Here is a 55,062-nt window from a genome sequence, read left to right as displayed (position 1 = left end):
AAACCCAGCTGGCCCGTGCGACCGCCGACGGCGTGCGCGAGCCGCTGAACCGTCGCGCCACCATCGACATCAACTTCTGATCCAGCCCGGCCGGGACAACCCCCGGCCGGACCTCAGAAGCGTCGATGACGCCACGATAACGATCGCCGCCGCTCCGAAAGGGGCGGCGGCTTTTGTTTGGGCTGATGCCGACGGCTCAGGCGGTCGCGGCGTCGGGTGCGGCGGACGGTCGCAGGCGGGGGTGATCGGTGATCATCTGCGGTGTCGCAGCGTCTCCCGTCCCGCCCTCAATGGCCGCCTAGCGTAAAGTGCGCACAACCCAGACTTTTTCGGGCGCGGCGCGAGTTCGCTTTTTAGGACTAGGTGGTTGATCCGCGCGTATTGCAGCGCGACAAGATAGCTCATGTCGTTTTCGCGTCGCACATCTCTCCGGGGCTTCAGGTTGCACCGACGGGACGACGACCACGGGGCGCGGGGGGCGCACCGTTGATATGACCGATGTTCGTCCTCCAGTTCCGACGGGCCGCCCGTCCGGTCGCTCCACCACACCGTCGCGTGCGCCCCGCAAGCGCCTGGTCTTCTACCGCCGTCTGTTGCGGCGGGCCGCCGCGACGGGCGCCGCGAGCGTCGCCAAGACCGATCTGGCCGGTCGCAAATTCCTGCTGGTCAGCGTTCCCTTCGGCCCGTTCGGCAAGGTGCTGGCCGCCGAGCTCGAGGCGCGGGGCGCCACGGTCTCGCGCATGATCTTCAACGTCGGCGACGCCTGCTATTGGCGCCGTCCCGGCGGCATCATCTTCAAGGAGCCGAACGAGGCCTGGCCGGCGCGGTTGATGGCGCTCGCCCCGAACTACACCGACCTGGTCGTGTTCGGCGAAGGCGGCCCTTACAACCAGACCGTCCTGCAGGCGGCCGATCGCCTGCCCGCCCGCCTCTGGGTGCTGGAGAACGGCTACTTCCGCCCGGACTGGATCACGGTCGAGGAGGACGGGGTCAACGCCTCCAGCCGCCTGCCGCGCCACCGCGGAGGCTACGACCAGTCCATCGACACGCCGACGCCCCGGCTGGTCGGCCGCATCCTGCCGCACCACGTCATCAACATCAGCCTGCACCATGCCGCGCAGATGTTCTTCGGCTGGCTCTACCCAAAGTACCGGGCCCCCTACACACAGTCGACGTGGGACCAGTTCTTCGGCCACATCAATCGCTACATGCGGCTGCGTCTGCGCTCGCCGGGCGACTGCGACGCCGGCGCCCTGGCGTCCAAGGGGCCCTTTTTCATCGCCTGCCTGCAGCGGGAGGGCGACGCCCAGCTGTTGCGGTACTCCAGCTTCGCGGACAACACCGCCTTCCTGTCGGCGGTGATGACCAGCTTCGCCCGTCACGCCCCGATGGACGCGCGGCTGGTGGTCAAGAACCACCCGCTGGATCCCGGCGTGGTGAATCTGGAGCAGATCACCCGCTGTCTGGCCGTCGAGCATGGCCTGGCCCAGCGCGTGGACTTCATCGACGGCGGCAATCTGGCCCAGCTGTGCCGCCTGGCGCAGGGGATGGTGGTCAACAACTCCTCGGCGGCCCTGTCGGCCATCGGCTTCCACACGCCGGTCAAGGTGCTGGGCGAGGCCTTCTTCGACTTCGACGGCCTGACCGACCAGAAGCCGATGGACGCCTTCTGGCGCGAGCCGGCGGCGCCGGAGCCGGAGCTGTTCGCCCGCTTCCGCAGCCAGGTGATCGCCCGAACCCAGGTCAACGGCAACTATCACCAGCCCGACGCCATGGGCTGGACCGCCCGCGGCATCGCCGACATGTTCGCGCGCCGCCAGCCCTGATCGGACCCGGGCTGGCGACGGCGATGTATCCAGATCGGCCGGCCGACCGTATCTCCGAAACATCGTCCCGGAGAGACTTCATGTCGTTGCCCCGTCTGACCCGGTCGCTTCGCCCCCGCCTGATCGCCGCCCTGGCTTTGACGCTGGCCGCGGCGTGCAGCGCGCAGGGATCGGGCGAGGCCCAGGCTCAACCGCCCCAGGGCAATGGTGGGCCTGACAGCGGCCGGCGCGAGACGGCGGTTTTCGCCGGCGGATGCTTCTGGTCCACCGAGTCCAACTTCGAGCACATGCCCGGCGTGGTCGCGGCCGTGTCAGGCTATGCGGGCGGGCGCACTGCCAGTCCGACCTATGAACAGGTCGTGGCGGGGGGCACGGGGCATCTGGAAGCGGTTCGCGTCACCTACGACCCGGCGCGTATCACCTATCGGCAACTGGTCGACCGCTTCTGGCGCACGATCGATCCGACGGATGCGCGCGGTCAGTTCTGCGATCGTGGGGCCAACTATGGCACGGCCGTCTTCGCCACGACGACCCAGGGGCCCATCGCCGAGGCGTCGCGGGCGGCGGCGGCGGCGGTGATCGGCCCGGCGCGCTTCGTGACGCCCGTGCGCGCCGAAGCGCGGTTCTGGCCGGCCGAGGCCTATCACCAGGACTTCGCGCGCCGCAATCCGGCGCGGTACGGCGGCTACAGCGCCTTCTGCCGGCGCGGGGACAGGTTGCGACAAGTCTGGGGCTGATTGCCGCAGATCGGCGCATTCAGGTCAAATCGTGCGCACATGACGGCCTTCAGTGTGTCGCCCGTGTCACCCCCGGACTTTGTCATATCGCTGTCACATGACTGTCGCGGAGCATTCTGGTAGCGGCCATACGACGCCGTCGCAGCAGGTCTGACGCCTTTCGACGGCTCGCGCCTCCAATCCGCGCCTGAAACCAATCTGGGGATACAGATAAGATGAACCGCAAGAGCCTCTTCTGGGCCACGACGGCCCTCTGCGGCGGGCTGATGCTCGCCGGCGCCGCCAACGCCCAATCCACCGCCACCCAAGAAGCCGAGCTGGGCGACGTCGTCGTCACCGGCGCGCGCGGCCCGCGCACCACGGACGGCACCATCGTCGCCGAGACTGTCGCCAAGACGCGTTCGTCGGTCACGCAGGAGTTCATCTCCACGCAGGCCGCCGGCCAGACCATCCTGCAGACCCTGAACCTGACCCCGGGCCTGAACTTCACCAACAACGACCCGTACGGTTCGTCGGGCGGCAACATCCGTCTGCGCGGCTTTGACGGCAACCGCGTCTCGCTGACCTTCGACGGCATTCCGCTGAACGACACCGGCAACTACGCCGTCTACACCAACCAGCAACTGGACCCGGAACTGATCGAGCGCGCCTCGGTCAACACCGGCACCACGGACGTCGACAGCCCGACCGCGTCGGCCACCGGCGGCACCATCAACTACGTCACGCGCCGTCCGGCCGCCGACTTCGGCGGCTGGGGCCAGGTGTCGGGCGGTTCGAACGACTACCTGCGCTTCATGGGCCTGGTCGACACGGGCGAAGTCGGCCCCTGGGGCACCTCGGCCTGGTTCGCCGCCTCGCACCAGAAGTATGACAAGTACAAGGGCCAGGGCGACCTGGAGAAGACCCAGTACAACTTCCGTATCTATCAGCCGCTGGCCGACAACGGCGACTTCGTCGCCCTGTCGGGCCACTACAACGAGAACCGCAACTTCTCGTACTACGGCCCCAGCCTGATCTCCTTCAACGCCGACGGCAGCGTCGCGGCCCCTGAAGAAGTCACGACCAGCCCGTTCGGCTGGAACGTCGACTACAACCCGATCTACGTCGCGCCGACCGTCCGCGCCGGCGTGGCCGATGTCGACACCAACAGCACCGCCTACTACGGCCTGCGCATCAACCCGTCGGACACCGGCAATATCCGCCTGAACTCGCGCTTCACCCTGGCTCCCGGCCTGGTGCTGACGGTCGATCCGTCGGTGCAGTACACGCAAGCCAACGGCGGCACCCAGCAAGCGGTTCTGTCGGAAACCGACGGCCTGCTGCGCGGCAACAACGCTGTGGGCGGCGTCGACCTGAACGGCGATGGCGACACCCTGGACCGCGTCCGCGTCATGACGCCGTCTAACACCAACACGATCCGTTACGGCGTCAACTCGTCGCTGATCTGGGATCTGAACGACACCAACCAGTTCCGTGTCGCCTACACCGGCGATTACGGCCGCCACCGCCAGACCGGCGCCTACGGCAACATCGACTTCTCGGACCCCTCGAACCCGCGCTTCGCCGATGATTTCGGCGGCCTGGACGACAAGGACAACCGGATCGTCAACCTGGACGGCTTCTATCTGCGATCGCGCGACCGTCTGTCGTACGCCACCCTCAACCAGGTGGCCGTCGAATACCGCGGCTCGTTCCTGAACGACGCGCTGAAGGTCAACCTCGGCGTCCGCGCCCCGTTCTTCAAGCGTGAGCTGAACCAGTACTGCTACTCGCAGAACGCCTCGTCGAACGTCCGCTGCACCACCGAAGTGCCGAACGCGACCCTGGCCAACGGCAACGTCACCTTCGCGGCGACGGGCGCCACCCAGTACATCGCGCCGTATGAGCGTACCCTGAAGTACGACGACATCCTGCCGAACGTGGGCGCCAGCTACACCTTCGGCGACAGCACGGTGTACGCCTCGTACGCCGAAAGCCTGTCGGCCCCGCGTACGGACAGCCTGTACTCGGTGGTTCGTCTGGCCGACGGTTCGATCGGCAACCCGGGCGTCGAGCCGGAAACTACCCAGACCTTCGACCTGGGTTACCGCTTCCAACTGCCGACCCTGATCGCTTCGGCCGCCGTCTGGCACACCGACTACGACAACCGGATCGTCAGCTCGTACGATCAGGACCTGGGCTTCAACGTCGACCGCAACGTGGGCGCCGTGGAATCCTACGGCTTCGACGGTTCGATCGGCTGGGAGCCCACCGACCAACTGAGCATCTTCGCCTCGGCGTCGTTCCTGGAAAGCGAAATCCAGGACAACATCAACATCAACGCTGTCCTGGTCGCCATGACCAAGGGCAAGGAAGTTGTTGAGACGCCGAACGAAACCTTCGGCCTGCGCATCGCCTACGACTTCAACGAAGTCTTCTCGGCCGCGCTGCAAGGCAAGTATGTCGGCGAGCGCTGGGTGACGGACGTCAACGACCAGAAGGTCGACGCCTACACCACCGTCGACTTCGACGCCCGCTTCGACTTCGCGCCGTTCGGCTTCGAAGGCGCCTACATGCAGTTCAACGTCATCAACGTCTTCGACGAGAACTACTACGGCTCGCTGGGCACCACGACGTCCTCGACCATCGGCCAACCGGGCTTCAGCCGCCCGTTCGCCAACATCGGCGCCCCGCGCACCGTGATGGCGAGCCTGCGTTACAGCTTCTAAGCCGTAACTCGGTCTGACTAAGCGAAGGGGCGGTCCGGAAACGGGCCGCCCCTTTTGCTGTGGGGCCCAGCGGCGGCTTCACGCATTGAAGTGGGGGGCGCCCGTCGCTATCTGGCGCGGCCCGCCTCTGTTCACAGGACGCATCCGACCATGACCTCGCCGATCCCCGCCGAATGGGCGCCGCACCGCGCCATGTGGGTCGGCTGGCCGAGCCATGCCGAGCTTTGGGAAGACGACCTGGAGGCCGCGCAGGCCGAGGTCGAGGCCTTGGTCCGCGCCCTGGCCGGGCCGGGACGCGAGCAGGTGCGCCTGCTGGTCGGCAAGGCCGAAGCGCTGGATGACGCCGACGCCCGCTTCGCCGATGTCGAGGGCGTCACCGTGGTCGAGGGCCAGTTCGGCGACATCTGGCTGCGGGACACCGGCCCCATCTTCGGCAAGGGCTCCGAGGCCGCCGCCGCCTTCCGCTTCAACGGCTGGGGCGGCAAGTACGAACTGCCCTTCGACGACACGGTCGCCGAGCAGATCGGCCGCGCCGCCGGGATCGAGCCGGACCGCAACGACTTCATCCTGGAGGGCGGCGCCCTGGACCACGACGGGTCGGGGACCATCCTGACCACGCGCCAATGCCTGCTGAACCCCAACCGCAACGCCGGCTGGACCGAAGCCAAGGCGGAGGAGGCGCTGGCCGAGGCGCTGGATGCCCGCAAGGTACTGTGGCTGGGCGACGGCCTTCTGAACGACCACACCGACGGCCACGTCGACAACCTGGCCCGCTTCGTCGCGCCGGGCATCGTCGCTGCGCCCATCGCCTGGGGGACCAAGGATCCCAACGCCGATGTCTACGACGCCACGGCGCGCGCCCTGTCGGCCATGACCGATGTGGACGGCGGCCCGATTCACGTCCTGCGCATCCCGTCGCCCGGCCTGGTGGTCAACGACGACGAGAAGCCGGTCCCCGCCAGCCACATGAACTTCCTCATCGCCAACGGGGCGGTGATCGTGCCGAGCTACGGCGACGAGACGGCCGCGCGCCTGGCGTGCGAGGCGCTGGCCACCGTCTTCCCCGACCGCGAGATCATCGCCCTGCCGTCCACCGCCATCCTGACCGGCGGCGGGTCGTTCCACTGCATCACCCAGCAGGAGCCCGCCTGATGGCCCGCACGATCTCCGTCGCCGCGATCCAGACGTCCTATGGCGACGACCTGCAGGACAACATCGACCGCACGATCGGCTTCATCCGCGAGGCCGCCGGCAAGGGCGCGCAGGTGATCCTGCCGTCGGAGCTGTTCCAGGGGCCGTACTTCTGCGTCAGCCAGGAGGAGCACTGGTTCGGTCACGCCTATGAATGGCGCGAGCATCCGTGCGTGACCCAGCTCGCGCCCATCGCCAGGGAACTGGGCGTCGCCATTCCCGTCTCGATCTTCGAGCGCGAGGGGCCGCAGTACTATAATTCGCTGGTCATGCTGGACGCGGACGGCGAGGCGCTGGGCGTCTATCGCAAGAGCCACATTCCGGACGGCCCCGGCTATCAGGAGAAGTACTATTTCCGGCCCGGCGACACCGGCTTCAAGGTCTGGAAGACCCGCTTCGGCAAGGTCGGCGTCGGCATCTGCTGGGACCAATGGTACCCCGAGACGGCGCGGGCGATGATGCTGCAGGGGGCCGAGGTGCTGATGTACCCGACCGCCATCGGCACCGAGCCGCACGACGACAGCCTGGACACCGCCGAGCCGTGGCGCCGCGCCATGCAGGGGCACGCCGTCTCGAACGTCGTGCCGGTGGTCGGCGCCAATCGCATCGGCCATGAACAGGTGACCGAGGCGGGCCAGACCTTCTACGGCCACAGCTTCATCGCCAACCATCGCGGCGATCTGGTCGAGAGCCTGGGCAAGGACGAGGAGGGCGTGCTGGTGCACAGCTTCGACCTCGACTTCCTGGACCGCCACCGCGCCGCCTGGGGCTTCTTCCGCGACCGGCGGACGGACTTGTATGGGGCGCTGGCGAAGCGGCCGTAGAAGCGCTCTCCGCCCGCTGGGCGGAGACAGGCGACGAAGTCGCCAGAGGCGGGCTCGAAGACAGGGGCGCGCCCTGAACTTCCCCGCCTCTGCTCGCTGCGCTCGCTGTCTCCGCCCAGGAGGCGGAGATCGAAGGTCAGGGCAGCGGCACGCGATACGCCGACCGCTCCGCCGCGCAGGCGGGGCTGGTCTGGTTGCGCGCGCGGGCGGCGTCGATCTCGGCTTTGGCGGCCAGGAGGTCGGCCTGGTAAGCCGGATCGGCGACCAGACGGCTCATGACGACGCGCCCGACCGCCTCGCCCCCGGTGACATCCGACGGATAGTGCATGGCGCAGACGACGCGGCTCAGCGCGATCTGATTGGCCGAGGCGCGCACGGCGTCGGCGTGGTCCGGGGCCAGGGCGGATAGGGTCTCGCCATAGGCGGCGGCGACGGCGGCGGTGCCGGAGGGATAGCTGTCGCTGGAGCGGGCGGCGGCGTCGATGGTCTGACAGGCGCGGCGCTCGCGGTCCTCGCCGATGGGGCGCAGGCGCGGATTGGCCGCCTTGACCCGCTCGGCCACATCGTTGGCGTCCAGCAGCACGCGGGTCATCAGCGCATCCAGCTTCGGCGTCGGCTCGGCGCCGAAGCGAACGCCCAGAGCGCAGTCGAAGCTCTGCTGGCCCAGCGGCGGGCGAACCTCGGCGTGCAGGGTGGCCAGAAGCCAGCGTTCGCCGCCGTCCAGCGCCCGCATCCGCTCGGACGCCGCATGGTCAGCCATATCCTCGAGCGACCCTGCGACAGGGCGCGGCGCGACCCCGGCGGCCAGGTCCGCCTTGGCCTCATCGCTCAGATAGCCGTGCCTGGGCGCATCAGCGTCCAGCGGCGGGCGCGGCGCACCGGCGCAAGCAGCCAGGAGGCCCGCCACAGCCAGCCCCGCGAGGCCGGCGGTCTTCACCCGCCTTCGCTCCAGCTCAATTGGACGGAGGTTTCACCCTCGGACGCGGGCGAGGCGACGACGCGCAGGCTGGCGCCCGCGTCTCCGATCCCGGCGGCGCCGTAGGCGCGCGCGTCGCCCTGGTTCATGCCCAGGGTCGAGGTCAGGCCCGCCGCCTCGGCGCGCGATTTGTAGAAGGCGACCACGGCGTCCGGTGACGCCTCTGTCGTGAACGTCACCAGGCCGCCGTCGCCCGCAGCGCCCGAAGCGGTCGTGGGCGCCCCCTCTATTTCGCCGCCCGGATAGATGGCGGCATAGGCCGGCGCACCCGGCAGCGGCGGGCGCGGCTCCACGTTCGCCACGACCACGGCCGGGGCGGCGGCGACGGATGGCGCAGCCACCGCCGTCGCGGGCGCTGCGGCATTGGGGGCGTCGGGCGCGGGTTCTGCCGATTCAGCGGCGGGACGGCACGCCGCAGCGGCCAGGGCGAGGGCGGCCAAAACCGCCAGGCGAGACATCATGCCCTATCAGATCCTCAGGCTAGTTCGAGCGGCAAACTGCATTGCGCTTGCGGCGGTGGCAAGGCGCCGCTGGGCTTACGCAGGCATCAGCCGGTGGCGGCGTCGGCGTCCTTGCCTTCGGCGGGATCGCCCGACGAACCCGTCAGGTCCTCGCCGGTGTTCTTGACCGGCTCCGGGTCGGCGTTCGACGGCGACTGAGGGTCGACTTCGGCGCGGCTTTCAGCGGCCTGCATGCCTTCGCTGGTCATGGCGGCGTTGACGGCGTCCTGGTCGGGATCGATGTCCGATCCGGTCGCGGCGCCGCCCTGCAACGACCCGGCGCGGGTATCCGAGCCGGAATCGGTGCCGCTCAAGGCCTCGATCAAGGCGTCGCTCTTGCGGCCCAGGTCGGGTTTCTCGCCCATGGCGTCAGCTTCGACGGTTTCGACGTTGGGGGTTTCGGTGTCGGACATGGCGATCTCCTGGCTTCGCGTTCATAGCGATTCGGACGATGCCCGGTTCCGCACGCCGCGATCAGCGCGGGCAGGCCAGATCGCCCTCCCGGCATTGGGCCAGGCGGCGCAGTTCGGCGGTGCGTTCGGTGGTCATGCGCGCCACGCAGCCGGACTGGACCATCGGATAGGCCGATCCGCCTCGGACGGCGGAACTCTCATAGCGGCACTGCTGGTCGCGGAAGGTGATCCAGGCGCGCTGCGCCCCACGCAGCAAAGTCTGTGAGGCCGGGGACAGGCCGTTCATGGTGGCGCGGTACTGGGTATTCAGCGCCGAATCCGCCTGCTGCGCATCCTGGGCGGCGGCGGCGTTCAGGCTCTGCTGCGTCTGGGCGGACACGCCCGTGGAGACGGCGCAGCCGGCGGCGAGCGCGGCGAGAGCGAAGGCGAGAGGGCGGGGCATCGGCGTCTCCGGAGGGCGTCCGGCCAGAACGCAGGGGCGGGCCGGATGATGCAAAGAAAAAAAGGGGAGGCCGTTTCCGACCTCCCCTCGCATTTTCGGCTCTTGGCCTACTTGCCGAACAGCTTGGCCCAGCGGCGCTTGTCGCGGTTCTTCCAGGCGCCGCGGTGATAGGCGTCCGAGCCGATCAGCGGCACGACCGTGGTGGCCTCGGCGAAGACCATCTGCTCGTGCGTGGTCTGCACCTTGCCCCAGGAGGCGGCTTCCTTGAGGGTGGAGGAGGAGCAGGCGCCGTCGCGCACGTCGGCGACCGTGATCTGGACCGCATAGCGGTGCATTTCGGCCTCGACGCCCAGGATTTCGGCGCAGACGACGGTGTCCTGGGCGAAGTTCTTGGGAACGCCGCCGCCCACCATGAACAGGCCGGTGACGCCCGCCGCGATCTTGATGTCGGTCAGTTCGCGGAAGTCGGCGATGGCGTCCAGCATCATATAGGGCAGGCCGGCGGCGGCGCGCTCCTTCTGGTGCTTGACCAGGCCGAAGCCGGCCGACGAGTCGACAAAGGCCGGGCAGAAGATCGGCACGCCTTCTTCATAGGCGGTCTGGATCAGGCTGCCGGGCTTCTTGGCGTTCCCTTCGGACAGCCACTTGCCCATTTCCCAGATGAACTCACGGCTGGAGTAGCCGCGCGGCTCCAGACGGTTGGCGATCTCCAGGATGGTGTGGTCGCACGCCTGGAGCTCTTCCTCGTCGATGTAGGTGTCGTAGATGCGGTCGATGTAGTTGTCGCGCAGGACGTTGTCGTCCACCTCGCCGCCCGCCTGATAGTGCTTGAAGCCCAGGGCCTCGAAGAAATCCATGTCGACGATGGAGGCGCCGGTGGCGACCACGGCGTCGATCATGCCGAACTTCACCATGTCGCGGTACACGTGCATGCAGCCGCCGGCCGAGGTCGAACCGGCCAGGATCAGCCACGGCGAGCAGTCCTTGTCTTCCAGCGCCATGTTGAAGATGTCGGCGGCGCGGGCGGTGTCGCGGCTCGAGAACGACATCTTTCGCATGCTGTCGATGATCGGGCGGGCGTCGAACGAAGTGATGTCGACGTGCTCGACGACGTTCTGCAGCAGCTCGGCCTTGGTGTTCTTTTGAACGGGAGCGGTCATCGGTTTGGTTTCCCTTACAGGTGAGCGCCCGTCATGAAGAATAACAGCGGCCCGGACGGAGCGACGGGCCGCTGCTGTTTAGAACGTCAAAGTGACGGTTTAGCGCCGCGACTTCTTGCGCTGGCCAGCCTTGCCCTTCGGACGGCTCAGGCGAACGATCTTGCGCGCGGTCTCCTCCGCCGTGGTGCGCACGGTCGGGATGGAGCGCGGCGCCAGGCCGTAGAGCGAAGCCATCGGCGCGTCCTCGACCACGGCCAGCTCGTGCTCGCCATAGCCGTTGAAGCCGGTGGTCATGGCCACGCCGTAGGCGCCCAGCATGCCGATTTCGATGAAGTCGCCTTCACGGATGTCGGCCGGCAGGAAGAAGGGCCCCGGCATGTGGTCGATCGAGTCGCAGGTCGGACCATAGAAGCGGAAGGGCTTCAGTTCCGTCGAGCTTTCGCCGTCCCGGACCAGCTTGGTCGGGAAGGGCCAGCGCGAGTGGGTGGCGTCGAACAGCGAGCCGTACGATCCGTCGTTCAGATAAAGGGCGTCGCCCTTGCGCAGGTCCACGCGGCACAGCACCGACGACGATTCCGCCACCAGGGCCCGGCCCGGCTCGCACCACAGCTCGGTGGTTTCGGAGACCGGCATCTCGTTGAAGCCGCGATGGATGGCGTCGGCGTATTCACTCATGTCCGGCGGGACCATGCCCGGATAGACCGAGGGGAAGCCGCCGCCGACATCGACGATGTCCACGAAGACGCCGGCGCGCGAGATGGCGCGGCCGACCTGGGCCATCGCCGCCTCATAGGCCGAGGGGCGCATGCACTGGCTGCCGACGTGGAACGACACGCCCATCAGGCCTTCGGTCACCGCCTGGCGCACGCTGAGCAGCAGGGCGGGGGCCTGGTCCGGCGACACGCCGAACTTGCCCGACAGCGAGTAGGCCGCGCCGTCGGCCGACACCTGCATGCGCACGATCAGGTTCAGATCGTCGGCGCCGCCCGTGGCGTCGAGGATCTTGTCCAGCTCGTCCTGGCAATCCAGCGAGAAGGTGCGGACGCCGTGGTCGAAGTAGGCGCGGGTGATGGCGCCCCGGCTCTTGACCGGGTGCATGAAGGCAATGCGCGCGTCGGGATCGACGGAACGCACCAGTTCGATCTCGGCGATCGAGGCGGCGTCGAACCCACGCACGCCGGCTTCGACCAGAGCCTCGATGACCCAGCGTGAAGGGTTCGCCTTCACCGCATAGAAGACGTCAGCCTTTAGATTGTCCTGGAACCAGCGCGCCGCTACGGAAACCGAACGCGGTCGCACGAGGGCGACGGGACGTTCAGGGGACCGCTCGCGGACCAGGTCCAGGGGAAATGAATACGTGCGCAATTCACGTAAACCCCTGTAATCGTTAAACCCAGCCGGCGTTAGCAGCGCAACGAGTAGACCTACGGGGTCCGCCGGAAGGCGCGATATGGGGTCACGGGACTGTCATGTAAAGCGGTTTTTTTGTGGCCCCGCCTGGAGGCTCCCACAGATTTTCCGCCTACGGATCAAGCGGCAAGCGAGGTCCGGCGATGTGGCGATCTGCGCCATACCCGCGTGTTGCCGCGCCGGAACGGCGTCGATAGGTTTCAGCCGCTTTGCAAACTCCGGATCCCGTTCATGCGTACATTCACCAGCGTCGCGGCCGCCGCCGCTTCGGCCATCCTGCTGTCCGCGTGCCAGACCACGGCGGGCGTCGACGCCGTTTCGACTGCTGGCGTCCCGGCGGCGGGAGCGCAGGCCGCGGGAGCGCAGGCTGAGGCCGCGCCGGTGTCCGCCCTGCTGGCGGGCGTCAACATCCCCTATCAGACCTTCACCCTGGACAACGGTCTGCGCGTGATCGTGCACGAAGACCGGGCCAATCCGATCGTGACGGTGTCGGTCTGGTACAATGTCGGCTCCAAGGACGAGCCGGCGGGCCGCACCGGCTTCGCCCACCTGTTCGAACACCTGATGTTCGGCGGGTCCGAGAACGCGCCGGGCAGCTATATCACCCGGCTGAACGGCGTCGGCGCGACTACGCTGAACGGCACCACCTGGTTCGACCGCACCAACTACTTCGAGACCGTCTCGACCCCGGCGCTGGAGCAGGCTTTGTTCCTGGAAAGCGACCGCATGGGCCACATGCTGGGCGCCATCACCCAGCAGACGCTCGATCTGCAACGCGGCGTCGTCCAGAACGAGAAGCGCCAGGGCGACAACCAGCCTTTCGGCCTGACCGAATACGCCATCCTAGAGGCCCTTTATCCGGAGGGGCACCCGTACCGCCACTCGACCATCGGCTCGATGGCCGATCTGGACGCCGCCTCGATGGACGACGTGCGCCAGTGGTTCACCGAGAACTACGGCCCGAACAACGCCATCGTCGTGCTGGCCGGCGACATCGACGCGGCCAGCGCCCGCCCGCTGATGGAGCGCTACTTCGGCGGCATCCCGCGTGGCCCGGTCAACACCCCCGCCCAAGCGCCCGTGCCGACCCTGGCCGCGCCGATCGAGCGGACCATGCATGACCGCGTCCCTTACGTGTCGCAGCAGCGCTACTGGCCGGGCCCGGGCCTGCTGGACGACGACGCGCTGACGCTGGAAGTCGCCGCCTCGGTGCTGGGCGGCCTGGCCTCGTCGCGGCTGGACAAGGAACTGGTGCGCGGCGACGCCACCGCCGTCTCGGTCTCCTCGTCCTACAACGCCTTCCACCGCGTGGGCTGGTTCGATGTCACGGTGAACGTGAAGCCGGGCCAGGACGCCGCCGCCGTGCGCGCCCGAACCGACCAGATCATCGCCGACTTCGCCGCCAATGGTCCGACGGCGGACGAACTGCAGCGCGTCGTCACCCAGGTGCTGTCGCAGCGCATCAACGGTCTGGAACAGCTGAACGGCCGCGCCGATACTCTGGCGCAGGGCGCCTTGTACGCCAACGACCCGGAGCACTACCGCAAGGAGCTGGAGCGGCTGGCCGCCCTGACGCCGGCGCAGGTCCAGGCCGTGGCCGCCCGCTATCTGTTGCAGCCGTCGTTCGACCTGACGGTCGAGCCGGGCGAGCGCGAGGCCTATGAAAACGCGGCCGCCACGCCCGCCGGCGCCCGTCCCAGCGCGCCCGCCAGCGACTATCAGGCGAAGCCGCGCGATCCGATGCCGGCCATCGGCCAGGTCGGCGCGCTGGAGTTCCCGGCCGTCAGCCGCGCCCGGCTGTCGAACGGTATCGAGGTGGTCGCCACCCAGTCGTCGCGCATCCCCGCCACCCGCGTGGCGGTCGAGTTCGACGCCGGCTGGTCGGCGGACGCCGCCGATGCGCTGGGCGTCGAGGCGCTGATGCTGCGCGCCATGACCGAAGGCGCGGGCGGCAAGGACGCCAACGAGATGGCCGAGGCGCGCGAGCGTCTGGGCGCCTTCATCGGCGCCGGAGCGACCATGGACCGCACGACCGTCACCCTGACGGCCCTGACCGCCAACCTGGCGCCCTCGCTGGATCTTCTGGCCGATGTGACGCGCCGCCCGGACTTCGAGCCGGCGGTGGTCGAGCGCCTGCGCGCGCAGCAGCTGTCCTCCATTCGCGAGGAGTTGGCGACGCCGGCCGGCATGGGCAACCGCGCCCTGTACGAGACCCTCTACGACGGCGCCTACGGTCGGGGGCCCAGCGGCCTGGGCGATCCCGCGGTGGTCGAGGCGGCGACGCCCGAGCGTCTCGCGGCCTTCCACAACGAATGGATCCGTCCCGACAACGCCCGCATCTATGTCGTGTCCGACCGCCCGCTCAGCGAGATCACGCCCTTGCTGGACGCACGGTTCGGCGCCTGGGTCCCCCCGGCCACGCCGCGTCCCGCCAAGGCGCCGGTGACGGCGCGCCCAGTCCAGCCGCGCATCATCCTGATCGACCGGCCCCAGTCGCCGCAGTCGCTGATCCTGGGCGGCGAGGTGCTGAATCTGGCCGGCGCTGACGACCGCCTGGTCCTGGGCTCAAGCGTGGAGATCCTCGGCTCGGCCTTCTGGTCGCGCATCAACTCCGACCTGCGCGAGACGCGCGGCTGGTCCTATGGCTCGCGCAGCAATGTGAGCAACCTGGAAAACCGCTCGCCCTACGTCATCAACGCCCCGGTTCAGGCAGACCGCACCGGCGAGGCGATCGCCTCCATGATCGCGGTGCACCGCGCCTTCTTCGGCGAGAACGGGGTGACGACCGACGAGCTGCAGCGCGTGCGCGATTCCTCCACGCGTCGCCTGGCCGGCCAGTTCGAGACCTCTGGCGCGGTGCTGTCGACCCTGCAGTCGAACCAGCTGTTCGGTCGTCCCGACGACTATTGGGAGCAGGCCGGGGTGCGCTACCAGACCCTCACGGCGGAGGCGCTGAACCAGGCCGTGCGCGGCAAGGTGGATCCGGCCGACTTCATCTGGGTGGTGGTCGGCGACGCCTCGGTCGTCCGGCCGCAGCTGGAGGCCCTGGGCCTGCCGGTCGAGGTGCGCGCCGCCCCCTGACGAACCCTGGAATGACCCGGCCCCGCTGGACGTCCGTGGCGGGGCCGTGTCATTAAGACTCGCCAAACCGGCCCTTTCAGGCCATGCGGCGCGCGGGTTGCCTCCCGAACCCATCTCAGTCTGATCCAGTCCAAACGAGAGCCGACGCGAGCCATGAGTTCTCAAGCCGCCGCCCTCGCATCCCATCTCGTCAGTGCGCGCGACGTGTCCAAGACCTTTGGGCCTCGCAAGGCGTTGAACGGCGTCACCATCGAGGTCGCGCAAGGGGAGATGGTCGCCCTGATCGGCCCGTCCGGGTCGGGCAAGTCGACGCTGCTTCGCTCCATCACCGGCCTTCAGACCATCGACGGCGGCAAGGGGACGATCCAGGTGTTTGGCGAGACGGTCCAGAAGAACGGCCGCATCACCTCGGCCGTGAAGGAGGCGCGCGGTCGCCTCGGCATGATCTTTCAGCAGTTCAACCTCGTCGGTCGGCTCAGCCTGTTCTCCAACGTCATGCTGGGCGCCCTGGGTCGCATTCCCGATTGGCGCGGCCTGTTCGGCATCTGGCCGGAGGCGGACAAGGCCAAGGCCATGGCGGCCTTGCACCGCGTGGGCGTCGCCGACTACGCGGCCCAGCGCGCCAACACCCTGTCGGGCGGCCAGCAGCAGCGCGGCGCCATCGCCCGCGCCATCGTCCAGGGCGCCCAGGCCATCCTCGCCGACGAGCCGGTCGCGTCATTGGACCCGGTGTCGGCCCGCAAGGTGATGGAGCTGCTGGTCGAGCTGAACAAGCGCGACGGCCTGGGCGTCATCGTCACCCTGCACCAGGTCGACTACGCCATCCGCTACTGCCAGCGCGTCGTCGCGCTCAAGGCCGGCAAGGTGGTCTACGACGGACCGGCGTCCGGCCTGGATCACCCCCGGCTGATCGAGATCTACGGCCCAGAGTTCGAGGACGCCTTCTGGGAAGCCACGGCGTGAGAACCGCCCGCGGCTTTGGCTTCGGCCTGATCGCCGCATCGCTGGCGGCGGCCCTGGCGGTCGCCGGCTGCGGCGAGCGGGACGGGGGGACCGGCCCCGTCAAGACCATCGCCTTCTCCATCCTGTCGTCCCAGGCCCAGGCCGTGGCCGAGCCCCTGTGGGCGCCGTTGCTGGAGGATCTGTCGCGGGCCGCGGACGTGACGGTGACGCCGCGCTTCGGCGCCAGCTACGCCGCCGGCGTCGAGGACCTCCGGGCCGGGCGCGTGCAGGTCGGCTGGTTCTCGGCTCAACCCGCCGTCCAGGCGCTGGACGACGGTGACGCCGAACTGATCGCCCGCACCGTCAGCACCGGCGGCGCCGACAGCTATCGATCGGTGCTGGTGGCGCGCAAGGGTTCGGGCGTGACGCTGGAGACGCTCCTGACCTGCGATCGCAGCCTCAGCCTGGGCATGGGCGACCCGGCCTCGACGTCCGGCGCCCTGGCCCCGCTCGCCTTCCTCTTCATGCCGCGCGACATCCGGCCAGAGGCCTGTTTCAAGCGCATCAGCGTGTCCGACCGCGACCAGCACCTGTTCCAGGTCGCCACGGGCGCCTTGGACGTCGCCGCCGCCAATGACGTGGCCCTGCGCGTCCTGGCCCAACAGAACCCCCAGCTGGCGGCCCAGCTGGAGCCGGTCTGGATATCCCCGCCGATCCCCGAAGGCGGCATCCTGGTGCGCAGCGATCTGGACCCGGTGCTGAAGGAGAAGATCCGCAGCTTCTTCCTGTCGTACAGCGAGCGCAGCGGCGCGGCGGGCGATCGCCAGCGGCAGGTGCTGGCCGGCCTGGGCTGGTCGCGCTTCGTCGCCGCCGAGGAGACCTATCTCGATCCCGTGCGCGAAATGATGGCCGCCCGCGACGAGGCCGAGGCCCGCGCCAAGGGCGACCGCGCCGCCGCCCGCGCCGCCGCCGAGAAACGCCGCACGCTTCAGGCTCGCCGCGAGGTTCGGCCGTGACCCTTCCTTCCTCCGGCGCGGCTGTCGTCGCCAGGACGCAGAATCCATGATCCGTCTCTCGACCCTCGCCCGCGCGTTGCTCGCCGCCCTGATGCTGATGACCGCCCTGCCGGCGGCGGCCAGCGCGCAAGGCGCCGCGGCTCGCAACCCGGACAAGATCGTCTTCACCGTCCTCTCGGCCGAGGGGCAGGCCTCTTCGGGCCCGCTGTGGCAGCCGCTGCTGAACGACCTGTCGCGCGACATCGGCGTGCCGGTCGAGCCGATCTTCGGCTCCAACTATTCCGTGCTGGTCGAGGCCATGCGCGCCAACCAGGCCCAGATCGGCTGGTTTTCGGCCCTGCCGGCCGTCCAGGCCATCGACCGCTCGGGCGCCGAAGTCATCGCCCGCACCGTCGATATCGAGGGCAAGGACAGCTACACCTCCTCCCTGATCGTCAAGAAGGGCTCGGGCATTACGGTCGATGACGTCGTGGCCTGCGGCAAGCGCTTCGACTTCGGCATCGGCGACGCCCAGTCGACCTCGGGCACCCTGGCGCCCCTGACCTATTTCTTCGGCCCGAAGAACATCGACCCGCGCCAGTGCTTCGCCACCGTCCGCTCGGCCAGCCACCAGGCCAACGCCTTCGCCGTCGCCAACGGACTGGTCGACGTGGCGACGTCCAACTCGGTCAACACCATCTTCCTGCGCCGCGAGAACCCGGCCATCGCCGACCAGATCGAGGAGATTTGGCATTCGCCGCCGATCCCCGAGTCCGGCATCCTGATGCGCTCGGACCTGCCCCCGGCGCTGAAGGACAGGATCCGCCGCTTCTTCGTCAACTACGGCAAGGGCGTCGGCCCGGCCGCCGACCGCCAGCGCAAGGTGATGGAGGGGCTGAACTATTCGGAGTTCCGTCAGGCCGATGACGGCTATCTGAACCCCATCCGCGAGATGAAGGCCGACCAGGCGCGCCGCGAGGGCAAGCCCAGCGAGGTCGCGGCGCCCAAGCGGTTCGAGCTGAAGGCCCTGTTCGTCTGGACGCCCCTGCTGCTGATCGCCCTGGCCGCCCTGTTCGCCGGGGCGTTGCATCTGGCGCCGCGCAGGCCTGCGGAGCCGCTGGATCCGTCGGTGGTCCCGGCCGCACCGAAGAAGCCGCTGCGTGACTGGTCGCTGGATCTGCTGCTGTGGGGCGGGCTGGCCGTCGTGCTGGTCTGGGCGTTCAAGACCGTCGACCTGCCGAACCTGCCGAACCTGTTCTCCAACTCCGAGAACATGCGAAACTACGGTCGCGACTTCCTAAACCCCGACTTTTCGGCTTGGCGTGTCCTGGTCGCCCAGATGTGGCTGACCATCCAGATTGCCTTGTGGGGCACCTTCCTGGCCGTCTTCCTGGCTGTGCCGCTCAGCCTCATGGCGTCGCGCAACCTGTCCCCGGCCTGGCTGGTCTGGCCGGTGCGGCGGGTGATGGACCTGATGCGGTCGATCCCCGATCTGGTCATCGGCACCCTGTTCATCGTCGCCGTCGGCCTGGGCCCGCTGGCCGGGGTGCTGGCCATCGCGCTGAACACGGCCGGCGTCCTGGCCAAGCTGTTCTCCGAGGCGGTGGAGTCGATCGACAAGGGACCGATCGAGGGGGTCAAGGCGACCGGCGCCGGACGCCTGCACGAAATCGCCTGGGGCGTCATCCCGCAGGTCGCGCCCCTGTGGACCTCCTTCGCCCTTTACCGCTTCGAATCCAACAGCCGCGCCGCCACCGTGCTGGGCCTGATCGGCGCCGGCGGCATCGGCCAGGTGCTGTTCGAAAGCCTGCAGGCGTTCGACTATCGCACCGTCTCGACCATCGCCCTCATCATCGTCGTGGCCGTCACCCTGATCGACATGCTGTCCCAGGCGATGCGGCGTCGACTGCTCTGATGAACTGTCACGAAACCGTGCTTTAAGCCGCCCGTGACCGGGAAGGCCTCTATGCAACGCACCCTCATCGCCGCCGCGGCGGTCTGCGCTCTGGCTCTCGCCGCCTGTTCGGGCGAGGGCGGCAGCGGCGCCCGCGCGGGCGTCTGGGCGGCGGGCTCCTCGACGGTGTTTCCCTTCGCCACCCGCGTGGCCGAGAATTTCGCGCGGCTGAACGGCGGCGCGGCGCCCCGCGTCGAGGCCCTGGGCACCGGCGGCGGCATCAAGGCCTTCTGCTCCGGCGTCGGTCCGCAGACGCCGGACATCGCCAACGCCTCGCGGCCGATGAAGAAGTCCGAGTTCGAGGACTGCAAGAAGAACGGCGTCACCGAGATCATCGAGCTGATGATCGGCTTCGACGGCATCGTCATCGCCACGGCCCGCACGGGCAACAGCTTCAACTTCGAACTGAACGACCTGTACGAAGGTCTGGGCAAGACGGTGCCGGGCCCGAACGGGACCTTCGTCGCCAACCCGGCCCGCACCTGGAACCAGATCAACGCCGGCCTGCCGAACCAGCGCATCCAGGTCTACGGCCCGCCGCCCACCTCCGGCACGCGCGACGCCTTCGTCGAACTGGCCATGGCGCCCGGCGGCAAGCTGGTCCCGGCGGTCAAGGCGCTGGCCGACGACAAGGAACGGTTCGAAAGCCTGACGCACACGGTGCGTGAGGACGGCGCCTGGATCGACTCGGGCGAGAACGACAACGCCATCCTCCAGACCCTGACCCGTACGCCGGGCTCGCTGGGCGTCTTCGGCTATTCCTTCCTCGAGCAGAACCGCGACACGGTGAAGGCCGAGACCATCGACGGCGTCGCCCCGTCGCCCGACACCATCGCCGACGGCTCCTACCCCCTGTCCCGCAGCCTCTTCATCTATGTGAAGAAGCAGAACATCGGCGTGACGCCAGGCCTTCTGACATTCGTTCAGGAGTTCCTGTCCGAAGGCGCGGCCGCCCGCGGCGGCTATCTGCAGGACCGCGGCCTGATCCCCCTGCCGGAAGACCGCCTGCAGGCGCAGCGGGCGACCCTGGCGGCGCTGACGCCGATGGGCGCGCCGGCGAAGTAGCAACAGCAGGACGATCCCTATCCCATAGGGAGAGGGCTTGAGGCTCGCAGAGCGAAGCGATGCGTCTTAGCCGAAAGGGTGAGGGGATCGCCCTCACCGGTTAGCCGCCCACCCCTCACCCTTTCGCACAAGACTGGTCGCCTTCGGCTCTCAGGTGCTCAAGCCCTCTCCCTCTGGGAGAGGGAAGCGCAAGTCAGGACAGGCGATCAGGCCGCCGCCGCGCGCCTGCGAATCCGCGCGATCCGTCGCAGCCTGCGCCAGAACCGCCCACGCTCAGGGTCCGGATAGGGCTCCAGATTCGCCACGAACTCTTCCGCCGACGCGCGCCAGCTGAACTTCTCGGCATAGGCGCGCACGGCCCCCCGGTCGCACTCCAGCGCCTTCAGGCAGGCGGTCCGCAGGTCGTCGTCGATGGCGCCGGCGTTGGAGCCGGGGATGATGTCGATCGGCCCATGCGCCGGGAAGGCGGCGACCGGTGTGCCGGCGGCCATGGCCTCCAGGATCACCAGGCCGAAGGTGTCGGTCCAGCTAGGGAAGACGAAGACGTCCGCGTCGCGGAAGCACCGCGCCAACTCCTCGCCGAACTTGGCGCCCAGGAACTTGGCGTCCGGATACTGCGCCTCCAGCTCGGCGCGGGCCGGGCCGTCGCCGACCACGATCTTGGTGCCCGGCAGGTCGGTCTTTAGGAATGTCTCGATGTTTTTTTCGACCGCCACCCGGCCGACGTTCAGCCAAAACGGCCGCGGCCAGTCCCTCCCTGGGTCGTTTGGGCCGCCCAGTTCGTCGTAGATGCGCTCCAGGTCCGGATTGAACAGCTCGGTGTCCACGCCGCGCGACCACGGCGAGACATTGCGGAAACCGTGCTCCAAGAGCTCGTCGCGCAGGGTCGGGGTGGCCACCATCAACCGGCCCGAAGGCTTGTGGAACCACTTCATATAGGCGTAGCCGACCTGCACCGGGATCGGGAACCGGGCCGAGACGTATTCGGGGAATTTCGTGTGATAGCTGGTCGTGAACGGCAGCTTCCACTCCACGCAGATGCGCCGGGTGGCGATGCCGATGGGGCCCTCGGTGGCGATATGCACCGCCTCGGGCTCGAAGGCGCGCAGGCGTTCGCGGATCTCTTCTTCGGCCCCCAGCGCCAGCCGGATCTCCGGATAGGTGGGGCAGGGGATGGTCTTGAACTGGCTGGGCTCGACGACATCGACCTCATGGCCCATGCCCCGGCATTCGGCGACGGTCCGCGTCAGGGTGCGGACGACGCCGTTGACCTGGGGCTCCCAGGCGTCGGTGGCCAGAACGATGCGCATGCGGGCCGATCGGCCTCCGCCGTTGTCGAGCGCACCGATCTAGCGCCTCCCGATGCGCTTGGCGAGATGGCCCCTGCTCGCTGTCAACCTTGGGGCCTCCCATCGGCCCGCGCGAGGGTCTAAGAGGCCGCCATGACATCGAACGCTTCCTTCCCCGGCCTGTCTCAGGACTGGGACACGCTGGATCACGGCAAGTTCGCGGATGAGACGGCGGTGGTGCGGGGCCTGCTGGCTCGCAGCCCGCTCGACGCCGCCCAGCGGCAGGCCGCCGTTGACGAGGCCGTGGCTCTGGTCGAGGGCGCGCGGCGCAGCCAGACCAAACAGGGCGTGGTCGAAAGCTTCCTGCAGGAGTTCTCGCTGGGCACCCGCGAGGGGCTGGCCCTGATGTGTCTGGCCGAGGCCCTGCTGCGCACGCCGGACGAGGACACCCGCGACAAGCTGATCGCCGAGAAGATCGGTTCGGCCGACTGGGCCTCGCACCTGGGCCAATCCGACAGCCTGTTCGTCAACGCCTCGACCTGGGGCCTGATGCTGACCGGCAAGCTGGTCGACGCCGACGACGAGGCCAAGACTGACCTGCCCAACTTCCTGAAGCGGGTCGCGGGCCGCATCGGCGAGCCGGTGATCCGCCAGGCCGTCGCCGCCGCCGTGCGCATCATGGGCGAGCAGTTCGTGGTCGGCCGCACCATCCAGGCGGCGCTGAAGCGGGCCAACCGCGAGGGCTGGCTGTGCAGTTTCGACATGCTGGGCGAAGGCGCCCGCACCGCCCACGACGCCGAACGCTATGAGCGCATCTACGCCGAAGCCATCGAGGCCGTCGGCAAGTCCAGCACCCAAGGCCCCGAAGCCGGTCACGGCGTCTCGGTCAAGCTGTCGGCCCTGTCGCCCCGCTATGAGGCGACGCACGAGGATCGCGTCTGGTCCGAACTCTATCCCCGCATCCTGCGCCTGGCCCGGATCGCGGCGAAACACGACATCAACTTCACCATCGACGCGGAGGAGGCCGACCGCCTGGCCCTGTCGCTGAAGCTGCTGGACCGGCTGGCGCATGAAAGCGAGCTGGGCGGCTGGACCGGCCTGGGCCTCGCCGTTCAGGCATATCAGAAGCGGGCGCCCGAGGTGATCGAGCGGCTGACCGCCCTGTCCCAGGCGTCCGGCCGTCGTTTGATGGTCCGTCTGGTCAAGGGCGCCTATTGGGACACCGAGATCAAGCGCGCCCAGCAGTTCGGCCGCACCGACTATCCGGTCTTCACCACCAAGGCGGCGACGGACCTGAACTATCTGACCGCCGCCAAGCTGATGATCGAGGCGGCGCCGCACCTCTACAGCCAGTTCGCCACCCACAACGCCCATTCGCTGGCCGTCGTGCACCGGATGGCGCGCGAGCGGGGCGTGAAGATCGAGTACCAGCGCCTCCACGGCATGGGCGAGGCGCTCTACGCCGCCGCATCGGCCGACTGGTCGGACGAGACGCTGAGCATCCGGGCCTACGCCCCCGTCGGCGGGCACGAGGACCTGCTGCCCTATCTGGTGCGCCGCCTGCTGGAAAACGGCGCCAACTCGTCGTTCGTCCACGCCCTGCTGGACGAGCGGGTGCCCGCCTCCGCCGTCGCCGCCGATCCGATCACCGTGGTCGAGGCCCATCCCGACCGCCACGCCAAGATCCCGACCCCCAAGGACATGTACATGGACCGCCAGAACTCGCTGGGCCGCGACTACTCCCAGGCCGCCGACCGCGAGCGGCACGCCCGGGCGCTGGAGAAGGTCGACTCGGAACGCCTGACCTCCGGCCCGATCATCGGCGGCAAGCTGCGTGCGGGCGTGAACGCCCAGGATGTGCTGAACCCCTTCGACACGACCCAGGTTCTGGGCCATGTCTCCGAAGCCACGCCCGAGGACATCGACGCCGCCGCCGAGGCCGCCATCAAGGCGCAGGCGAAATGGGACAAGATCGGCGGGACGGGCCGCGCCCCCGTCCTGCGCGCCATGGCCGATGCGCTGGAAGGCGACATGGACCGCCTGGTCGCCCTGCTGTCGCGCGAAGCCGGCAAGACGCTGAACGACGGCGTGGCCGAAGTGCGCGAGGCGGCGGACTTCCTCCGCTACTACGCCATGTTGGCCGAGCGAGACTTCGGCGGCGCCAAGCCGCTGCAGGGGCCGGTGGGCGAGATCAACTCGCTGGTCCTGCACGGACGCGGCGTCTTCGCCTGTATCAGCCCGTGGAACTTCCCGCTGGCCATCTTCACCGGCCAGATCGCGGCCGCGCTCGCCGCCGGCAACGCCGTCCTGGCCAAGCCGGCCGAGCAGACGCCCCTGATCGCCGCCGAGGCGGTTCGGCTCTACTACAAGGCCGGCCTCGATCCCGACCTGCTGGCCCTGGTCCCCGGACGTGGCGAGACGGTGGGCGCGGTCCTGACCAGCCATCCCGCCGTCGACGGCGTCGCCTTCACCGGCGGCACCGACACGGCCACGGCCATCAACCGGGCGCTGGCCAACCGCGCCGGGCCGATCATCCCCTTCATCGCCGAGACGGGCGGCCTGAACGGCATGTTCATCGACACCACGGCGTTGAAGGAACAGGTCATCGACGACGTGATCCTGTCGGCCTTCGGGTCGAGCGGCCAGCGGTGCTCGGCCCTGCGCCTGCTCTACGTCCCCCACGACGCCGCCGACGCGCTCATCGATGGTCTGAAGGGCGCGCTTGAGGCCCAGGTGGTGGGCGACCCGACGGACCCGTCGACGGACATCGGCCCGGTCATCGACGCCGACGCCAAGGCCATGCTGGAGGCGCACCTGAAGCGCCTCGAAGGCGACGCCAGGATCGTCGCCCGCGCCGCCGTCCCCGCCTCCGCCGCCCGGGGCCACGTCTTCGCCCCGACCATCGCCGAGGTCCCGACCCCCGACTATCTGGAGCGCGAGGTCTTCGGCCCCATCCTGCACGTCGTCCGCTATGAGCCGTCGAAGTTGAAGGAGACGGCCGCCAAGCTGGCCGCGCGCGGTTACGGCCTGACGCTGGGCGTGCACAGCCGGATCGAGGCCTTCGCCGACGAGGTCGCGCGCCTGGTCCCGGCCGGAAACGTCTACATCAACCGCTCGATCATCGGCGCGGTGGTCGGCGTCCAGCCCTTCGGCGGCGAGGGCCTCTCCGGCACCGGCCCCAAGGCCGGCGGCCCCTACAGCCTGATCCGCTATGCGTCCGAAAAGGCCATCAGCAACAACATCAGCGCCCAAGGCGGCGACCCGGCCCTGCTTAATTTGTGATCCTTCTCCCCTCGGGGGAGAAGGTGGGCCGCGATAGCGGCTCGGATGAGGGGGACGCGAGCGACACGCACAACGGCCGACGATGAGGGCGCTTCATCCCACCCCCTCAACCGTCAGGCTTCGCCTGCCACCTTCTCCCCCGAGGGGAGAAGGGCTCAGTTCAGCTTCCGCCTCGGGTCCGGCACGTCGAGCGAGAAGGCGGGGATTTCCACTTCGAAGGTCTCGCCCGCCTCGTCGGCCATGTAGTAGCCGCCGCTCATCGAGCCGCTGGGGGTGCCTAAGGGACAGCCGGAGGCGTAGGCGAAGCGCTGGCCGGGGCCGATGACGGGCTGCTCGCCCACGACGCCGGGCCCGCGCACCTCCTCGGTGCGGCCCAGGCCGTCGACGATGCTCCAGCGCCGCGCCAGCAGTTGCAGGGTCTGGCCGCCCTGGTTCTCGATCTCGACATGGTAGGCCCAGACCCAGCGACCGCCCTCGGGGTCGGACTGGCCGGCCAGATAGCTGGGGCGGACGCGAACCACGACGTCGCGGGTCCGGGCCTCATAGGCGGGTTGGTCGTGCATGCGTCAGCGTCGCGCTGCTCGTCGGCCGACGCAAGCGTGGCCTCATATCTGAAACCGTGTATGGCAAGGCGCATGAGCGAGACCCCCATCGGCATCCTGCCCTGCCAGGCCATCGAGACCCTGATCGCCACCGGCGCGGTGGCCAGCCAGACCCGCTTCGACGCCGACCAGGTCCAGCCGGCCAGCCTGGACCTGCGCCTTGGCGACCGGGCGTGGCGGGTGCGCGCCAGCTTCCTGCCCGGCCGCCGCACGGTCGAGGAACGGCTGGCCGACGTGACGATGCACGGGATCGAACTGACCGATGACGGCGTGGTGCTGGAAAAGGGCTGCGTCTACATCGCACGTTTGCAGGAGCGTCTCAGCCTGCCCGCCGGCCTGACCGCGCGCGCCAATCCCAAGAGCTCGACCGGCCGGGTGGACGTCTTCGTGCGCCTGCTGACCGACCGGGGCGACGCCTTCGACGACGTGGCGGCGGGCTATGACGGGCCGCTCTATCTGGAGATCGCGCCCCAGACCTTCTCCATCCTGGTGCGGCCGGGCACGCGGCTGAACCAGCTTCGGCTCAAGACCGGCGAGACGCCCAAGCTTGAGACCCGCAGCGTCGGCGTCGACCTGCAGTCCGGCGAGAACGGCGTGGTGGGCTATCGCGGTCGGCGTCACGCCGGGGTGGTCGATATGGACCGCGAAGATGGTCACGACCCCCGCGACTTCTGGGAGCCCCTGCAGGCCCAGCGCGGGGAGCTGCTGCTGGACCCGGGCGAATTCTACATCCTGGCCTCGCGCGAACCGGTCGAGATCCCGGTGCTGCAGGCCGCCGAGATGACGCCGATCGACCCGTCGGTGGGCGAATTCCGCGTCCACTACGCCGGCTTCTTCGACCCTGGCTTCGGGGTGGACGAGGCGCACGGTAAGGGCTCGCGCGGAGTGCTGGAGGTGCGGACGCACGACACGCCCTTCCTGCTGGAGCACGGGCAGATCGTGGCGCGGCTGGTCTATGAGCCGCTGACCGAGCGGCCGACGCGGCTCTATGGCGAGGGCGGCAGCCACTACCAGCGGCAGGGCCTGAAACTGTCGAAGCACTTCAGGACGTGGGGCTGAACGATCGCTCTCCGCCCCTTGGGCGGAGACAGGCGCCGAAGGCGCCAGAGGCGGGTCCGAAGGGTCGCGCTCTGAACCTGCCCGCCTCTGCTCGCTGACGCTCGCTGTCTCCGCCCAGGGGGCGGAGAGCGTTCCGCGCCTAGACCTCAAACCCCTCCACCCACGCCTTAATCAGCGTGTGCGCGATGGCGAAGGGCGGGGGCGCCTTCACCTCCGGGTGGCGACCGTCCAGCACGGCGCGGGCCTCGTCGCGGGTGAACCAGGCGACGGCCTCCAGCTCGGTCTGGTCGGGGCGGGCCTCGTCGTCCGAGACCTCGGCGATCAGGCCGATCATCAGCTGGGACGGGAAGGGCCAGGGCTGGCTGGAGTGATAGCGGGCGGCGACGACCGTAAGGCCGGCCTCCTCGGCGATCTCGCGGGCGCAGCCTTCCTCGATGGTCTCGCCGGGCTCGACGAACCCGGCCAGGGCCGACATCCGGCCCGCCGGCCACGCGGCCTGGCGACCCAGCAGGCATTTCGGCTCGGCCCCGCCGCTGTAGACCGGCAGCATGATGGTCACCGGATCGACGCGCGGGAAATGCTCGGCGCCGCAGGCGGGGCATATCCGCTTCCATCCGCCCGAGGCGTCCGCGGTCTTCTGGCCGCAACGGGCGCAGAAGCCGTGGCGGTTGCGCCAGTCGAACAGGCTCTTGGCCGTCCCCGCCATCGCCGCATCGGGGCCGGACAGCACGGACGCGGCGGTGCGCAGGTCGATGAACTCGCCCAGGCTCGGGATTTCCTCCGTCAGGTCGACGGCGAAGACCGGCGCGTCCTTCCAGAGACCCAGAAAGGCCTCGCGTCCCGGCGCCAGATCGCGCGCCATCGACAGATCAAGCCAGGCCAGGCGCGGTCCCTCGGGGTGCGCCTCGATCAGCACGCGGCCCTCGTGCAACGCCAGCGCCAGGGCGCCGGGGCCCGCCGCCTGCGCTGCCAGCCAGGCCGGATCGCTGCGGCGGTCGCCCGCCCGGTCCAGGGGATTGCCGGCGAAGGTGTTGGCGGTGAAGGGCATGATCCGCTTCTAGCGCCGCTCGGTCGCAGGCGGGAGGCTTGATCTGAAGTCGCCGCCGCGCCATATCGGCCTTGGAGATCGCGCGGGCGAAGGCTTCGCCAACCTGGTCAGGGCCGGAAGGCAGCAGCCACAACGAATTCCCCTTCGGGTCGCGCGGTCTCTACTTCCCTTGCATCGTCAAGTCTGAACGCCCGCTCGTCAGAGCGCGCGCGTCGTCACGCCCCGCCGAAGTCCAGGTCCTTGCGGGCCGAGATGATGGTGACGATGAAGCCGGCCAGCACGTCCAGCAGGACCATGATGACGATCAGGAAGAAGGTCGAGGTGGCGAAGCCGCGGATCAGCAGGAACTCGATCAGGACGACAACGAACAGCACCATCGACAAGGCGTGGTTGACGATCGCCACCTTCTGGCTGGAGGTGGACTTCAGCAGCTCGAAGAACAGCAGGATCAGCGACAGGAACAGGATCAAGTCGCCCGAACCAACATTCCAGCTGGCGCCCGAGGCCATGGGGATGGAGAACATGGGGTCGCGCAGCACCGCGTCGGCCGCCGCCATCCCGCCGCTGCCGCCGGCGCCGACCAGGACCACCAGGTTATAGATGATGACAGGGATCATCAGCAGGGGAATGGCGATCAGCATGGCGCGGCTTCCTCATTCGCACCCGAACGGTCGAGCTTGTTAACGATGCATACCTTGGTTCGCTCCATACGGCTACGGTTGAGGACATGATGCGCTTCTGGCTGATCCTTCTGGCCGCCCTGGCGATGGCGACGGCGGTGCGGGCGCAAGACGTCCAGACGGTGACGTTCGTCGCCAGCGAGGCCGACTGGCCCAATCCCGAACGCGGCTTCTACCGGGTGATCGGGCCCGATCTGGCGCGGGCGAGCGGGGCCGATATGGCCGAAGCCTTCGCGGCCGGTTTCCGGCTGGTCTACGTGAAGATCGACCTGGAGCCGTGGCGCGAGGCGGCCTTGCCGGAGAGCGAAATCCAGGCGCTGGACGCCGCCTTCGGGCGGGCGCGGCGGACCGGGATCAAGCTGATCGTACGGGCGTCCTACAACGATCCCCAGGGCGAGACCGGATACCGTGATGCGCGTGACGCGCCGCTGGCGATCGTGGAACGACATCTGGCGCAGCTGACGCCGGTGTTCGCCGCCAATCAGGACGTCATCGCGGTGGTCCAGGCCGGGCTGATCGGGGCCTGGGGCGAATGGCACACGTCCAGCAACGGCCTGGCGACGCCTGAGAACAAGCTGAGGGTGAAGGACGCCCTGATGGCGGCGGTCCCGCAGGGGCGGTTCGTCCAGTTCCGCTATCCGCCCGACCTGATCGCCTGGCGGGCCCGGCCGGAGGGACGGGTCGGGTTCCACAACGACTGCTTCCTGGCCAGCGACACCGACGTGGGCACCTATGACGAAGACCCGGCCCTGCGGGCGCGGCAACGGGCGGTGATGCAGGCGCTGGGCGACATCGCGCCCTTCGGCGGCGAGACCTGCAATCCGGCCGACGAGGCGGGCGCGCGGCCTCGGGCGGACTGCGCCGATATTCTGGGCGAAGGGGCCGCGTTCAACCTGACCTATCTGAACGACAGCTATTACCGACGCGCCTTCCATGAGCGCTGGATCGCCGGGGGCTGCATGGATCAGGTCCGGCGCTCGATGGGGTATCGCTTCGCGCTCGGCGCGGCCGAGGTTCCACACCGGACCACGCCGGGGGCGAGGTTCGAGGTTTCGCTGGCGGTGCAGAACCTGGGCTGGTCCCGGCCGATGAACGCGCGGCCCGTCGAGATCGTGCTGGTCCATGCCGAAACGGGCGAGGTCCGGCGTCTGCCGACGGCGAGCGTCGATGCGCGCGACTGGGGGCCGGGCGAGACGGCGGCGGGGCTCGGCGTCACGTCGCCGGTCGATCTGGCGCCCGGGCGCTGGCGGGTGCTGCTGGCCCTGCCGGACGCCGATCCCCGACTGGCGGGGGACGCCCGCTATGCCATCCGCTTCGCCAATGCGGACGACGCCGCCCGGAGGCAGGGGTGGGACGCCGCGCTCGGCGCCTTCGCCCTGGGCGTGGAGATCACGGTCGACTAGGCCTTCGGAAACGGCCCGGCGCGGCTGAGGCGAGAGGGCGGGCGGATGCCGAGCTGCTCGCCGATCCATCCGGCGGTGTCGATCAGGGCGCCGAGATCGTAGCCGGTTTCGAACCCGGCCCGCTCCAGCATGTAGACCAGGTCCTCGGTCGCGATGTTGCCGGTGGCGCCGGGCGCGAAGGGGCAGCCGCCGATGCCGCCGCAGCTGGCGTCCAGGATGTCCACCCCCGCCTCGACCCCGGCGTAGGCGTTGGCCAGGCCGGTGTTGCGGGTGTCGTGGAAATGCAGACGCAGGACCGCGTCCGGCGCGGCCTTGCGGGCGGCTTCGACCTTCTTGGTGACGGCCCAGGGATCGCCCGCGCCGATGGTGTCGGCCAGGGCGATCTCGTCGAAGCCCAGGGCGGCGATGGCGGCGACGCGCTCGGCGACCTGATCGACCGACACCTCCCCGTCGAAGGGGCAGCCCCAGACGCAGGAGATCGTCACCGACAGCGACGGCGCGGCGCCGCCCGGCTCGGCGTTGTGGCGGCGGGCGACGATCTCTTCCAGCATGACCTGCTGGTCCTTCACCGACAGACCCTGGTTCTTCAGGCCGAAACCGTCCGTGGCGGAGACCGAGACGTTGATCTCGTCCACGGCCGTGGCCGCGGCGCGGTCATAGCCACGCGCGTTCAGCACCAGGCCGATGCGGCTGCGACCTGCCTCGGCCGGCAGGGCGGCCATGACATCCTCTGCGCCGGCCATCTGGGGCACGTACTTGGGGTGGACGAAGCTGGCGGCCTCGATGCGGCGCGCGCCGGCGGCCTCCAGCCGCCGCGTGAACGCGGCCCGGATGGCGGGGTCTAGCACGGCCTTCTCGTTCTGCAGGCCGTCGCGCGGGCCGACCTCGACGATCTGGATGAAGCGGCTCATCGCGCCGCTCGCACCGGCGACGGAGGGGCGTAGACCGTCAGGCTGACGTCGTCGCCGCTAGAATAGTTATGGCCCGTCACCACGCCGGTCGCGCGCCCGGCCACGCCCCAGCGCGCGGCGGCATGTCGGAAGGCGTCGGCGTCGCGAGCCTCCACGATGGCGGGGCGGCCTTCCGACAGGGCCCGCGCGGCCCCCTCGGCGTCCGTCAGCTGGGTGTCGCGGCCCTGCAGGAAGACGAAGCTGGGCTCATGAAAGGTGGTGATGGCGACCGGTCCGGCGACGCGGCCCTGACGCGGGTCGATGCCGGCGTCCTGCAAGGCGCGTTCAAGTCGGGGCGCGATCGACAATGGCCGCAACTGGCGGATCTCGCCGGCCAGGCAGGCGTGGGCCAGGACGCCCAGCCCCAAAGCGTATGCGACGGCTCCGAGGGGCGCCTTGTTGAGCAGCAGGAAGCCGCCGATCGCTCCGGCCGCCAGGGCCAAGACCACCGTCATCGCCGCCCAGGTCTGTGCGGTGGAAGAGCCGAACTCGGTCAGGCCGTAGATGGCGATGGCGCTGATGACCACGGCCGCGAACAGCCCCAGGCCCGCGCCGATCACGCGCGACAGCCTGCCGATGGGCTGCGCCAGCGCGGCCGCCGCCAGCAGGGCGATCGCGCCGAACGTGGGCAGGGTGTAGTGCCACAGCTTGGTCGGGGCCAGCTCGAACATCAGCCAGCCGGGGACCAGCCAGCAGACCGCGAAGCGCACCGCCGGGTCGTTGCGACGCGACCAGGCCGTCGACACGGCGGCGGGCAGCAGCAGGGTGACGGGAAACAGCAGCAGCGGCGACAGCAGCACATACATGCCCGGCAGGCCGCCGTGGCTTTCCTGCGCGCCCGTGATCTTGCCGCCCAGGTCGTGGCCGACCGCCTCGCGCCAGAAGTCGCCGTCCGTGGCGATGGTGATGGCGATGGCCCACGGTCCGACGATCAGCAGCGTCAGCGGCAGCCCCCAGCCCCAGCCCAGCTTCTTCAGCCAGCGGGCGTCGCGATCCCAGACGGTCAGGGCGATGACGGCCAGTCCGACGACCAGCAGGCCGATCGGCCCCTTCACCAGGATGGAGACGCCCAGGCCCAGCCAGAACAGGAACTTGTGTCGTCGATCCGGCGCCTCGCCCGCCCGGCAGGCCATGTAGATCCGAGAGAGGGCGGCCATCGCCAGGGTGACGGAGGCGCACAGCATCGCATCGGTCTTGGCGATCCCGGCCTCGGACGACAGCAGGAAGGTCGCGCCCAGGATGGCGCCGGCCAGGAAGCCCGCGCGGCGTCCGAACAGGGCGGCGCCGGCCCAGACCACGGCCGCCGCCGCGATCATCGCGCCGAACAGGCTGGGCAGTCGATAGGGTCGGATGTCGCGTTCGGCCGCGTTGGATGTCACGGCCACGGCAGCAGCCTGCATCCAGTAGATCCCGACCGGCTTCTTGTAGCGCGGCTCCTCCTGGAAGCGGATGTCCACGAAGTCGCGGCTCTCCAGCATCTGGGCCGTGGCCTCGGCGAACCGGCTCTCGTCGCGGTCCAGGGGCGGCAGCAGCATCAGGCTGGGCAGGCCCGCGACCAGGGCGACCAGGGCGGCCAGCGCGGGGCCGCGCCAGCCGGCGATCCATTGGTCGAAGTCCCAGGACTTGATATCGAGGCGCGTCATCCGCCCGTCGTACCACGCGCCCCAGCGTGTCGTCAGCCGTCTCCCCTCGCGAACCTTTTGCCGCTAGGAAGCCTCGCATGGCCCGACGTCCTGCATCTTCCGCCCTTCCCGACATCTCCGTCGTCGTGCCCGTGCATGACGAGGCGGGCGCCGCCCCGGCGTTGGCGCGCGAGATCGCCGAGGCCTTTGCGGGCCGGTCCTACGAGATGATCTTCATCGATGACGCCAGCAAGGATGCGACCCTGGCGGAACTGCAGGCGCTGAAGGCCGAGCTGCCGACGCTGCGAGTGCTGGCCCACACGAAGAATGCGGGGCAGAGCCGCGCGGTGCGCACCGGCGTGCGCGCCGCACGGGCGCCGATCGTGGTGACGCTGGACGGCGATGGTCAGAATCCGCCCGCGGACGCGCCTCGTCTCGCCGACGCCCTGATCGCGGCGCCGGACGATGTGGCGCTGGTCGGTGGGCGGCGGGTCAAGCGTCAGGACACGGGCGCAAAGCGCCAGGCCTCCCTGTGGGCCAATCGCATCCGCAGGCGGCTGCTGAACGACGACGCGGACGACACCGGCTGCGGCCTGAAGGCGTTCCGGCGCGACGTGTTTCTGGCGCTGCCCTACTTCGATCACATCCACCGCTACCTGCCGGCGCTGACGATCCGCGAGGGCTATCGCAACCTCTATCTGGACGTCAGCCACCGCGGCCGCGACAGCGGGGTGTCGAAATACACCAACCTGGGCCGGCTGAAGGCCTCGGTGTCGGATCTGCTGGGCGTGATGTGGCTGAAGACCCGGCTGCGTCAGCCGGGTCCGGTCAGCGAGGTCTAGGCCGAAAGGCCCCGGGTCAGGCGGCGTTGGCCGCCTTGGACTTCAGCTTGTCCTGATGGGCCTTGATGCCCAGGGCGATCAGTTCGGCGGCCTCGCCGGCGTCACCCCAGCCCTTGACCGTGACCGACTTGCCCTTCTCCAGATCCTTGTAGCGGGTGAAGAAGTGCTCGATCTGCTCGACCAGGATCGCCGGCAGCTGCCGATAGCTGGCGATGTCGGTGTAGTAGGGGTTCAGCTTGTCGACCGGCACGGCCAGGATCTTCTCGTCGCCGCCGGCCTCGTCGACCATCTTCAGCACGCCGATCGGGCGCGAGCGGATGATGCAGCCCGGCACCACCGGCGTCGGGTTCAGCACGATCACGTCGCAGGGGTCGCCGTCGTCCGACAGCGTGTGCGGGATGAAGCCGTAGTTGCCCGGATAGTACATCGCCGTATGCAGGAAACGGTCGACGAACAGGGCGCCCGAGGCCTTGTCCATCTCGTATTTGACCGGCAGCCCGCCTTGGGGAATCTCGATCACCACGTTCAGGTCCCACGGCGGGTTGGGGCCGGCGGGAATGGCGTCGAGGTTCATGATGGGCTCGGATTGTGCAACTGCGAAATAGGAAGGCGGCGTTGATAGACTTTGACGGTAGCGACGGCAAGCGTGGCCGCCTGGCGGGCGAGCCGCTAAGGTAAGCGCGCAATGACTTCGCTCGACTGGTTCGCCGCAACGCTCTTCATCCTCTGCTGGCTCGGTTATGGGCCGGCGATGGAGGCGGTCGGCCGACGCTGGGGCACGCTGAACGCCGACATGGTCCACATCCGCCACGCCTGGATGGCGGCGATGACGGGCCGCGAGGTGCGGCTGCTGGACAGCCAGCTGATGGGCCACACCATCAACTCGGCCTCATTCTTCGCCTCGACCAACCTGCTGCTGATCGCGGCCGTGGCGGGCATCCTGTTCGGCGGCGAGAGCGCGCTGCGCGGCTTTGCCGCCGTCGGCGCCGAGTCCGTGTCGATCCCGCTGCTCGAAGCCAAGCTCGCCCTCGTCCTGGTCTGCCTGGCGCGCGGGTTGATGGATTTCATCTGGTCGATCCGCCAGATGAACTACACCGTCGCCCTCATCGGCGCGGCGCCCGAGATCGAGGGAAAGCGTGACCGCATCGCATTCGGGCAGGCGACGGCGCGCCTGCTGAACCCGGCGTTGGCGTCCTTCAGCCAGGGCGTGCGGGGCTATTACTTCGCGCTGGCGGCGGCGACCTGGCTGTTCGGCCCGCTCTGGCTGGCGGGCGGGGTCATCTGGGCGTTCAGCCTGCTGGTCTGGCGACAGCAGGGTTCGCCGGCGGCCAAGGCGATCCGCGATGCGCGGGGCCTGCTCGACGACGATATGTGATCAAGCGTAACCTTGCGTGAACGCACTTGCGAAATAACCGCTTGACGTTTGTGCGCTGCAACCTAACTATGCCTGTGACGCCTCCGGGCGTCTTGCCCTTCCTGGGCGTTTCCTCCCTATAGACTTTATGCCGCGCCCTCGGGCGCGGCTTTTTTCTTGGCGTTAGCGGTCCCATCGCTCGGCGCACAGCCCGGCGATGACGCGCGCCACGTCCTTGCGCCGCCGCTCATAGCCATGGCCCGGCCCGCCGGCGACCGGATCGAGATAGAGGCCGCGCCGGATCTCGATCTGGATCGCCTCATACCCCTCGTCAGGACGGCCCCAGGCCTCTGTGCACCACCCGCCGGCATAGGGGTGGTTCAGCGCGACGCTCCACCCGCACTGCTCGAACAGGGTCCGCACCCGCCGGGTCAGCCGTGCGCCGCACGACGATCCATGCCGGTCGCCCAGAACCACGTCCGGCCCCGCTGCGCCGGGCATGGAGTGCCAGTCCACCAGCACCGCCCGGCCGTGCCGCTCGCGCGCCGACTGCATCAGCCGCGCCAGCGCCGCGTGATACGGCGCATGGGCGAACGCCAGCCGGGCCTCGACCTCCTGCATCGTCAGCCGCCGGTCGTAGAAGGCCTGTCCATCGCCGGTCAGCCGCGCCACCACGCCATACCCGGCCCGAGTCTTGGGACAGGTCGTCCCCTCCACGCCCTCGATCAGCAGCGGGTCCAGCGCGTCCGGCGGGCGGTTCAGATCGACATAGCCCCGGCCGATCCGCGCCCGGATCAGGGCGGCGCCCTGCGACGGCCCCGTGGCGATCAGCCGGTCGACCAGGGCGTCCTCGGCGCTTCGCAGACTGCGCTCGGGCAAGTCGGCGCGTGGCCGCATGTCGGCCGGATAGCGGTCGCCCGAGTGGGGCGAGGCGAAGACCAGCGGGCCGGGCGTGGCCGCCGCCTCGATCTCGAACACGGGCGTGGCCGACGAATCCATCCCCAGACGCTTAGTCCTCCGCGCGCCCGGCCCCAATGCGCGACCGGTGATTTTCATGGGCGGTTTACCGCTTCGGGCCTAGCGTGACGCTCGACTTCACGGGGACGGTTTCGGACATGGCGCGCATTCTGCTGGCGGAAGACGACGGATCGCTGCGCGGCTTCCTGACCCGTGCGCTGGAGCGCGCCGGCCATCAGGTGGTCGATTGCGAGAACGGCGACGACGCCATCGACGCCCTGGAGCACGGCCCCTACGACCTGCTGCTGACCGACATCGTCATGCCGGGCGCCGACGGCATCGAGGTGGCCCGCATCGCCGCCGCGCGCCAGCCGGGCCTGCGCATCATGTTCATCACCGGCTTCGCCGCCGTCGCCCTGTCCGCCGCCCAGGCCTCGCCCCAGGCCAAGGTCCTGTCCAAGCCCGTTCACCTGCGGGACCTGGTCAACGAAGTGGAACGGATGGTCGCCGCCTAGGCGGTCTCCAGCTCCGGATCGGCATAGGGCGTAAAGGCCTGCGCCCTTGGCTCGACCCAGGCCGAGGCCAGCGACGCCTTCAGCCGCTCCAGATAGGCCGCGTCCTCGACCCGCACCGCCGCCGGCGCCATCTCCAGCACCGTCTCCTTCGCGATCGGCGCCCCCTCGATCAGGCGCCGCAGCAGCGTCATGGCGTGGATGGCGACCTGATGCGTGGCCGCCATCTCGGCGAACCAGGTCAGGTTGCCCGTGCGCGGACGCACGGCCGCCACGCCGCGCCGGAACACGTCGGCGGCGTTTTCGAACAGCCGGCCCGCCAGATCGGCCTCGTCGCGGGCCAGGGCCAGCAGCCCCGCCATGAACATCGACTTGGCCAGGTTGTAGCTGCGGTTGCAGTTGACGATCCGGTCGATGGACAGGTCGTGATAGGCCACGACCTCGTCCAGCCGAGCCTGGGCCGCATCGACCTCGCCGCGGCCCATGTGCATCTGCCACAGCGCCATCCGCATCGAGACGAACAGCTGCTCCACGTCGCTGCGCACCCCCACGCCGGTGGTCGGCATGGCGGCCAGCACGGCGTTCATCCGCTCGAACACGGCCTGCGTCCACTCCGGCGGATCGTGCCGGTCCAGCTCGATCGACTTGTACAGGTGGATGACGAAGGCGTTGATCAGATAGCCGTCCTGATAGCCGTCCGGCGTCTGCGCCACCCCCGGTCCGCGCAGCACCTGGCCGGTCACGAACCGCACCGTCTCGGGGTCCGCGTGGCGACGACTGCCGAAGCTCAGCGCCGCCCGGAAGGTCTCTTCGTCCGTCGGCAGAAGATCGCCTAGCCCGCCTTCGGTGCTCGCCCAATCGACGTGCGTTCCGTCGTCCAGCTGCACCTCCAGCCGCTTGATCAGGCCGCCGGGCAGGGCGAAGACCTGGTCGATCCGGTCCGGCGCCCGCTTCAGCCGTCGCCGCGCCCGGGCCGACAGTGCATCTCCCAACGCCCTCAGCGCCCGCAGATGCCCGCCCCGGACCTCCAGCAACGGCAGGCTGATCTCGCCCGCCGCCGTCTGCGCGATCAGCACCGGCGGCCGTCCCGCCGACCCATGCAGGCGCACCGCCACGGCCGCGCCGCGCACCAGCCCGATCGCCAGCGGCGCCGGCGCCGTCTCCTCGCTGGTCATTATCGGCGGCCTCCCCCAAGGCTGGGTAATGTCGTCATCCCTAACCGCCGGCACCGCCCGGCGCCACCGCCGCGATCACGCAGCCGGACGTCCCCCACCCATCATTCCAAAGAGACGCTTGATACCGCAGCCCGCCCCCGCTATACGACCGCCCTTCCCGACCTTCGGATGCCGGAGTCGTCGCCTTGGCGGATGCGTAGCTCAGCGGGAGAGCACCTCGTTGACATCGAGGGGGTCACAGGTTCAATCCCTGTCGCGTCCACCATCTCCTCTCCACCGTCTGAGCCTGCGCCGATGCGGCGCGAGCTGTTGTGGCGTTTCATGATGACGGGACCGTTTGCGAGCCGCTAAGACGGGCGCGCTGGATCGGGAAGCGGGGGAACAATGGCGAACGAAGGCAAGGGCAAGGTCGCGCTGATCACGGGCGTGACGGGTCAGGACGGGGCGTATCTCGCCGACCTGCTGCTGGAAAAGGGCTATACGGTCCACGGCGTGAAGCGCCGGTCGTCGTCGTTCAACACCGGCCGCATCGACCACATCTATCAGGACCCGCACGAGGCCAACCCCAAGTTCGTCCTGCACTACGGCGACCTGACCGACTCGACCAATCTGATCCGCATCGTCCAGGAGACCCAGCCGGACGAGATCTACAACCTGGCCGCCATGAGCCACGTCCAGGTGTCGTTCGGCACGCCGGAATACACCGCCAACGCCGACGGCATCGGCACCCTGCGCATTCTGGAGGCGATCCGTATCCTGGGGCTGGAGAAGAAGACCCGCTTCTATCAGGCCTCGACATCGGAGCTGTACGGCAAGGTGCAGGAAGTGCCGCAGTCGGAGACGACGCCCTTCTATCCGCGCAGCCCCTATGCCGTGGCCAAGATGTACGGCTTCTGGATCGTGGTGAACTACCGCGAGGCCTACGGCATCCATGCCTCGAACGGCATCCTGTTCAACCACGAGAGCCCGCTGCGCGGCGAGACCTTCGTGACCCGCAAGATCACGCGCGCCGCCGCCGCCATCAAGCTGGGCTATCAGCAGACCTTGTTCCTGGGGAACATCGACGCCAAACGCGACTGGGGCCATGCCAAGGAATACGTCCGCGGCATGTGGCTGATGCTGCAGCAGGACCAGCCGGACGACTACGTCCTGGCGACCGGTGAGACGACCATCATCCGCGATTTCGTCACGGAGGCCTTCAGGAACGTCGACATCTCCCTGCGCTGGGAAGGTACAGGCGTCGACGAGAAGGGCGTCTGTACTGAGACCGGCCGCGTCTATGTCGAGATCGACCCCCGCTACTTCCGCCCCACCGAGGTCGACCTGCTGATCGGCGACCCGTCCAAGGCGAAGAAGAAGCTCGGCTGGACCCACGAGACCAAGTGGCAGGCCCTGTGCGCCGAGATGGTGGCGGCGGATCTGGTCGTCGTGGCGCGGGAGCAGCGGGGCAATGGCGAATGAGGCGGCCATCGCGCCGGTGATCTTCCCGCTCGCCGGCAAGCGCGTCTGGGTCGCCGGTCACCGCGGCATGGTCGGCTCGGCCATCGTGCGCCGGCTGGCCTCCGAGGACTGCGAAATCATCACCGCCACCCGCGCCGAGGTCGATCTGAAGGATCCGGCGGCGGTCCTGGCCTTCGTCGGCGACAAGAAGCCGGACGCCATCTTCATGGCGGCGGCCAAGGTCGGCGGCATCCTGGCCAACGACACATATCCGGCCGACTTCCTCTACGACAACCTGATGATCGCCGCGAACGTCACCGAGGCGGCGTACCGGCACGGCGTCGGCAAGATGCTGTTCCTGGGCTCCAGCTGCATCTATCCGAAGGAAGCGCCCCAGCCGATCCCGGAAGACGCCCTGCTGACCGGCCCGCTGGAGCCCACCAACGAGTGGTACGCCATCGCCAAGATCGCCGGCATCAAGCTGGCCCAGGCGTACCGCAAGCAGCACGGCTGCGACTTCGTCAGCGCCATGCCGACCAACCTTTACGGGCCCGGCGACAACTTCGACCTGAACTCCAGCCACGTCCTGCCGGCCCTGATCCGCAAGGCGCATGAGGCCAAGGCGACGGGCGCCGACCATATCACCATCTGGGGCACGGGCACGCCGCGGCGCGAGTTCCTGCACGCGGACGACTGCGCGGATGCGTGCGTGTTCCTGATGCAGCGGTATTCCGACTTCGAGCACGTCAACGTCGGATCCGGCGAGGACATCGCCATCGGCGATCTGGCCCGTCTGGTGTGCGATGTCGTGGGCTTCGAGGGCGAAATCCGCACGGATACGTCGAAGCCGGACGGTACGATGCGCAAGCTGATGAGCGGCGATCGTCTGAGGGCGCTCGGCTGGACGTCGGCCGTCGAACTGAGAGCCGGGATCGCCTCCGTCTATCGCGAGCACTTCTGACGGATCGCGTCCGCCTGATCTTCTAGGCCAGACCGGGCGCCACCCCGCCGGGGAAGCAGATCGCGGCTGACCGGTGCATCTGGCGCAGGGCGCCCAGGATGTCGCCCAGGGCGGCGGCCGAGGCGACCTCTTCGATGGGCTGGCCGTCCTCCAGCACCGTCTCGAACCACAGGCCGTCGTCGTTCAGGAACCGCCACAGGGCCGTCAGGGCGCGGCCGGCGTCGGCGACATAGCGCGCGCGCTCGGGCCCCTCCGTCAGCTCGGCCAAAGCCAGGGCGGCGCGCAGCCAGTGCGCCTGTGTGCGCAGGCGGGCGCGGCGGTTCTGGGCCCGACCCGGCGCGGCCGCCTCCAGCGCCAGACCGCGCCTCGGATCGACCGCGTCCAGGCCGCGCCGGTACAGGGCCGCCGCCAGAGCGCCCGCGTCGGGCCGACGCAGCAGGCTCGCCTCGCGCGCGCGCAACCACGCCCAGTCAAACAGACGCCCGGTGGCGTAATCACCCTCCGACGCCGCCATGACCTGCGACAGTGCGGGTGGTTCGGCCGCGCCGCGCTCGATGGCGAACAGCCCAAGGTCCGCCAGTCGCCCGCTGTCGACCGGATGACGATCCATGCCGGCCGCGCGTGCGATCAGACCGGCCGCCTCGGACGGCGCGGCGGCCCTGGTCTGCATCAGGGCGATCATCCGGTCCGCCTGGTCGCGCAGGTCGCCGGCTCCCGCACCGCCGGAGGCGGTGATCGCCGCCGCCAGTCGCGCGTTCCACGGCCCGCCCCAGCCCAGGTCGCCGGCCTCCGCGAAGGCGCGCGCCAGCCGCGCCAGGCTGCCTGGCCGCGCCGGCGCCGGGGACCGCCGGCCGTCCAGCGTCAGCCCCTCGGCGAACCCCTCGCTCGCGCTCCACACCAGTTCGGACCACAGCGGCAGGGCTCGCAGGCGCAGCCACCGCGCCAGCCGCTCGGCGCCGACCGTCAGGCTCTCGGCCCGGGCGTCCTGGAAATCCAGATGCAGCGGCGAGGCCAGCTTCAGCCGCTCGACCACCTTCTTGACGTCCTGGCTGCGCGACAGGTCGCACACCAGGACGGCGTCGCGTTCGACCACGATGGCCAGGTTCCGCACGCCGATGGCGGCGACCATGACCCCGTCGCAGGCGCGCGCCATGCACCCCTCCGCGTCCTCGAAGACGAAGGCGCCCAGGTCGCCCTCTCCCGTCGCGGCCACCGCGTCCCAGGCGCCCAGGTCAGACCAGGCGAAATCGACCGCCAACACCGACGCCCGCGTCGTCTTCTCCATCACGGCGTAGTCGATGGAGATCTTGGGGGCGGCCAGGAAGCCGGGGCCCAGATCGGCGACCACAGCCCCGTCGTCCGGCAGGCTGGCCCGCGCCGCCGCCTCCACCGCCGGCGCCTCCGCCCGCAATTCGCTCAGCAGGACATTCGCGCGCGCGATGAAGTTGCCGCTGTTCCACAGGTAGCCGCCCGCGATGTAACGCTCGGCCGCGGCCCGGTCCGGCTTTTCGACGAAGGCGGCGACCGGCGACAGGTCGGTCCCCTCCGGGGCGATATAGCCATAGGCCGACGACGGTTCGGTCGGTCGCACGCCCAGCGTCACGATCCGTCCGTCGGCCGCGGCTTCGGCGCCGCGCGTCACGGCGGCGCGGAAGCCCTCGTGATCCGGGATGTGGTGATCCGAGGCGACGAAGACGTTCACGCCCGCCGCGTCCCGCGCCTCGGTCCAGGCGGCGGCGGCGGCCATGGCGGCGGCGCTGTCGCGAGGTTCGGGCTCCAGCAGAACCTGCGCCTCGATCCCGATCTCGGCCAGCTGGTCCAGGATCGCCTGCCGGTGCGCCTTGCCTCCCACGACGATCAGCCGCCCGCCGTCCTCGGCCAGCGGAGCGACCCGCAGCGCCGTCTCCTGAAACAACGAACGGTTGCCGGACAAGGGAATGAACTGTTTGGGCCGCGACGGGCGCGACGCGGGCCACAACCGCGTCCCCGCGCCCCCGCACATGATCACCGGATAGAGCCCCATGGGCCGATCAGACCAGAGAAGCCGTCCGGCCGAAAGTCTTCAAATGCCGCCGCGCCGGCCCATATGTCGGCTCTCGGCAATTGGCGCCTTTCGCGCCGCCAGGCATTCAGGCCGCGATGACTTCCTCGATCGCCTTTGTCGGCGCCGGCCCAACCACGCTCTACACCTTGAACGCGCTGCTCGCCCAAGGCGTGTCCGGGGCGCGCATCACCGTGTTCGAGGCCCAGCCGACCGCCGGCCTTGGAAGTCCCTATCGCCCTGGCTGGAACGACCCGGCCATGCTGTCGAATATCGCCAGCGTCGAGATCCCGCCGCTGGGCGAGACCCTGCTGGCCTGGCTGCACAATCAGACCGCGTCGGACCTGCATGACATGGGGGTCCAGACGGCGGACATCAGCGATCGGGCCTTCGTGCCCCGCGTGGCGCTCGGGCGCTATTTCCAGGACCAATTCGACGCCCTGATGCGAAGGGCGCGCGAGGCGGGCAATACGGTCGATATCCGCACCCGTTGTCGCGTGGTCGACGCCGCCAATACGGCGGACGGCATGCGGCTGACCCTGTCGCCCCAGGGCGGCGGCGGCGTGAGCCATGCGCTGTTCGACCACGTCGTGCTGGCCACCGGACACCAGTGGCCCTCCCAGCAGGAGGTGCGCCCCGGCTATTTCCTCAGCCCCTGGCCGGCGACGACCCTGGCGAGCCTGCCCGCGACGGATATCGGCATCCGGGGTTCGTCGCTGACCGCGATCGACGCGGCTGTGGCCATCGCCGGCGCGCACGGCGCCTTCGTCCGCCAGGACGACGCCCTGATCTATCAAGCCTCGCCCGGGACCGAGAGGCTGCGTCTCACCATGATGTCGCGCAAGGGCCTGCTGCCCGAAGCGGACTACTACTTCCCGCTGCCGCACGCGCCGCTGGATATCTGCACGCCGGAGGCGATCGGGCGACTGACGTCGGCGGCCGATGCGGCGCTGCTGGACGACGTGTTCGACCTGTTCCGGCGCGAGCTCATGGCGGTCGATCCCGCCTACGCCGCCGCTACCGGCCTGGAGCACGCCACGCTGGAGACCTTCAGCGAGGCCTATTTCGCCGAGCGCGCGGCGGTCGATCCCTTTGAGTGGGCGGCCGCCAATCTGGAGGAAGCCCGCGCCAACCACGCGGCTCAGGTGACGGTGCCCTGGCGGGACGCCATCCTGCGTATGCACGAGGTCGTGGCGGCCGTCGTGCCCCACCTGGACGGCCCTCAATTCCAGCGCTTTAACCGCGACCTCAAGCCGATTTTCGTCGATGCCTACGGCGCCGTGCCGCATGAATCCGTGGAGCGGATGTTGGCGCTGCGGCGCGCCGGCGTGCTGCAGATCCTGGCCTTGGGCGACGACTACCGCATCGACACCCATCGTCCCGAGGGCGGCGTCCTGCTGATCCATGGCGACCGCCCACGGCATTTCCCCGTCTTCATCGAGGCGACGGGCCAGCGGCCCTTGGGCGCCATCCAGTTCCCCTTTCTGTCGTTGCTGGAGCAGGGCATCGTGCGCGACGAGAGCAGCAGCGACGCGCCGGACGCCGCGCGCGGCATCGTCATCGACGACGTCTTCCATCCGATCGCCGACGGCGTGCCGGAAGATCGCCTGTTCTGCCTCAGCCTGCCCTTCATCATGGGTCGCCATCCCTTCGTGCAGGGCATCACCAGCTCGCACGAGATGGGCGAGATCGTCGGCCGCCGTCTGGCGCTGGCGCTTGGGGCGATGAAGCCTGTATCGGATGCGCTCCAAACCGCTGCCTAGGCGAGCCTGACCATGAAACTGTTCGCGATCTATATCGGCGGCGAGCACCCACGCGCCAATATCGAGGTCCACGACATCCGCTTCATCGTCGCGCCGACGATCGAGGCCACGCACGAGGCGCTGAAGGCGCAGTGGTGGGGGCGGCCGGGCTCGCTCCACATCGACTGCTGGAGCGAGATCACCCATGCCGACGGTCACGCGGTGTCCCTGCGACCCGAACCGTCGGAAGGCGCGGACAAGCTCTATTACGTCAACCTGGGCGGCTACGACAGCGCCGAGTTCACCGAGCGGCATCGCAACGTCTTCGTCGTCGCCGACAGCCTGCCGGCGGCCAAGACGCGCGCCATCAAGCAGGCCGCCGGCTGGCGCGACGCGCACCGGGACGACCTCTATGAGGCTGAACAGGCGTTCGCTCTGGACCAGGCGGCGGCCGAGGAACGTCTGCACATCCACCTGACGCCGGCCCTGCTCACCGCCGATCCCGACTTCACCTGCCGCTACATGCCTCTGCGCTGAGCGCACAGGGCTAGCAGGGCGAAAGCCGACAGTTCACCCGACTTCGCTCCGGTTGTGGTTAACGCATTATACAACCTTCAAGGGCATGACTGAGGTTCTGCACGGCGCAGATGCGCGTCGTGGCGGTCAGGAGCACGCCCTTTGGAAGAGGCCATCGTCGAGTTCGTGGCCGAGGCGCGCGAGGGGATCGAGGCCGTCGACGCCAAGCTGGTGGCGTTCGAACAGAACCCCGACGACCCGGCCCTTCTGGGCGACATCTTCCGCCTGATCCACTCCATCAAGGGGACCAGCGGCTTCCTCGCCCTTTCGCGCCTTCAGGCCGTGGCCCACGCGGCCGAGAACGTGCTCGGCGCCTTCCGCGACGGCGAACTGGCGGTCGAGCCGCAGGCGGTCGGGGCGGTGCTCGAAGCCGTCGACGTGGTGCGCGCCATCGTCGAGGCGCTGGCGGCGGGCGGCGCCGAACCGGCGGGCGACGACGCCGTCCTCATCGCGCGGCTGGACCGGGTGTTCGACGGCGCGGGCGCGAGCGAGCCGGCGCCCGTCGTCGACGGCCGTTCCCTGCTGCAGCGCCTGGGCGGCGAGGCGACGCTGGATTGCGCCTGCGAGATGGCGCTGCCGGGCCTGCTGGCCGATCCGGTGCAGGCGGCGGCGCTGGCCGGGCAGGGGCTGGATCAGCTTCAGGGTCGCCTATGCCGGGCGCTGACCGAGGCGGCGCGACAGGACCGGCTGGCCGATCTGGGCGCCGCCGTGCCCGACCTGATCGGTCCCGGCCGCGATCGCCTGGCGGCCGGCTTGTCGCAGGCCCTGATCGCGCTGGACGCCGAGCCGGCGGCCGTCGCCGATTTGCTTGGGGCCCCAGCGCCCCTTCCCGTCGCCGAGCCCCCGCCCCGCATCGCCGAACCCGCCGCCGGGGCTCAGACCATCCGCGTCGGCATCGACACGCTCGAGACGCTGATGACTACGGTCAGCGAGCTGGTGCTGATCCGCAACCAGCTGATCCAGGCCCTGCGGGACCAGCCCGACAGCCCCTTCGCCGCCCCCCTGCACCGGCTGAACCAGGTCACCAGCGAGCTGCAGGAGGGCGTGATGACCACGCGCATGCAGCCGATCTCGGGCGCGTGGGCCAAGCTGCCGAGACTGGTGCGCGACCTGGCGATGGACCTGGGCAAGCGCATCGACCTGACCCTGACCGGCCAGGACACCGAGCTGGACCGCCAGGTCATGGAGCTGATCAAGGATCCGCTGACCCACATGATCCGCAACGCCTGTGACCACGGGCTGGAGGGACCGGACGAGCGGGTCTCGCTCGGCAAGCCGCCCGGCGGCCGCATCACCCTGTCGGCCCGGCACGAGGGCGGCGCCATCCTGATCGAGATGAACGACGACGGACGCGGCCTGGACGTCCAGAGGATCAAGGACAAGGCGGTGTCGAACGGCCTGATCGCGGCGGCCCAGGCGGCGACGATGGACGATGCGGAGGCGCGCCAGCTGATCTTCGCGCCCGGCTTCTCGACCGCCGAGACGGTGACGACGGTGTCGGGCCGGGGCGTCGGCATGGATGTGGTCCGCACCAACATCGAACAGATCGGCGGCGCCATCGACCTGGCGTCCACGCTCGGGCGCGGCACGCGCTTCACCATCCGCATCCCCCTGACGCTCAGCATCGTCTCCGCCCTGATCGTGGAGTGCGCGGGCGAGCGGTTCGCCCTGCCGCAGTCCGGAATCGTCGAGCTGGTCAGCCTGCACAGCCGCGATGGCGCGCGGCGGATCGAGACCCTGAACGGCGCCCCGGTCATGCGGCTGCGCGACAGTCTGCTGCCGCTGGTGTCGCTGAACGAGGCGCTGCGGCTGGACGGCGCGGACGAGGTTCGGGACGCCTGCATCGTCGTGGCGCGCGTCGGCGGCTTCCAGTTCGGCGTTCGCGTCGACCGGGTGTTCGACACCGAGGAGATCGTGGTCAAGCCGGTGGCCAGCCTGCTGCGATCCCTGCGCGTCTATTCCGGCGCGACCATCCTGGGCGACGGCGCGGTCGTAATGATCCTGGACTTCAAGGGCCTGGCCCTGGAGGCCGGCGCCGGGGCCCTGCTGAACCGATCGGAGGAGACGGTCGCCCCGGCGCCAGAGCCGTCGGAGACGACCGAACCCCTGCTGGTCTTCCGCGCCGCCGACGGCGCCCTGAAGGCCGCGCCCCTGGCCCGCGTCTCGCGCATCGAGGAGCTGGCGCCGATGCAGGTCGAAGCCGTCGACGGCCGTACGGTCAGCCAGTATCGCGGGCGTCTGATGCCGGTGCTGGACGCCGCCGGCGAGCCCGCGCGGATGATGGGCGAGGGCCGCCTGCCGCTGCTGGTCTTCGCGCGCGGCGACCTGCACCTGGGTCTGCTGGTGCAGGAGATCGTCGACATCGTCGAGGCGCCCGTCCGCTCCGACCTGCCCGCAGCGACGCCGGGCGTGATCGGCAGCGTCATCCTGGACGGCCAGGCGGCGGGGCTGATCGACATCGATTTCTACTGGCGCCGCGTGACGGGCGAGCCGGAGCCGCCGGCGGCTGGCGAGGCGGGCCGCCTGCTGGTGCTGGACGGCAGCCCGTTCACCCAGCTGATGGTGCGGCCGCTGCTGATGCGCGCCGGCTACGCCGTGCACGTCGCCGCGACGCCCGAGGCGGCCCTGGCCCTGCACGCCCAGGGGCGCGACTTCGACCTGATCCTGGCGGACACCAGCACGCGGGGCGATCAGGCCCGCCGCACCGCCCGCGCCCTGATGCAGGCGGACCGCTGGCGCGAGACGCCGCTGCTCAGCCTCGGCGTCCAGTCGCTGGCGACCGGCGGCCTGTCGGCGTTCGCCGGCCAGGACCTGCTGACCGACATCGGCGGGGCGATCGAGATGAGGGCGGCATGAGCGAGAGCCGTATCGAGGGGTTCGTCACCGTGCGCCTGGGCGACGCCTGCTTCGGCGCGCCGGTGCTGCAGGTGCAGGACGTGGTGGCCGAGGCGCCGCTGAACCGCGTGCCCCAGGCCCCGCCCGAGGTGGCCGGCGTCATGAACCTGCGCGGCCGGATCGTCACCGCCATCGACATGCGCCGCCGTCTCTGCCTGCCTCCGCAAGAGGGCGCTCGCATCAGCGTCATCGTCGAGCACGGCGCCGAACTCTACGCCCTGATCGTCGACGACGTTGGCGACGTGGTCTGGATGTCCCGGGCGGATCGCGAGGTGCCGCCCGTCACCCTGTCCGCCCACTGGCGCGCCCTGATCGCCGGCCTGCACCGCATGGAGGATCGGCTTCTGCTGATCCTCGATGTCGAGGCCGTCCTCACGCTTTCAACGCATCAGGCCCACGCCGCCGCCTGACCCGACCTGACCCTCCGAACCCTGATTGAGGAACCGCCATGTCCGCCCAACCCATCGAACCGACCCGCGCCTTCGACATCGACCCGGCCGCCGAGGCTGCAGGCCTGCTGGACGCCATCCGCAAGGCCCAGGCGGTGATCGAGTTCTCCATGGACGGCACGGTCCTGACTGCCAACGGCAACTTCCTGTCGGCCATGGGCTATCGCGCCGAGGAGGTGACGGGGCGCCACCACTCCATGTTCGTGGATCCCGACTACGCCCGAAGCCTGGATTACCGCCTGTTCTGGGAGAAGCTGGGGCGCGGCGAGTTCGACGTCGGCCAGTACCGCCGCCTTGGAAAGGGCGGCCGCGAGGTCTGGATCGAGGCCAGCTACAACCCCATCGTCGACGGCCACGGCGTGCCGATCAAGGTGGTCAAGTTCGCCACCGACATCACCGCCTCCAAGCTGCAGACCGCCAACTTCGAGGGCCAGATCGCGGCCATCAACAAGTCACAGGCGGTGATCGAGTTCTCGATGGACGGGACGATCCTGACCGCCAACGACAACTTCCTGCGCGCGCTGGGCTATGGCGCGGACGAGATCACGGGACGCCATCATCGCATGTTCGTCGATCCGGCCGAGGCCGCGGGCGCCGACTACCGCGCCTTCTGGGCCAAGCTGGGCGAGGGCCAGTTCGACGCCGGCCAGTACAAGCGCCTGGGCAAGGGCGGCCGCGAGATCTGGATCCAGGCCAGCTACAATCCGATCTTCGACGCGTCCGGCCGTCCCTACAAGGTCGTGAAATACGCCAGCGACATCACCGAGCAGAAGCGGATCGCCGAGCGGGTGACGGAGATCTCCTCCATCGTCGCCTCGGCCGCGTCCGAGATGCGCGCCACGGCCGAGAGCATGGCGCATACCGCCGAGGAGACGACGCGTCAGGCCGGCGCCGTCGCCTCGGCCGCCGAGGTCACCTCGGTCAACGTCCAGACCGTCTCGGCCGCCGGCGAGGAGCTCACCGCCTCCATCAGCGAGATCGCCCGCCAGGTCGCCGAATCCAGCAACATCAGCCAGCAGGCCGTGGCCGAGGCGGACCGCACCAGCGTCTCGATCCAGACCCTGGCCGACGCGGCCCAGAAGATCGGCAACGTCGTCACCCTGATCAACGACATCGCCGGCCAGACCAAGCTGCTGGCCCTGAACGCCACCATTGAGGCGGCGCGCGCGGGCGAGGCGGGCAAGGGCTTCGCCGTGGTGGCGTCGGAGGTGAAGAGCCTGTCGGACCAGACCGCGCGCGCCACGCACGAAATCTCGTCCCAGGTGGCGGCGATGCAGTCGGCGACCCAGACCTCGGTCGGCGCCATCGGCTCGATCACCGACATCATCCGCAAGGTCGCCGAGATCGCCTCGGCCATCGCCGGCGCGGTCGAGGAACAGTCCGCCGCCACGCGCGAGATCGCCGCCAACGTCGCCCAGGTCGCCGACGGCACCGCCCAGGTCTCGTCCAGCATCGCCCAGGTGTCGAACGCGGCGGTCCAGACCAGCGACGCCTCCGCCGACCTGCTCAGCGCCTCGGCCGAACTGGCCCAGCAGGCCGAAGCCCTGACCAGCGAGATGGACCGGCTGGCGGCGGCTTAAGACTCCTGCTCCGATCATCCCCTCGGACGAGGGGATCCAGTCCTTTGGCCAAGACCGCATCGCCCAACCGAGCGCGCGTTGCTCTCACTGGATCCCCGCGTCCGCGAGGATGATCGGGTCAAAGGGGTGAGGCCGGCTCAGGCCACCCGCGCCACCGTCGCGCCAGGGGCGAACACCCCCCGCTGCCCCGCCGCCGGGGCGAACACGCTGTTCAGGCCCACGACCGTCTCGGCGCTGCCCAGCATCAGGGCGCCGTCCGGCTCCAGCACCTCGGCCAGCCGCTCCAGCACCCAGGCCTTCCGAGCCGGCTCGAAATAGATCAGCACATTGCGGCACAGGATCAGGTCGAACCGGCCCAGACCCGCCGTGCCTTCCAGCAGATTGTGCCGCCGGAAGCGAACCATGCGGGCGACCTCATCGGCGACCCGGAACCCCTGGCCGTCGCGCATCATGAAGCGCGCCTGCCGTTCGGCCGACAGGCCTCGGCTTACCTCGAAGTCGCTGTACCAGCCGGTGCGCGCCCGCTCGAGAATGGCGTCGGCCATGTCCGTGGCCAGAATGTCGATGTGGAAGCCGGGCATCAGGGCCGCCTGCTCGATCATCAGCATGGCTAGCGAATAGGGCTCCTGCCCGCTGGAGCAGGCCGCGCTGAGGATGCGCAGTCGCTTGTGGGACCGCCGCCGCTCGATCAGCGCCGGCAGCAGCTTGGCGCGCAACTGTTCGAACGGCGCGCCATCGCGGAAGAAATAGCTCTCGTGCGTGGCCATGGCGTCGACAGCCTTCTGGGCCAGGGCGCCCGTGGGGGCCATCCGTATACGGCCGATCAGATCACACAGATCGGCCAGCTTCTCGGCCCGGACCAGCGGCTCCAGCCGGCTGCGCAGCAGGTAATCCTTCGCCGGCGTCAGCACGAGGCCGGAGCGCTGCAGCACGAAGGCGCGGAAGAAGGCGGCGTTCTCGGGGCTCATCGGGCGGCTCCCACGGCGTTGCGGATGTAGTCGCCGATCCGGTTCAGCGGCAGGACGGCCTCGACCACGCCCGTTCGCGACGCCGCCCCCGGCATGCCCCAGACGACGCTGGTGGCGGCGTCCTGGACGATGCAGCGCCCGCCCCGGTCCGTCACGGCGACGCACCCGTCGGCGCCGTCGGATCCCATGCCGGTCAGGATCACCGCCATAAGCCCCGCGCCGTAGACCTCGGCTGCGCTGCGCAGCATCGGATCCACGGCCGGCCGGCAGAAATGCTCGGGCGGGTCCTGGTTCAGCCGGATCACCGGCCCGGCCTGGGAGACCCCCACCGTCATGTGAAATCCGCCCGGCGCCACATAGGCACGGCCAGGAACGATGCGCTCGCCTTCATGACCCTCCGTACACGGACGGCCCCCCGCGCGCGCCAGTTGCTGGGCCAGCAGGGTCGTGAATCCCGCCGGCATGTGCTGGGTCAGCAGGATCGGAAGGTCCACACCTCCCAGCGCCTCGAACAGGCTCAGCAGAGCCGGCGGCGCCCCGGTCGATCCGCCGATGGCCAGCACCTTTGGCGCCCGCCGCACCGTACCGGTCGCGATCCGCGCCGGCGCGGCGAGTGCGCGCTCGGTCCGGCCCAGCGCCGTCACCTTTTCCGCCAGCTCTCGGTGGAAATCCTGCGCGATGGCCAGCGACCCGGACTGCGGCTTGGGCACATAGTCGTGGGCGCCCTGCGTCAGCGCTTCCAGGCTGATCCGCGCGTTCCGCTGGCTCAGGGTCGAGGCGATGATGACCTTCACGCCCGGATGGGCCGCCAGGATCAGGGGCAGGGCGGTCATCCCGTCCATGACCGGCATCTCGAGGTCCAGCACCACCACATCGGGCCGCAGCCGGGCCGTCTCGGCCACCGCCGCCTGCCCATTGGCGGCCCGCCCGGCGATCTCGATTCCGGGCCAGGCTTCCAGTCCGCTGATGATCAGGCCGCGCACGATGGCGGAGTCGTCGACGACCAGGACACGGATCGGCGGGACGGCGAGGCGAGGCGCGAGTGCGGACACGGCAGGTTCCTGATTTCCACCCAAGGTAGCATCGATGCCTGAACGATCGGTGTCGGCGGCGGCTGCCCAGCCAAGCGTAGCCATTTGCGCAAAACGGGCGTCCTATGCGGCCGCGACGGCGCGTCTGTCGTCCATCAAGGGAGCGAACTCAATGAACGCCAACCTCAACGCCTGGTCGCCGCGTGCTCTGGCGGTCCTGCGCATCGTCACCGGCCTGCTGTTTCTGGCCCACGGCCTGATCAAGCTGTTCGGCTTTCCCGAGGGCGCTCAGCCGGGCCAGCAGGAGCTGCTCAGCCTGATGGGCATCGGCGGCCTGCTGGAAGCCGTCGGCGGCGTCCTGATCGTGCTGGGCCTGTTCACCCGCCCGGTCGCCTTCATCCTGTCGGGAGAGATGGCCGTGGCCTATTTCATGTTCCATGCGCCCTCGAGCGTCTATCCCGCCGTCAACGGCGGCGACGCGGCCATCCTGTTCTGCTTCATATTCCTCTACCTGGTCACCTCCGGCCCCGGCGCCTGGAGCCTGGACGGGCGTCGCCGCGCCTGACGCCGCCTGCCGCCGCCCCGCGTCGCGCGGGGCGGCGGTCACGGCTCTTTTTTGGGGGTCCAAGGCGCGATGGTTTGGAGTATTCGGTCGGATGGGCCGTCACCGGGCTGACACAGGCCGGTGCGACGACGGCCGCGCCCCTCCCTGTCGCCGTGGCCTTCGCATTGAACGATAACCCCGTCCGTCTGCTGACACCGCGCCGCTTCGGCGACGCGCGCGGCTGGTTCAGCGAGACCTATACGGAAGCCTGGGCCGCCGCCCACGGGATCGATGTCCGCTTCGTTCAGGACAATCACTCCTACTCGGCCGACGCCGGCACCCTGCGCGGCCTGCATTTCCAGACGCCGCCGCACGGCCAGGCCAAGCTGGTGCGCTGCGTGCGTGGGTCGATCATGGACTATGCGGTCGACGTGCGGGCCGGATCGCCGACGTGGGGCCGATGGGTCGCGGCCGAACTCAGCGCCGAGAATGGCCGCCAGCTGTTCGTGCCGGTCGGCTTCGCCCACGCCTTCGTCACCCTGACCCCGGACGCCGAGGTCATCTACAAGGTGTCCGATGTCTACGCCCCCGATTGCGACGGCGGCGTCGCGTGGGACGACCCGGACATCGGCATCGACTGGCCCCTGCCGACCTCAGGCCCCGTTCTGTCCGACAAGGATCGCAAACTGCCGCGTCTAAAGGATTTTGACAGCCCGTTCGAATACGACGGTCGTCCGCTCTTGCCGCTGGAGATCGGCCAGTGAGAATCCTCGTCACCGGCGGCGCCGGCTTCATCGGCTCGGCGCTGGTCCGGCGCCTGATCCAGCATACCGACCATCAGGTCCTGGTGTTCGACAAGCTGACCTACGCCGGAGTGCTGAGCTCGCTCGAACTGGCCGCCGCCAGCAATCGCTACAGCTTCGTCCAGGCCGACATCTGCGACGCCGAGGCGGTGTCGAAGGCCCTCAGCGACTTCCAGCCCCAGGTCATCGCTCACCTGGCCGCCGAGAGCCACGTCGACCGCTCGATCGACGGCCCCGGCGCCTTCGTCCAGACCAACCTGGTCGGGACCTTCGTCATGCTGAATCAGGCGCTGGGGTACTGGCGCGGCCTGAGCGACGCCGACAAGGCCGCCTTCCGCTTTCACCACATCTCGACCGACGAGGTGTTCGGATCGTTGGGCGAAGAGGGCTTCTTCACCGAGACCACCCCCTACGATCCGCGCTCACCCTATTCGGCGTCCAAGGCCGGGTCGGACCATCTGGTCCGCGCCTGGGGTCACACCTACGGCCTGCCGGTTCTGGTAACCAACTGCTCGAACAACTACGGCCCCTATCACTTCCCCGAAAAGCTGATCCCCCTGATCATCATTCGCGCCCTGAACGGCGAGCCGCTGCCGGTCTATGGCGACGGGTCGAACGTGCGCGACTGGCTGTTCGTCGAGGACCACGCCGCCGCCCTGCAGGCCGTGTTCGAAAAGGGCGCGCCGGGCCAGACCTACAACGTCGGCGGCAATGCGGAGCGCCGGAACATCGACGTGGTGCGCACCATCTGCGCCATCCTCGACCGTCATCGTCCGCATACGGACGGCCGGTCCTATGCCGAGCAGATCGCCTTCGTCACTGACCGCCCCGGCCACGACCAGCGCTACGCCATCGACGCGTCGAAGATCCGCGCCGAGCTGGGCTGGACCCCGTCCGTGACGTTCGAACAAGGCATCGAGGCCACCGTCGTCTGGTTCCTGGAGAACGAGGCCTGGTGGCGGGACATCCTCGATCAGCGCTACGCCACCGAACGGCTGGGCCATGGCTGAGCCCGTCCACATCCTGGTCACCGGCGGCGCCGGACAGGTCGGCCTGGCGCTTCGACGCGCCGCCTGGCCTGCCGAGGTCGTGATCCACGCCCCCGACCACGCCGAACTCGACATAACCGATCCCGCCGCCGTCGCCGCCGCCTTCGCCCGTACGCCGTTCAAGGCCGTCATCAACGCCGCCGCCTACACCGCCGTCGACAAGGCCGAGACCGACCGGGAGGCCGCCTTCGCCGTCAACGCCACGGCCCCCGGCCTGCTGGCCGCCGCCGCGGCCCGGTCGGGCGCGGCCATGCTGCAGGTCTCGACCGACTACGTCTTCGACGGCTCCAAATCGGCGCCCTATGTCGAGGACGACGCCTGGGGGCCGCTCGGCGTCTACGGGGCGTCGAAACTGGCGGGCGAACAGGCGGTTCTGGCCGCCCATCCGCGCGCCGTCATCCTGCGCACCGCCTGGGTGCTCAGCCCCGACCGCGCCAACTTCCTCAAGACCATGCTGCGCCTCGCCGCCGACCGGCCGGCCCTGCGGGTGGTCGAGGATCAGATCGGCTGCCCCACCTCCGCCGCCGACATCGCCGAGACGCTGAAGACCCTGACCCTGCGCTTCCTCGCCGACCCCGGCGCGCCCTCCGGCGTCTATCATTTCGTCAACGCCGGCGAGACCAGCTGGGCCGGCTTGGCCCGCCACATCCTGACCCTCAGCGCCGCGCGCGGCGGCCCGACCGCGACGGTCGAGGGCATCCCCACGACCGACTATCCCACTCCCGCCCGGCGCCCCGCCAACTCCCGCCTGGCCACCGACAAGATCGCCCGCGACTTCGCCATCCATCCGCGCCCGTGGCAGGATGCGGTGGCCGAAATCGTGGACCAGCTGCTGACCGAAAGGGCCGCCGCATGAAGGGCATCATCCTGGCCGGCGGGTCCGGCACGCGCCTGCATCCGATGACGCTGGTGACCTCCAAACAGCTGATGCCGGTCTACGACAAGCCGATGATCTACTATCCGCTGTCGACCCTGATGCTGGCCGGCATCCGCGAGATCCTTATCATCTCGACCCCGCGCGACACGCCCAGCTTCCAGACCCTGCTGGGCGACGGATCGCAATGGGGGCTCAGCCTCTCCTACGCCGTCCAGCCGGAGCCGCAGGGCCTGGCCCAGGCCTATGTCATCGGCGCGGACTTCGTCGCCGGGGGGCCATCGGCCCTGATCCTGGGCGACAACATCTTCTACGGGCACGGCATCACCGACCTGTTCCTGCGGGCCATGGGGCGACAGAACGGGGCGACCGTCTTCGCCTATCATGTCAATGATCCGGAACGGTACGGCGTAGTCCAGTTCGACGATCGCATGCGCGCCGAAACGATCGAGGAAAAGCCGGCCAACCCGAAGTCCAACTGGGCGGTCACAGGCCTGTACTTCTACGACAGTCAGGTGGTGGACATCGCCGCCAACCTGAAGCCTTCGCCCCGCGGCGAGCTGGAGATCACCGACGTCAACCGCGCCTATCTGGCGACCGGCGATCTGTCGGTCGAGATTATGGGCCGCGGCTATGCCTGGCTGGACACCGGCACCCCCGACAGCCTGGTCGAGGCGGCCGGCTTCGTCCGCACGCTGGAGCAACGCCAGGGCTTCAAGATCGCCTGCCCCGAAGAAATCGCCTTCGAAAAGGGCTTCATCGACGCCGCCCGCCTGGAGACCCTGGCCGACAGCCTGGGCAAGAGCGACTACGGCCGATACCTGCGCCGCGTCCTCGCCAACCGCCGCTAAGGCCTCAACCCCCGCCGAACAGGAACCGGTCGAAGCTCTCGTGCTCGCCGTTGAGCCGCACCAGCATGTCGGCCTGCCCGTCGCCGTTCACGTCCACCGTCAGCGAGGTGATGTCGGTTCCGGCGTCGTAGCTCAGCACCAGCTCGCCCGCGTGACCGGAGAAGCTGTCCACGATGGTGAAGCCCTGGACCCCAGCCGTGTTCACGTCGCCGTCGATCTGGCGGAAGTCGATCTTGTCCGACGTGTCGTTCAGGTCGGT

At 69.4% G+C, this 55,062-nt stretch carries 47 protein-coding genes, 1 tRNA gene, 1 other RNA gene and 1 pseudogene; 31 read left to right on the top strand and 19 right to left on the bottom strand.

The genetic code is table 11. The features are described from left to right. Nucleotides 1-491: 491 nt before the first annotated feature. The 5 genes from ASG17_RS15055 (at nucleotide 492) to aguB (ending at nucleotide 7,286) form a co-directional block, all read left to right on the top strand. On the top strand, nucleotides 492-1,826 hold the full coding sequence (locus ASG17_RS15055; protein WP_082496326.1) for a capsular biosynthesis protein: 1,335 nt from the start codon (nucleotides 492-494) through the stop codon (nucleotides 1,824-1,826). Between the two features lie 80 nt (nucleotides 1,827-1,906). Continuing rightward, nucleotides 1,907-2,563: a peptide-methionine (S)-S-oxide reductase MsrA gene (gene msrA, locus ASG17_RS15050; protein WP_056105448.1), complete on the top strand. Its 657-nt coding sequence runs from the start codon at nucleotides 1,907-1,909 to the stop codon at nucleotides 2,561-2,563. Between the two features lie 215 nt (nucleotides 2,564-2,778). After that, a complete protein-coding gene (locus ASG17_RS15045) occupies nucleotides 2,779-5,271 on the top strand; it encodes a TonB-dependent receptor (RefSeq protein WP_056105445.1) in 2,493 nt (830 codons plus the stop codon). A 150-nt stretch (nucleotides 5,272-5,421) separates the two neighbouring features. Beyond that, nucleotides 5,422-6,423, top strand: coding sequence for an agmatine deiminase family protein (locus ASG17_RS15040; RefSeq protein WP_082496325.1), 1,002 nt, complete (start codon nucleotides 5,422-5,424; stop codon nucleotides 6,421-6,423). Next, the gene (gene aguB, locus ASG17_RS15035; RefSeq protein WP_056105443.1) at nucleotides 6,423-7,286 is read left to right on the top strand and encodes an N-carbamoylputrescine amidase; all 864 of its coding nucleotides are present in this window, start codon (nucleotides 6,423-6,425) and stop codon (nucleotides 7,284-7,286) included. Before ASG17_RS15040 ends, aguB begins: the two co-directional genes overlap by 1 nt. 136 nt (nucleotides 7,287-7,422) lie before the next feature. On the opposite strand, the gene ASG17_RS15030 is transcribed toward aguB, so the two are convergent. The 6 genes from ASG17_RS15030 to ASG17_RS15005 form a co-directional block, all read right to left on the bottom strand. Further along, the gene (locus tag ASG17_RS15030) at nucleotides 7,423-8,223 is read right to left on the bottom strand and encodes a phosphatase PAP2 family protein (protein WP_056105440.1); all 801 of its coding nucleotides are present in this window, start codon (nucleotides 8,221-8,223) and stop codon (nucleotides 7,423-7,425) included. After that, entirely contained in the window at nucleotides 8,220-8,723 is a 504-nt protein-coding gene (locus ASG17_RS15025; RefSeq protein WP_056105438.1) for a hypothetical protein, read from the bottom strand. The genes ASG17_RS15030 and ASG17_RS15025 overlap by 4 nt, the downstream gene beginning before the upstream one ends. A gap of 86 nt (nucleotides 8,724-8,809) precedes the next feature. Next, nucleotides 8,810-9,175: a ribonuclease gene (locus ASG17_RS15710; RefSeq protein ID WP_200935099.1), complete on the bottom strand. Its 366-nt coding sequence runs from the start codon at nucleotides 9,173-9,175 to the stop codon at nucleotides 8,810-8,812. Between the two features lie 61 nt (nucleotides 9,176-9,236). Next, a complete protein-coding gene (locus ASG17_RS15015; RefSeq protein ID WP_056105436.1) occupies nucleotides 9,237-9,617 on the bottom strand; it encodes a lysozyme inhibitor LprI family protein in 381 nt (126 codons plus the stop codon). Between the two features lie 107 nt (nucleotides 9,618-9,724). Beyond that, a complete protein-coding gene (locus tag ASG17_RS15010) occupies nucleotides 9,725-10,777 on the bottom strand; it encodes a deoxyhypusine synthase (RefSeq protein ID WP_056105434.1) in 1,053 nt (350 codons plus the stop codon). 99 nt (nucleotides 10,778-10,876) lie between these two features. After that, nucleotides 10,877-12,142, bottom strand: a complete 1,266-nt coding sequence (locus ASG17_RS15005) for a type III PLP-dependent enzyme (RefSeq protein ID WP_056105432.1) — start codon at nucleotides 12,140-12,142, stop codon at nucleotides 10,877-10,879. A 276-nt stretch (nucleotides 12,143-12,418) separates the two neighbouring features. On the opposite strand from ASG17_RS15005, the gene ASG17_RS15000 reads away from it, so the two are divergent. The 6 genes and pseudogenes from ASG17_RS15000 (at nucleotide 12,419) to ASG17_RS14975 (ending at nucleotide 20,224) form a co-directional block, all read left to right on the top strand. Then, on the top strand, nucleotides 12,419-15,268 hold the full coding sequence (locus ASG17_RS15000; protein ID WP_056105430.1) for a pitrilysin family protein: 2,850 nt from the start codon (nucleotides 12,419-12,421) through the stop codon (nucleotides 15,266-15,268). A 153-nt stretch (nucleotides 15,269-15,421) separates the two neighbouring features. Next, nucleotides 15,422-16,231 (top strand): phosphonate ABC transporter ATP-binding protein, encoded by an 810-nt coding sequence (phnC, locus tag ASG17_RS14995; protein ID WP_056105429.1) that lies wholly within the window; start codon nucleotides 15,422-15,424, stop codon nucleotides 16,229-16,231. Next, the gene (locus ASG17_RS14990) at nucleotides 16,228-17,226 is read left to right on the top strand and encodes a phosphate/phosphite/phosphonate ABC transporter substrate-binding protein (protein ID WP_056105427.1); all 999 of its coding nucleotides are present in this window, start codon (nucleotides 16,228-16,230) and stop codon (nucleotides 17,224-17,226) included. The genes phnC and ASG17_RS14990 overlap by 4 nt, the downstream gene beginning before the upstream one ends. A gap of 46 nt (nucleotides 17,227-17,272) precedes the next feature. Further along, a pseudogene (gene phnD / locus ASG17_RS15705) lies at nucleotides 17,273-18,073 on the top strand (phosphate/phosphite/phosphonate ABC transporter substrate-binding protein); the annotation flags it as partial. A 249-nt stretch (nucleotides 18,074-18,322) separates the two neighbouring features. Then, nucleotides 18,323-19,120 carry a phosphonate ABC transporter, permease protein PhnE gene (gene phnE / locus ASG17_RS14980; protein WP_056105453.1) on the top strand — a complete coding sequence of 266 codons (798 nt, stop codon included), beginning with the start codon at nucleotides 18,323-18,325 and terminating at the stop codon, nucleotides 19,118-19,120. Between the two features lie 51 nt (nucleotides 19,121-19,171). After that, nucleotides 19,172-20,224: a substrate-binding domain-containing protein gene (locus tag ASG17_RS14975; RefSeq protein ID WP_056105425.1), complete on the top strand. Its 1,053-nt coding sequence runs from the start codon at nucleotides 19,172-19,174 to the stop codon at nucleotides 20,222-20,224. Nucleotides 20,225-20,430: 206 nt separating this feature from the next. On the opposite strand, the gene ASG17_RS14970 is transcribed toward ASG17_RS14975, so the two are convergent. Further along, on the bottom strand, nucleotides 20,431-21,534 hold the full coding sequence (locus ASG17_RS14970; RefSeq protein WP_056105423.1) for a glycosyltransferase family 1 protein: 1,104 nt from the start codon (nucleotides 21,532-21,534) through the stop codon (nucleotides 20,431-20,433). Nucleotides 21,535-21,666: 132 nt separating this feature from the next. On the opposite strand from ASG17_RS14970, the gene putA reads away from it, so the two are divergent. Then, nucleotides 21,667-24,795 carry a bifunctional proline dehydrogenase/L-glutamate gamma-semialdehyde dehydrogenase PutA gene (gene putA / locus ASG17_RS14965; RefSeq protein ID WP_056105421.1) on the top strand — a complete coding sequence of 1,043 codons (3,129 nt, stop codon included), beginning with the start codon at nucleotides 21,667-21,669 and terminating at the stop codon, nucleotides 24,793-24,795. 155 nt (nucleotides 24,796-24,950) lie between these two features. Here putA and apaG read toward each other — a convergent pair whose 3' ends face one another. Further along, complete coding sequence (apaG, locus tag ASG17_RS14960; protein ID WP_056105419.1) at nucleotides 24,951-25,358, bottom strand: Co2+/Mg2+ efflux protein ApaG; 408 nt, start codon at nucleotides 25,356-25,358, stop codon at nucleotides 24,951-24,953. A 72-nt stretch (nucleotides 25,359-25,430) separates the two neighbouring features. Here apaG and ASG17_RS14955 point away from each other — a divergent pair, with 72 nt between their 5' ends. Next, the gene (locus ASG17_RS14955) at nucleotides 25,431-26,456 is read left to right on the top strand and encodes a 2'-deoxycytidine 5'-triphosphate deaminase (protein WP_056105417.1); all 1,026 of its coding nucleotides are present in this window, start codon (nucleotides 25,431-25,433) and stop codon (nucleotides 26,454-26,456) included. A gap of 139 nt (nucleotides 26,457-26,595) precedes the next feature. Here ASG17_RS14955 and nudC read toward each other — a convergent pair whose 3' ends face one another. Beyond that, nucleotides 26,596-27,504, bottom strand: a complete 909-nt coding sequence (gene nudC / locus ASG17_RS14950) for an NAD(+) diphosphatase (protein ID WP_056105416.1) — start codon at nucleotides 27,502-27,504, stop codon at nucleotides 26,596-26,598. Between the two features lie 71 nt (nucleotides 27,505-27,575). Between nudC and ffs the strand changes: the two genes are divergently transcribed. Continuing rightward, nucleotides 27,576-27,671, top strand: an RNA gene (gene ffs, locus ASG17_RS15300) — signal recognition particle sRNA small type. 48 nt (nucleotides 27,672-27,719) lie between these two features. Here the strand turns inward: ffs and ASG17_RS14945 are convergent. Then, the gene (locus tag ASG17_RS14945) at nucleotides 27,720-28,145 is read right to left on the bottom strand and encodes a hypothetical protein (protein WP_056105414.1); all 426 of its coding nucleotides are present in this window, start codon (nucleotides 28,143-28,145) and stop codon (nucleotides 27,720-27,722) included. Nucleotides 28,146-28,234: 89 nt separating this feature from the next. Here ASG17_RS14945 and ASG17_RS14940 point away from each other — a divergent pair, with 89 nt between their 5' ends. After that, nucleotides 28,235-29,587, top strand: a complete 1,353-nt coding sequence (locus tag ASG17_RS14940; RefSeq protein ID WP_235560485.1) for a DUF4832 domain-containing protein — start codon at nucleotides 28,235-28,237, stop codon at nucleotides 29,585-29,587. Here ASG17_RS14940 and ASG17_RS14935 read toward each other — a convergent pair. Continuing rightward, nucleotides 29,584-30,498 (bottom strand): hydroxymethylglutaryl-CoA lyase, encoded by a 915-nt coding sequence (locus ASG17_RS14935; RefSeq protein ID WP_056105410.1) that lies wholly within the window; start codon nucleotides 30,496-30,498, stop codon nucleotides 29,584-29,586. The genes ASG17_RS14940 and ASG17_RS14935 overlap by 4 nt on opposite strands. After that, nucleotides 30,495-32,180, bottom strand: coding sequence for a glycosyltransferase family 39 protein (locus tag ASG17_RS14930; RefSeq protein ID WP_056105408.1), 1,686 nt, complete (start codon nucleotides 32,178-32,180; stop codon nucleotides 30,495-30,497). Before ASG17_RS14930 ends, ASG17_RS14935 begins: the two co-directional genes overlap by 4 nt. Nucleotides 32,181-32,257: 77 nt before the next feature. Between ASG17_RS14930 and ASG17_RS14925 the strand changes: the two genes are divergently transcribed. Beyond that, nucleotides 32,258-33,001: a glycosyltransferase family 2 protein gene (locus ASG17_RS14925; RefSeq protein ID WP_056105405.1), complete on the top strand. Its 744-nt coding sequence runs from the start codon at nucleotides 32,258-32,260 to the stop codon at nucleotides 32,999-33,001. 16 nt (nucleotides 33,002-33,017) lie between these two features. Here ASG17_RS14925 and ppa read toward each other — a convergent pair whose 3' ends face one another. Next, entirely contained in the window at nucleotides 33,018-33,575 is a 558-nt protein-coding gene (ppa, locus tag ASG17_RS14920) for an inorganic diphosphatase (protein ID WP_056105403.1), read from the bottom strand. 111 nt (nucleotides 33,576-33,686) lie between these two features. Here ppa and ASG17_RS14915 point away from each other — a divergent pair, with 111 nt between their 5' ends. After that, nucleotides 33,687-34,376: a DUF599 domain-containing protein gene (locus ASG17_RS14915; protein ID WP_056105401.1), complete on the top strand. Its 690-nt coding sequence runs from the start codon at nucleotides 33,687-33,689 to the stop codon at nucleotides 34,374-34,376. Between the two features lie 162 nt (nucleotides 34,377-34,538). On the opposite strand, the gene ASG17_RS14910 is transcribed toward ASG17_RS14915, so the two are convergent. Beyond that, complete coding sequence (locus ASG17_RS14910; RefSeq protein ID WP_056105399.1) at nucleotides 34,539-35,354, bottom strand: N-formylglutamate amidohydrolase; 816 nt, start codon at nucleotides 35,352-35,354, stop codon at nucleotides 34,539-34,541. Between the two features lie 116 nt (nucleotides 35,355-35,470). Between ASG17_RS14910 and cpdR the strand changes: the two genes are divergently transcribed. Further along, nucleotides 35,471-35,827: a cell cycle two-component system response regulator CpdR gene (gene cpdR / locus ASG17_RS14905; RefSeq protein ID WP_056105397.1), complete on the top strand. Its 357-nt coding sequence runs from the start codon at nucleotides 35,471-35,473 to the stop codon at nucleotides 35,825-35,827. Here the strand turns inward: cpdR and ASG17_RS14900 are convergent. Continuing rightward, nucleotides 35,824-36,999, bottom strand: a complete 1,176-nt coding sequence (locus tag ASG17_RS14900; protein ID WP_056105393.1) for a hypothetical protein — start codon at nucleotides 36,997-36,999, stop codon at nucleotides 35,824-35,826. The genes cpdR and ASG17_RS14900 overlap by 4 nt on opposite strands. 190 nt (nucleotides 37,000-37,189) lie before the next feature. Here ASG17_RS14900 and ASG17_RS14895 point away from each other — a divergent pair. From ASG17_RS14895 to ASG17_RS14885, 3 genes are all read left to right on the top strand, one after another. Beyond that, nucleotides 37,190-37,264, top strand: a tRNA-Val gene (locus ASG17_RS14895). Nucleotides 37,265-37,383: 119 nt separating this feature from the next. Beyond that, entirely contained in the window at nucleotides 37,384-38,460 is a 1,077-nt protein-coding gene (gene gmd, locus ASG17_RS14890) for a GDP-mannose 4,6-dehydratase (protein WP_056105391.1), read from the top strand. Then, entirely contained in the window at nucleotides 38,450-39,400 is a 951-nt protein-coding gene (locus ASG17_RS14885) for a GDP-L-fucose synthase (protein WP_056105390.1), read from the top strand. Before gmd ends, ASG17_RS14885 begins: the two co-directional genes overlap by 11 nt. Nucleotides 39,401-39,422: 22 nt before the next feature. On the opposite strand, the gene ASG17_RS14880 is transcribed toward ASG17_RS14885, so the two are convergent. Further along, the gene (locus tag ASG17_RS14880; protein ID WP_056105388.1) at nucleotides 39,423-41,423 is read right to left on the bottom strand and encodes a sugar phosphate nucleotidyltransferase; all 2,001 of its coding nucleotides are present in this window, start codon (nucleotides 41,421-41,423) and stop codon (nucleotides 39,423-39,425) included. A gap of 116 nt (nucleotides 41,424-41,539) precedes the next feature. On the opposite strand from ASG17_RS14880, the gene ASG17_RS14875 reads away from it, so the two are divergent. The 5 genes from ASG17_RS14875 (at nucleotide 41,540) to ASG17_RS14855 (ending at nucleotide 48,683) form a co-directional block, all read left to right on the top strand. Beyond that, nucleotides 41,540-43,204: an FAD/NAD(P)-binding protein gene (locus ASG17_RS14875; RefSeq protein WP_056105386.1), complete on the top strand. Its 1,665-nt coding sequence runs from the start codon at nucleotides 41,540-41,542 to the stop codon at nucleotides 43,202-43,204. 12 nt (nucleotides 43,205-43,216) lie between these two features. After that, a complete protein-coding gene (locus ASG17_RS14870) occupies nucleotides 43,217-43,720 on the top strand; it encodes a DUF1543 domain-containing protein (RefSeq protein WP_056105385.1) in 504 nt (167 codons plus the stop codon). A 141-nt stretch (nucleotides 43,721-43,861) separates the two neighbouring features. Continuing rightward, nucleotides 43,862-46,615, top strand: a complete 2,754-nt coding sequence (locus ASG17_RS14865; protein WP_056105383.1) for a chemotaxis protein CheA — start codon at nucleotides 43,862-43,864, stop codon at nucleotides 46,613-46,615. Continuing rightward, nucleotides 46,612-47,064 carry a chemotaxis protein CheW gene (locus tag ASG17_RS14860; protein WP_056105381.1) on the top strand — a complete coding sequence of 151 codons (453 nt, stop codon included), beginning with the start codon at nucleotides 46,612-46,614 and terminating at the stop codon, nucleotides 47,062-47,064. Before ASG17_RS14865 ends, ASG17_RS14860 begins: the two co-directional genes overlap by 4 nt. Nucleotides 47,065-47,102: 38 nt before the next feature. Further along, nucleotides 47,103-48,683: a PAS domain-containing methyl-accepting chemotaxis protein gene (locus ASG17_RS14855; RefSeq protein ID WP_082496323.1), complete on the top strand. Its 1,581-nt coding sequence runs from the start codon at nucleotides 47,103-47,105 to the stop codon at nucleotides 48,681-48,683. A gap of 137 nt (nucleotides 48,684-48,820) precedes the next feature. On the opposite strand, the gene ASG17_RS14850 is transcribed toward ASG17_RS14855, so the two are convergent. Both ASG17_RS14850 and ASG17_RS14845 read right to left on the bottom strand, forming a co-directional pair. Then, the gene (locus ASG17_RS14850; RefSeq protein WP_056105380.1) at nucleotides 48,821-49,651 is read right to left on the bottom strand and encodes a protein-glutamate O-methyltransferase CheR; all 831 of its coding nucleotides are present in this window, start codon (nucleotides 49,649-49,651) and stop codon (nucleotides 48,821-48,823) included. Further along, nucleotides 49,648-50,703, bottom strand: coding sequence for a chemotaxis response regulator protein-glutamate methylesterase (locus ASG17_RS14845; protein ID WP_056105377.1), 1,056 nt, complete (start codon nucleotides 50,701-50,703; stop codon nucleotides 49,648-49,650). Before ASG17_RS14845 ends, ASG17_RS14850 begins: the two co-directional genes overlap by 4 nt. 151 nt (nucleotides 50,704-50,854) lie before the next feature. Here ASG17_RS14845 and ASG17_RS14840 point away from each other — a divergent pair, with 151 nt between their 5' ends. The 5 genes from ASG17_RS14840 to rfbA all read left to right on the top strand — a co-directional run bounded on the left by ASG17_RS14840 (nucleotide 50,855) and on the right by rfbA (nucleotide 54,803). Then, nucleotides 50,855-51,247 carry a DoxX family protein gene (locus ASG17_RS14840; RefSeq protein WP_056105375.1) on the top strand — a complete coding sequence of 131 codons (393 nt, stop codon included), beginning with the start codon at nucleotides 50,855-50,857 and terminating at the stop codon, nucleotides 51,245-51,247. A 74-nt stretch (nucleotides 51,248-51,321) separates the two neighbouring features. After that, on the top strand, nucleotides 51,322-51,990 hold the full coding sequence (gene rfbC, locus ASG17_RS14835) for a dTDP-4-dehydrorhamnose 3,5-epimerase (RefSeq protein WP_369796715.1): 669 nt from the start codon (nucleotides 51,322-51,324) through the stop codon (nucleotides 51,988-51,990). Then, nucleotides 51,987-53,039 carry a dTDP-glucose 4,6-dehydratase gene (gene rfbB, locus ASG17_RS14830; RefSeq protein ID WP_056105373.1) on the top strand — a complete coding sequence of 351 codons (1,053 nt, stop codon included), beginning with the start codon at nucleotides 51,987-51,989 and terminating at the stop codon, nucleotides 53,037-53,039. Before rfbC ends, rfbB begins: the two co-directional genes overlap by 4 nt. Next, nucleotides 53,032-53,934, top strand: a complete 903-nt coding sequence (rfbD, locus tag ASG17_RS14825; protein ID WP_056105371.1) for a dTDP-4-dehydrorhamnose reductase — start codon at nucleotides 53,032-53,034, stop codon at nucleotides 53,932-53,934. Before rfbB ends, rfbD begins: the two co-directional genes overlap by 8 nt. Beyond that, on the top strand, nucleotides 53,931-54,803 hold the full coding sequence (gene rfbA, locus ASG17_RS14820; protein ID WP_056105369.1) for a glucose-1-phosphate thymidylyltransferase RfbA: 873 nt from the start codon (nucleotides 53,931-53,933) through the stop codon (nucleotides 54,801-54,803). Before rfbD ends, rfbA begins: the two co-directional genes overlap by 4 nt. 4 nt (nucleotides 54,804-54,807) lie before the next feature. Here rfbA and ASG17_RS14815 read toward each other — a convergent pair. After that, nucleotides 54,808-55,062 (bottom strand): M10 family metallopeptidase C-terminal domain-containing protein (locus tag ASG17_RS14815; RefSeq protein ID WP_056105368.1); only part of this gene is annotated, 255 nt, incomplete at its 5' end.

This window comes from Brevundimonas sp. Leaf363 (genome assembly GCF_001424025.1).
Classification (GTDB): Bacteria; Pseudomonadota; Alphaproteobacteria; order Caulobacterales; family Caulobacteraceae; genus Brevundimonas.
The sequence above is the reverse complement of the archived record's forward strand: the minus strand, read 5'-3'. Positions and strand labels throughout refer to the sequence as shown.

Coding starts and splice junctions, on each gene's coding strand:
- ASG17_RS15055 (WP_082496326.1), top strand. CDS start 492: ATGACCGATGTTCGTCCTCCAGTTCCGACGGGCCGCCCGTCCGGTCGC.
- msrA (WP_056105448.1), top strand. CDS start 1,907: ATGTCGTTGCCCCGTCTGACCCGGTCGCTTCGCCCCCGCCTGATCGCC.
- ASG17_RS15045 (WP_056105445.1), top strand. CDS start 2,779: ATGAACCGCAAGAGCCTCTTCTGGGCCACGACGGCCCTCTGCGGCGGG.
- ASG17_RS15040 (WP_082496325.1), top strand. CDS start 5,422: ATGACCTCGCCGATCCCCGCCGAATGGGCGCCGCACCGCGCCATGTGG.
- aguB (WP_056105443.1), top strand. CDS start 6,423: ATGGCCCGCACGATCTCCGTCGCCGCGATCCAGACGTCCTATGGCGAC.
- ASG17_RS15025 (WP_056105438.1), bottom strand. CDS start 8,723: ATGATGTCTCGCCTGGCGGTTTTGGCCGCCCTCGCCCTGGCCGCTGCG.
- ASG17_RS15710 (WP_200935099.1), bottom strand. CDS start 9,175: ATGTCCGACACCGAAACCCCCAACGTCGAAACCGTCGAAGCTGACGCC.
- ASG17_RS15015 (WP_056105436.1), bottom strand. CDS start 9,617: ATGCCCCGCCCTCTCGCCTTCGCTCTCGCCGCGCTCGCCGCCGGCTGC.
- ASG17_RS15010 (WP_056105434.1), bottom strand. CDS start 10,777: ATGACCGCTCCCGTTCAAAAGAACACCAAGGCCGAGCTGCTGCAGAAC.
- ASG17_RS15000 (WP_056105430.1), top strand. CDS start 12,419: ATGCGTACATTCACCAGCGTCGCGGCCGCCGCCGCTTCGGCCATCCTG.
- phnC (WP_056105429.1), top strand. CDS start 15,422: ATGAGTTCTCAAGCCGCCGCCCTCGCATCCCATCTCGTCAGTGCGCGC.
- ASG17_RS14975 (WP_056105425.1), top strand. CDS start 19,172: ATGCAACGCACCCTCATCGCCGCCGCGGCGGTCTGCGCTCTGGCTCTC.
- ASG17_RS14970 (WP_056105423.1), bottom strand. CDS start 21,534: ATGCGCATCGTTCTGGCCACCGACGCCTGGGAGCCCCAGGTCAACGGC.
- putA (WP_056105421.1), top strand. CDS start 21,667: ATGACATCGAACGCTTCCTTCCCCGGCCTGTCTCAGGACTGGGACACG.
- apaG (WP_056105419.1), bottom strand. CDS start 25,358: ATGCACGACCAACCCGCCTATGAGGCCCGGACCCGCGACGTCGTGGTT.
- ASG17_RS14955 (WP_056105417.1), top strand. CDS start 25,431: ATGAGCGAGACCCCCATCGGCATCCTGCCCTGCCAGGCCATCGAGACC.
- nudC (WP_056105416.1), bottom strand. CDS start 27,504: ATGCCCTTCACCGCCAACACCTTCGCCGGCAATCCCCTGGACCGGGCG.
- ASG17_RS14945 (WP_056105414.1), bottom strand. CDS start 28,145: ATGCTGATCGCCATTCCCCTGCTGATGATCCCTGTCATCATCTATAAC.
- ASG17_RS14940 (WP_235560485.1), top strand. CDS start 28,235: ATGCGCTTCTGGCTGATCCTTCTGGCCGCCCTGGCGATGGCGACGGCG.
- ASG17_RS14935 (WP_056105410.1), bottom strand. CDS start 30,498: ATGAGCCGCTTCATCCAGATCGTCGAGGTCGGCCCGCGCGACGGCCTG.
- ASG17_RS14930 (WP_056105408.1), bottom strand. CDS start 32,180: ATGACGCGCCTCGATATCAAGTCCTGGGACTTCGACCAATGGATCGCC.
- ASG17_RS14925 (WP_056105405.1), top strand. CDS start 32,258: ATGGCCCGACGTCCTGCATCTTCCGCCCTTCCCGACATCTCCGTCGTC.
- ppa (WP_056105403.1), bottom strand. CDS start 33,575: ATGAACCTCGACGCCATTCCCGCCGGCCCCAACCCGCCGTGGGACCTG.
- ASG17_RS14915 (WP_056105401.1), top strand. CDS start 33,687: ATGACTTCGCTCGACTGGTTCGCCGCAACGCTCTTCATCCTCTGCTGG.
- ASG17_RS14910 (WP_056105399.1), bottom strand. CDS start 35,354: ATGGATTCGTCGGCCACGCCCGTGTTCGAGATCGAGGCGGCGGCCACG.
- cpdR (WP_056105397.1), top strand. CDS start 35,471: ATGGCGCGCATTCTGCTGGCGGAAGACGACGGATCGCTGCGCGGCTTC.
- ASG17_RS14900 (WP_056105393.1), bottom strand. CDS start 36,999: ATGACCAGCGAGGAGACGGCGCCGGCGCCGCTGGCGATCGGGCTGGTG.
- gmd (WP_056105391.1), top strand. CDS start 37,384: ATGGCGAACGAAGGCAAGGGCAAGGTCGCGCTGATCACGGGCGTGACG.
- ASG17_RS14885 (WP_056105390.1), top strand. CDS start 38,450: ATGGCGAATGAGGCGGCCATCGCGCCGGTGATCTTCCCGCTCGCCGGC.
- ASG17_RS14880 (WP_056105388.1), bottom strand. CDS start 41,423: ATGGGGCTCTATCCGGTGATCATGTGCGGGGGCGCGGGGACGCGGTTG.
- ASG17_RS14875 (WP_056105386.1), top strand. CDS start 41,540: ATGACTTCCTCGATCGCCTTTGTCGGCGCCGGCCCAACCACGCTCTAC.
- ASG17_RS14870 (WP_056105385.1), top strand. CDS start 43,217: ATGAAACTGTTCGCGATCTATATCGGCGGCGAGCACCCACGCGCCAAT.
- ASG17_RS14860 (WP_056105381.1), top strand. CDS start 46,612: ATGAGCGAGAGCCGTATCGAGGGGTTCGTCACCGTGCGCCTGGGCGAC.
- ASG17_RS14855 (WP_082496323.1), top strand. CDS start 47,103: ATGTCCGCCCAACCCATCGAACCGACCCGCGCCTTCGACATCGACCCG.
- ASG17_RS14850 (WP_056105380.1), bottom strand. CDS start 49,651: ATGAGCCCCGAGAACGCCGCCTTCTTCCGCGCCTTCGTGCTGCAGCGC.
- ASG17_RS14840 (WP_056105375.1), top strand. CDS start 50,855: ATGAACGCCAACCTCAACGCCTGGTCGCCGCGTGCTCTGGCGGTCCTG.
- rfbD (WP_056105371.1), top strand. CDS start 53,032: ATGGCTGAGCCCGTCCACATCCTGGTCACCGGCGGCGCCGGACAGGTC.
- rfbA (WP_056105369.1), top strand. CDS start 53,931: ATGAAGGGCATCATCCTGGCCGGCGGGTCCGGCACGCGCCTGCATCCG.